55 protein-coding genes (2 of these 55 cut by a window edge) are annotated in these 54636 nt (G+C 61.5%); 36 read left to right on the forward strand and 19 right to left on the reverse strand.

Annotated features, from left to right (window positions below; all coding sequences use genetic code 11):
* The 4 genes in view from AC19YR_RS02460 to AC19YR_RS02475 are tightly spaced (at most 51 nt apart) and all read right to left on the reverse strand, a layout consistent with a single transcriptional unit that may run on beyond the window.
* Positions 1 to 354: the beginning of a YciK family oxidoreductase gene (locus AC19YR_RS02460; protein ID WP_095107454.1), read on the reverse strand. The gene continues 387 nt to the left of window position 1, outside the view; only the first 354 of its 741 coding nucleotides appear in the window; the start codon lies at positions 352 to 354; its stop codon lies beyond the left edge, outside the window.
* 46 nt (positions 355 to 400) lie between these two features.
* Positions 401 to 1072 (reverse strand): N-acetylmuramic acid 6-phosphate phosphatase MupP, encoded by a 672-nt coding sequence (gene mupP, locus AC19YR_RS02465; RefSeq protein WP_500597004.1) that lies wholly within the window; start codon positions 1070 to 1072, stop codon positions 401 to 403.
* 4 nt (positions 1073 to 1076) lie between these two features.
* Complete coding sequence (ubiG, locus tag AC19YR_RS02470) at positions 1077 to 1775, reverse strand: bifunctional 2-polyprenyl-6-hydroxyphenol methylase/3-demethylubiquinol 3-O-methyltransferase UbiG (protein WP_095107456.1); 699 nt, start codon at positions 1773 to 1775, stop codon at positions 1077 to 1079.
* A 51-nt stretch (positions 1776 to 1826) separates the two neighbouring features.
* Positions 1827 to 3173, reverse strand: a complete 1347-nt coding sequence (locus AC19YR_RS02475; protein ID WP_500597006.1) for a TRZ/ATZ family hydrolase — start codon at positions 3171 to 3173, stop codon at positions 1827 to 1829.
* Positions 3174 to 3281: 108 nt separating this feature from the next.
* Here AC19YR_RS02475 and mtnA point away from each other — a divergent pair, with 108 nt between their 5' ends.
* From mtnA to AC19YR_RS02560, 17 genes are all read left to right on the forward strand, one after another.
* Positions 3282 to 4358, forward strand: coding sequence for an S-methyl-5-thioribose-1-phosphate isomerase (gene mtnA / locus AC19YR_RS02480; RefSeq protein ID WP_500597008.1), 1077 nt, complete (start codon positions 3282 to 3284; stop codon positions 4356 to 4358).
* Between the two features lie 414 nt (positions 4359 to 4772).
* Positions 4773 to 7424 (forward strand): DNA gyrase subunit A, encoded by a 2652-nt coding sequence (gene gyrA, locus AC19YR_RS02485; protein WP_095107459.1) that lies wholly within the window; start codon positions 4773 to 4775, stop codon positions 7422 to 7424.
* Positions 7425 to 7628: 204 nt separating this feature from the next.
* Entirely contained in the window at positions 7629 to 8714 is a 1086-nt protein-coding gene (serC, locus tag AC19YR_RS02490) for a 3-phosphoserine/phosphohydroxythreonine transaminase (RefSeq protein WP_500597009.1), read from the forward strand.
* A complete protein-coding gene (pheA, locus tag AC19YR_RS02495; RefSeq protein ID WP_095107461.1) occupies positions 8714 to 9808 on the forward strand; it encodes a prephenate dehydratase in 1095 nt (364 codons plus the stop codon). The genes serC and pheA overlap by 1 nt, the downstream gene beginning before the upstream one ends.
* 11 nt (positions 9809 to 9819) lie before the next feature.
* Positions 9820 to 10932, forward strand: a complete 1113-nt coding sequence (gene hisC / locus AC19YR_RS02500; RefSeq protein WP_095107462.1) for a histidinol-phosphate transaminase — start codon at positions 9820 to 9822, stop codon at positions 10930 to 10932.
* Positions 10933 to 10960: 28 nt separating this feature from the next.
* Positions 10961 to 13168 (forward strand): bifunctional prephenate dehydrogenase/3-phosphoshikimate 1-carboxyvinyltransferase, encoded by a 2208-nt coding sequence (locus AC19YR_RS02505; protein ID WP_500597041.1) that lies wholly within the window; start codon positions 10961 to 10963, stop codon positions 13166 to 13168.
* Entirely contained in the window at positions 13123 to 13854 is a 732-nt protein-coding gene (gene cmk / locus AC19YR_RS02510) for a (d)CMP kinase (protein ID WP_095107464.1), read from the forward strand. Before AC19YR_RS02505 ends, cmk begins: the two co-directional genes overlap by 46 nt.
* Positions 13855 to 13977: 123 nt before the next feature.
* On the forward strand, positions 13978 to 15672 hold the full coding sequence (rpsA, locus tag AC19YR_RS02515) for a 30S ribosomal protein S1 (RefSeq protein ID WP_095107465.1): 1695 nt from the start codon (positions 13978 to 13980) through the stop codon (positions 15670 to 15672).
* A gap of 223 nt (positions 15673 to 15895) precedes the next feature.
* Positions 15896 to 16177 carry a hypothetical protein gene (locus AC19YR_RS02520; RefSeq protein ID WP_095107724.1) on the forward strand — a complete coding sequence of 94 codons (282 nt, stop codon included), beginning with the start codon at positions 15896 to 15898 and terminating at the stop codon, positions 16175 to 16177.
* Positions 16178 to 16339: 162 nt separating this feature from the next.
* Entirely contained in the window at positions 16340 to 16636 is a 297-nt protein-coding gene (gene ihfB / locus AC19YR_RS02525) for an integration host factor subunit beta (protein ID WP_007899751.1), read from the forward strand.
* Between the two features lie 21 nt (positions 16637 to 16657).
* Complete coding sequence (locus tag AC19YR_RS02530) at positions 16658 to 16894, forward strand: lipopolysaccharide assembly protein LapA domain-containing protein (protein WP_095107466.1); 237 nt, start codon at positions 16658 to 16660, stop codon at positions 16892 to 16894.
* A gap of 174 nt (positions 16895 to 17068) precedes the next feature.
* Positions 17069 to 17959: a glucose-1-phosphate thymidylyltransferase RfbA gene (gene rfbA / locus AC19YR_RS02535; protein ID WP_095107725.1), complete on the forward strand. Its 891-nt coding sequence runs from the start codon at positions 17069 to 17071 to the stop codon at positions 17957 to 17959.
* 54 nt (positions 17960 to 18013) lie between these two features.
* Complete coding sequence (locus AC19YR_RS02540; RefSeq protein ID WP_500597010.1) at positions 18014 to 18940, forward strand: glycosyltransferase; 927 nt, start codon at positions 18014 to 18016, stop codon at positions 18938 to 18940.
* The gene (locus AC19YR_RS02545; RefSeq protein ID WP_500597011.1) at positions 18937 to 19899 is read left to right on the forward strand and encodes a UDP-glucose 4-epimerase family protein; all 963 of its coding nucleotides are present in this window, start codon (positions 18937 to 18939) and stop codon (positions 19897 to 19899) included. The genes AC19YR_RS02540 and AC19YR_RS02545 overlap by 4 nt, the downstream gene beginning before the upstream one ends.
* Positions 19896 to 20906, forward strand: coding sequence for an MraY family glycosyltransferase (locus AC19YR_RS02550; protein ID WP_095107469.1), 1011 nt, complete (start codon positions 19896 to 19898; stop codon positions 20904 to 20906). Before AC19YR_RS02545 ends, AC19YR_RS02550 begins: the two co-directional genes overlap by 4 nt.
* 215 nt (positions 20907 to 21121) lie before the next feature.
* Positions 21122 to 23116, forward strand: a complete 1995-nt coding sequence (locus AC19YR_RS02555; RefSeq protein ID WP_095107470.1) for a polysaccharide biosynthesis protein — start codon at positions 21122 to 21124, stop codon at positions 23114 to 23116.
* Positions 23117 to 23228: 112 nt separating this feature from the next.
* Positions 23229 to 23558, forward strand: coding sequence for a ComEA family DNA-binding protein (locus tag AC19YR_RS02560; protein ID WP_095107471.1), 330 nt, complete (start codon positions 23229 to 23231; stop codon positions 23556 to 23558).
* Here the strand turns inward: AC19YR_RS02560 and AC19YR_RS02565 are convergent.
* Both AC19YR_RS02565 and AC19YR_RS02570 read right to left on the reverse strand, forming a co-directional pair.
* A complete protein-coding gene (locus AC19YR_RS02565; protein WP_500597012.1) occupies positions 23555 to 24178 on the reverse strand; it encodes a TetR/AcrR family transcriptional regulator in 624 nt (207 codons plus the stop codon). The two genes, AC19YR_RS02560 and AC19YR_RS02565, sit on opposite strands and share 4 nt — an antisense overlap.
* 227 nt (positions 24179 to 24405) lie before the next feature.
* The gene (locus AC19YR_RS02570; RefSeq protein WP_095107473.1) at positions 24406 to 24573 is read right to left on the reverse strand and encodes a DUF2897 family protein; all 168 of its coding nucleotides are present in this window, start codon (positions 24571 to 24573) and stop codon (positions 24406 to 24408) included.
* A 353-nt stretch (positions 24574 to 24926) separates the two neighbouring features.
* On the opposite strand from AC19YR_RS02570, the gene kdpF reads away from it, so the two are divergent.
* The 6 genes from kdpF to AC19YR_RS02600 all read left to right on the forward strand — a co-directional run bounded on the left by kdpF (position 24927) and on the right by AC19YR_RS02600 (position 32902).
* On the forward strand, positions 24927 to 25016 hold the full coding sequence (kdpF, locus tag AC19YR_RS02575; protein ID WP_095107474.1) for a K(+)-transporting ATPase subunit F: 90 nt from the start codon (positions 24927 to 24929) through the stop codon (positions 25014 to 25016).
* A gap of 8 nt (positions 25017 to 25024) precedes the next feature.
* The gene (gene kdpA, locus AC19YR_RS02580; RefSeq protein WP_500597013.1) at positions 25025 to 26728 is read left to right on the forward strand and encodes a potassium-transporting ATPase subunit KdpA; all 1704 of its coding nucleotides are present in this window, start codon (positions 25025 to 25027) and stop codon (positions 26726 to 26728) included.
* Between the two features lie 17 nt (positions 26729 to 26745).
* Positions 26746 to 28800 carry a potassium-transporting ATPase subunit KdpB gene (gene kdpB / locus AC19YR_RS02585; RefSeq protein WP_095107476.1) on the forward strand — a complete coding sequence of 685 codons (2055 nt, stop codon included), beginning with the start codon at positions 26746 to 26748 and terminating at the stop codon, positions 28798 to 28800.
* Positions 28801 to 28848: 48 nt separating this feature from the next.
* A complete protein-coding gene (kdpC, locus tag AC19YR_RS02590; protein ID WP_095107477.1) occupies positions 28849 to 29394 on the forward strand; it encodes a potassium-transporting ATPase subunit KdpC in 546 nt (181 codons plus the stop codon).
* A 113-nt stretch (positions 29395 to 29507) separates the two neighbouring features.
* Positions 29508 to 32165: a DUF4118 domain-containing protein gene (locus AC19YR_RS02595; RefSeq protein ID WP_500597014.1), complete on the forward strand. Its 2658-nt coding sequence runs from the start codon at positions 29508 to 29510 to the stop codon at positions 32163 to 32165.
* 47 nt (positions 32166 to 32212) lie between these two features.
* Positions 32213 to 32902, forward strand: coding sequence for a response regulator (locus AC19YR_RS02600; protein WP_095107479.1), 690 nt, complete (start codon positions 32213 to 32215; stop codon positions 32900 to 32902).
* Between the two features lie 27 nt (positions 32903 to 32929).
* Here AC19YR_RS02600 and AC19YR_RS02605 read toward each other — a convergent pair whose 3' ends face one another.
* Positions 32930 to 33970, reverse strand: a complete 1041-nt coding sequence (locus AC19YR_RS02605; RefSeq protein ID WP_095107480.1) for a patatin-like phospholipase family protein — start codon at positions 33968 to 33970, stop codon at positions 32930 to 32932.
* Between the two features lie 222 nt (positions 33971 to 34192).
* Here AC19YR_RS02605 and AC19YR_RS02610 point away from each other — a divergent pair, with 222 nt between their 5' ends.
* The 3 genes from AC19YR_RS02610 (at position 34193) to AC19YR_RS02620 (ending at position 36202) form a co-directional block, all read left to right on the forward strand.
* Entirely contained in the window at positions 34193 to 34471 is a 279-nt protein-coding gene (locus AC19YR_RS02610; RefSeq protein ID WP_095107481.1) for a hypothetical protein, read from the forward strand.
* Between the two features lie 71 nt (positions 34472 to 34542).
* Positions 34543 to 35310 carry a CHAD domain-containing protein gene (locus AC19YR_RS02615; protein WP_500597015.1) on the forward strand — a complete coding sequence of 256 codons (768 nt, stop codon included), beginning with the start codon at positions 34543 to 34545 and terminating at the stop codon, positions 35308 to 35310.
* Between the two features lie 97 nt (positions 35311 to 35407).
* Positions 35408 to 36202, forward strand: coding sequence for an acyl-CoA thioesterase (locus tag AC19YR_RS02620; protein ID WP_095107483.1), 795 nt, complete (start codon positions 35408 to 35410; stop codon positions 36200 to 36202).
* 7 nt (positions 36203 to 36209) lie between these two features.
* Here AC19YR_RS02620 and AC19YR_RS02625 read toward each other — a convergent pair whose 3' ends face one another.
* The 3 genes from AC19YR_RS02625 to AC19YR_RS02635 form a co-directional block, all read right to left on the reverse strand.
* Positions 36210 to 36572, reverse strand: a complete 363-nt coding sequence (locus AC19YR_RS02625) for an Mpo1-like protein (RefSeq protein ID WP_095107484.1) — start codon at positions 36570 to 36572, stop codon at positions 36210 to 36212.
* A gap of 165 nt (positions 36573 to 36737) precedes the next feature.
* Complete coding sequence (locus tag AC19YR_RS02630; protein WP_095107485.1) at positions 36738 to 38219, reverse strand: methyl-accepting chemotaxis protein; 1482 nt, start codon at positions 38217 to 38219, stop codon at positions 36738 to 36740.
* A 112-nt stretch (positions 38220 to 38331) separates the two neighbouring features.
* A complete protein-coding gene (locus tag AC19YR_RS02635; RefSeq protein ID WP_095107486.1) occupies positions 38332 to 39138 on the reverse strand; it encodes a TatD family hydrolase in 807 nt (268 codons plus the stop codon).
* Between the two features lie 218 nt (positions 39139 to 39356).
* Here AC19YR_RS02635 and AC19YR_RS02640 point away from each other — a divergent pair, with 218 nt between their 5' ends.
* Positions 39357 to 40778, forward strand: a complete 1422-nt coding sequence (locus AC19YR_RS02640) for an MltF family protein (RefSeq protein WP_500597018.1) — start codon at positions 39357 to 39359, stop codon at positions 40776 to 40778.
* A 102-nt stretch (positions 40779 to 40880) separates the two neighbouring features.
* Positions 40881 to 41315, forward strand: a complete 435-nt coding sequence (locus AC19YR_RS02645) for a DoxX family protein (RefSeq protein WP_095107488.1) — start codon at positions 40881 to 40883, stop codon at positions 41313 to 41315.
* A 146-nt stretch (positions 41316 to 41461) separates the two neighbouring features.
* Here AC19YR_RS02645 and AC19YR_RS02650 read toward each other — a convergent pair whose 3' ends face one another.
* Positions 41462 to 41926 (reverse strand): VOC family protein, encoded by a 465-nt coding sequence (locus AC19YR_RS02650; RefSeq protein WP_500597020.1) that lies wholly within the window; start codon positions 41924 to 41926, stop codon positions 41462 to 41464.
* Positions 41927 to 42037: 111 nt separating this feature from the next.
* Entirely contained in the window at positions 42038 to 42511 is a 474-nt protein-coding gene (gene soxR / locus AC19YR_RS02655) for a redox-sensitive transcriptional activator SoxR (protein WP_095107490.1), read from the reverse strand.
* Between the two features lie 95 nt (positions 42512 to 42606).
* Here soxR and AC19YR_RS02660 point away from each other — a divergent pair, with 95 nt between their 5' ends.
* From AC19YR_RS02660 to AC19YR_RS02670, 3 genes are all read left to right on the forward strand, one after another.
* Positions 42607 to 43041 carry an antibiotic biosynthesis monooxygenase gene (locus AC19YR_RS02660; RefSeq protein WP_095107491.1) on the forward strand — a complete coding sequence of 145 codons (435 nt, stop codon included), beginning with the start codon at positions 42607 to 42609 and terminating at the stop codon, positions 43039 to 43041.
* A 67-nt stretch (positions 43042 to 43108) separates the two neighbouring features.
* On the forward strand, positions 43109 to 43378 hold the full coding sequence (locus AC19YR_RS02665) for a hypothetical protein (protein WP_500597022.1): 270 nt from the start codon (positions 43109 to 43111) through the stop codon (positions 43376 to 43378).
* 98 nt (positions 43379 to 43476) lie between these two features.
* On the forward strand, positions 43477 to 44103 hold the full coding sequence (locus tag AC19YR_RS02670) for a LysE family translocator (protein WP_500597024.1): 627 nt from the start codon (positions 43477 to 43479) through the stop codon (positions 44101 to 44103).
* A 63-nt stretch (positions 44104 to 44166) separates the two neighbouring features.
* On the opposite strand, the gene AC19YR_RS02675 is transcribed toward AC19YR_RS02670, so the two are convergent.
* The gene (locus AC19YR_RS02675) at positions 44167 to 45138 is read right to left on the reverse strand and encodes a LysR family transcriptional regulator (RefSeq protein ID WP_095107494.1); all 972 of its coding nucleotides are present in this window, start codon (positions 45136 to 45138) and stop codon (positions 44167 to 44169) included.
* Between the two features lie 105 nt (positions 45139 to 45243).
* On the opposite strand from AC19YR_RS02675, the gene AC19YR_RS02680 reads away from it, so the two are divergent.
* Positions 45244 to 45993 (forward strand): sulfite exporter TauE/SafE family protein, encoded by a 750-nt coding sequence (locus AC19YR_RS02680; protein WP_095107495.1) that lies wholly within the window; start codon positions 45244 to 45246, stop codon positions 45991 to 45993.
* Here AC19YR_RS02680 and AC19YR_RS02685 read toward each other — a convergent pair.
* Positions 45983 to 46837: a LysR substrate-binding domain-containing protein gene (locus AC19YR_RS02685; protein ID WP_500597027.1), complete on the reverse strand. Its 855-nt coding sequence runs from the start codon at positions 46835 to 46837 to the stop codon at positions 45983 to 45985. The genes AC19YR_RS02680 and AC19YR_RS02685 overlap by 11 nt on opposite strands.
* Before the next feature lie 93 nt (positions 46838 to 46930).
* On the opposite strand from AC19YR_RS02685, the gene AC19YR_RS02690 reads away from it, so the two are divergent.
* A complete protein-coding gene (locus tag AC19YR_RS02690; protein ID WP_256576509.1) occupies positions 46931 to 47140 on the forward strand; it encodes a YjiS-like domain-containing protein in 210 nt (69 codons plus the stop codon).
* A 17-nt stretch (positions 47141 to 47157) separates the two neighbouring features.
* Here the strand turns inward: AC19YR_RS02690 and AC19YR_RS02695 are convergent, their stop codons facing one another.
* Positions 47158 to 48504 carry a class II 3-deoxy-7-phosphoheptulonate synthase gene (locus tag AC19YR_RS02695; RefSeq protein WP_095107497.1) on the reverse strand — a complete coding sequence of 449 codons (1347 nt, stop codon included), beginning with the start codon at positions 48502 to 48504 and terminating at the stop codon, positions 47158 to 47160.
* 149 nt (positions 48505 to 48653) lie between these two features.
* Here AC19YR_RS02695 and AC19YR_RS02700 point away from each other — a divergent pair, with 149 nt between their 5' ends.
* On the forward strand, positions 48654 to 49409 hold the full coding sequence (locus tag AC19YR_RS02700; RefSeq protein ID WP_095107498.1) for a spermidine synthase: 756 nt from the start codon (positions 48654 to 48656) through the stop codon (positions 49407 to 49409).
* 109 nt (positions 49410 to 49518) lie between these two features.
* On the opposite strand, the gene AC19YR_RS02705 is transcribed toward AC19YR_RS02700, so the two are convergent.
* Complete coding sequence (locus tag AC19YR_RS02705; RefSeq protein ID WP_176465052.1) at positions 49519 to 49710, reverse strand: hypothetical protein; 192 nt, start codon at positions 49708 to 49710, stop codon at positions 49519 to 49521.
* Between the two features lie 142 nt (positions 49711 to 49852).
* Here AC19YR_RS02705 and AC19YR_RS02710 point away from each other — a divergent pair, with 142 nt between their 5' ends.
* Positions 49853 to 51526 (forward strand): DEAD/DEAH box helicase, encoded by a 1674-nt coding sequence (locus AC19YR_RS02710; protein WP_095107499.1) that lies wholly within the window; start codon positions 49853 to 49855, stop codon positions 51524 to 51526.
* A 90-nt stretch (positions 51527 to 51616) separates the two neighbouring features.
* On the opposite strand, the gene AC19YR_RS02715 is transcribed toward AC19YR_RS02710, so the two are convergent.
* A complete protein-coding gene (locus tag AC19YR_RS02715) occupies positions 51617 to 52384 on the reverse strand; it encodes a DODA-type extradiol aromatic ring-opening family dioxygenase (RefSeq protein WP_500597028.1) in 768 nt (255 codons plus the stop codon).
* A 102-nt stretch (positions 52385 to 52486) separates the two neighbouring features.
* Here AC19YR_RS02715 and AC19YR_RS02720 point away from each other — a divergent pair, with 102 nt between their 5' ends.
* Positions 52487 to 53143, forward strand: a complete 657-nt coding sequence (locus tag AC19YR_RS02720; RefSeq protein WP_500597029.1) for a thiopurine S-methyltransferase — start codon at positions 52487 to 52489, stop codon at positions 53141 to 53143.
* Positions 53144 to 53194: 51 nt separating this feature from the next.
* Here AC19YR_RS02720 and htpX read toward each other — a convergent pair whose 3' ends face one another.
* Together htpX and AC19YR_RS02730 are read right to left on the reverse strand one after the other, a co-directional pair.
* Positions 53195 to 54082 (reverse strand): protease HtpX, encoded by an 888-nt coding sequence (htpX, locus tag AC19YR_RS02725; protein WP_095107502.1) that lies wholly within the window; start codon positions 54080 to 54082, stop codon positions 53195 to 53197.
* Positions 54083 to 54397: 315 nt separating this feature from the next.
* A protein-coding gene (locus tag AC19YR_RS02730; protein ID WP_095107503.1) for a pyridoxal phosphate-dependent aminotransferase crosses the window boundary here: on the reverse strand, positions 54398 to 54636 show its 3' portion. Its footprint extends 973 nt past the window's final position; the window shows 239 of its 1212 coding nt (coding positions 974–1212); its start codon lies beyond the right edge, outside the window — the gene reads right to left on this strand; it ends in the stop codon at positions 54398 to 54400.

Here is a 54636-nt window from a genome sequence, read left to right on the forward strand (position 1 = left end):
GAAGTTCTCGCCTGACAGCTGCTCCAGCGGAGTGCGCGGGCCAATGATCGAGGCGTTGTGAAGCAGGCCGTCGAGGTGGCCGAACTCGCTTTCGACCATGGCTGCCAGCTCATCGTATTGATGGGGCAGGGCGGTCTCCAGGTTGAACGGGATCACCACCGGTTGCGGGTGGCCGGCGGCTTCGATCTCGTCGTAGACCTGGGTCAGGTTGGCTTCGGTCTTGCCCAGCAGCAATACGGTGGCACCGTGGGCGGCGTAGGTTTTCGCCGCAGCGGCGCCGATGCCACGACCGGCGCCGGTGACCAGGATGACCCGGCCTTTGAGCAGTTCGGGGCGAGCGGAGTAATCAAACATAGTTAAGCCTCAACAAAACAATAAGCAGGTGGCCGCAAGCGGCGCTCTAGCAGCGGCACAGCGCGTTATCCAGCACCTTGCGCAGTTCCAGCGGGTGGTCCACCACCGCACCGGCGCCCCAGTTGTGGGGGTTGTCGTCGGGGTGGATATAGCCGTAGGTGACGGCGGCGGTCAGGGTGCCGGCGTCGCGGCCCGATTCGATGTCGCGCAGGTCATCGCCCACGAACAGGACGCTGGCCGGGTCGAGGTCGAGCATCTTGCAGGCCAGTGTCAGGGGTTCAGGGTCGGGTTTACTGTTCGTGACGTGGTCCGGGCAGATCAGCAGGGCCGAGCGTTCGGCCAGGCCCAGGCGTTGCATGATCGGTGCGGCGAAGCGCAGTGGCTTGTTGGTGACCACGCCCCAGATCAGGTTGGCCTTTTCCAGGTCGGCCAGCAGTTCGGCCATGCCGTCGAAAAGCTTGGTATGGACGGCGCAGTCCTTGAGGTACAGCTCTAGAAATTCCTGGCGCAGCGCTTCGAAACCGGGCGATTCGGGGTCCATGGCGAAGGTCACTGCAACCATCGCCTTGGCGCCACCGGAGATTTCGTCGCGGATGTGCTGGTCGGCAATCGGTGCCAGGCCACGGTCGGCGCGCATCCGCTGGCACACCGCGATGAAGTCCGGCGCGGTGTCGAGCAGGGTGCCGTCCATGTCGAAAAGAACCGCTTTGATGGCCATCGGCTTATTCCTCGCGCAGGGTCTGGATCATGTAGTTGACGTCCACGTCGGCGGCCAGTTTGTAGTGCTTGGTCAGCGGGTTGTAGGTCAGGCCGATGATGTCCTTGACGGTGAGGCCGGCGGCGCGGCTCCAGGCGCCCAGTTCGGACGGGCGGATGAACTTCTTGAAGTCGTGGGTGCCACGCGGCAGCAACTTCATGATGTATTCGGCGCCGATGATGGCGAACAGGTAAGCCTTGGGGTTGCGGTTGATGGTGGACAGGAACACCTGGCCACCGGGTTTGACCATGCGCAAACAGGCGCGGATCACCGAAGACGGGTCGGGCACGTGCTCGAGCATCTCCAGGCAAGTGACCACGTCGAACTGCTCGGGCATTTCTTCGGCCAGGGCTTCGGCGGTGATCTGCCGGTACTCCACGCTCACCCCGGATTCGAGCTGGTGCAGGCGGGCCACCGCCAGGGGCGCTTCGCCCATGTCGATGCCCATCACGGTGGCGCCGCGTTGGGCCATGGCTTCGCTGAGGATGCCGCCGCCGCAACCGATGTCCAGGACCTTCTTGCCGGCCAGTTTGACCCGCTCATCAATCCAGTTGACCCGCAGCGGGTTGATGTCGTGCAGCGGTTTGAACTCGCTTTCGCGGTCCCACCAGCGGTGGGCCAGGGCTTCGAATTTGGCGATTTCTGCGTGGTCAACGTTGCTCATGGGGTCATCCTCTAAATCCAGTGAAAGCGTTGGCGGAGCTTGAGTCGTGGCTCAAGCCCCTTGATTCGGTTGGTGGTGGCCGCCGATGCGTTCGCCCCAGGCGACGGCGGTGGCACACAGTTGCTGCTCGTCCAGGCGCGTCAGGCGGCGGTCTTCAAGCAAGGCTTTACCGGCGACCCAGACATGCGTCACACAGTCGCGGCCCGTGGCGTAGATCAACTGGGAAACCGGGTCGTAGACGGGTTGCTGGGCCAGGCCGGAGAGGTCGAAGGCCACCAGGTCGGCGGCCTTGCCCACTTCCAGCGAGCCGATGTGCGTATCCAGGCCCAGGGCTCGCGCGCCGTTCAAGGTGGCCATGCGCAGTGCGCGGTGGGCGTCCAGGGCGGTGGCCGAGCCCGCGACAGCCTTGGCCAGCAAGGCTGCGGTGCGGGTTTCACCGAGCAGGTCGAGGTCGTTGTTGCTGGCTGCGCCATCGGTGCCGACGGCCACGTTGACGCCCGCCAGCCACAAGCGCTCCACCGGGCAGAAGCCGCTGGCCAGTTTCAGGTTCGATTCCGGGCAGTGGATCACGCTGCTGTTACTTTCTACCAGCAAAGCCAGGTCGTCATCGCTGACCTGGGTCATGTGCACGGCCTGAAAGCGTGGCCCCAGCAGGCCCAGGCGTGCGAGGCGGGCCAGGGGCCGCTCCTGGTTCTGCTCCAGGGCCTGGTGCACTTCGAAGGCGGTTTCGTGGACGTGCATCTGGATCGCAGCGTCCAGTTCTTCGGCGATGACCCGCACTTTTTCCAGGCTTTCATCACCCACGGTGTACGGCGCGTGGGGGCCGAGGGCGATGGTGATGCGCGGGTGGTGCTTGAGCTCGCCGAACAGCGCGATGGCTTGGCGCAGGGCTTCGTCGGCGTCGCTGGCGCCGGGGATCGGGAAGTCGAGGATAGGCATGGCGATTTGCGCGCGGATGCCGCTGTTGTGCACGCGTTCGCACGCGACTTTGGGGAAGAAGTACATATCCGAGAAGCAGGTGATGCCGCCCTTGAGCTGTTCGGCGATGGCCAGGTCGGTGCCATCACGGACGAAAGCTTCATCGACCCACTTGCCCTCGGCGGGCCAGATGTGGTTTTCCAGCCAGGTCATCAGCGGCAGGTCGTCGGCCAGGCCACGGAACAGGGTCATTGCCGCGTGCCCGTGGGCATTGACCAGGCCGGGGCTCATGAGCATGCCGGGCAATTCGCGCACTTCTTGCGCCTTGAGCTTCAGGGCCTGGGCCCTGGGGCCGATAAACACAATACGGCCCGCGCGGATGCCCAGGCCGTGGTCCTTGAGCACAACGCCGGCCGGCTCCACAGGTACCAGCCAGGTCGGCAGCAGCAAGAGGTCGAGCGCAGGGGCAGAGATTGGCATCGTGGCAGGGTTCCGCGGCTTTTATAGAGGACGGCGAAGTATACCCGAGCGTCTTCGCGGGGGGATCGCTATAATCGGCCGCTTTTGTTCTTGAGTGGGGAGTCAGGCATGCGCGATCGACTGTTGGCGGCGGAGAAGGTGAAGGCCATCGATTGGCGCGATGGCGCCCTGTACCTGCTCGACCAGCGCATCCTGCCGTTCGAGGAGCGCTGGATCGCCTACACCAGCGCCGCCGGTGTGGCCGAGGCCATCCGCACCATGGTGGTGCGCGGCGCGCCAGCCATCGGCATCAGCGCCGCCTATGGCGTGGTGCTGGCCGCCCGCGAGCGCTTTGCCGCCGGCGGTGATTGGCAGGTGGAGCTGGAAGAGGACTTCGCCTTGCTCGCCGATTCTCGGCCCACGGCAGTCAACCTGTTCTGGGCCCTGAACCGCATGAGCGATCGCCTGTACCGCCTCAAGGGCAACGCCGACCCCTTGGCGGCGCTGGAGGCTGAGGCTCTGGCCATTCACGAGAGCGACCGCGAAGCCAACCTGACCATGTCGCAACTGGGGGTGGACCTGATCCGCCGGCACCAGGGCAACGCCCAGGCGATCCTCACCCACTGCAACACCGGGGCCCTGGCCACCGGCGGCTTCGGCACAGCGCTTGGGGTGATTCGCGGGGCCTGGATCGAAGGCATGGTGGAACGGGTCTATGCCGACGAAACCCGGCCCTGGCTGCAAGGCTCGCGCCTGACGGCGTGGGAGCTGGCCAACGAAGGCATCCCGGTGACCCTCAATGCCGACTCCGCGGCGGCCCACATCATGAAAACCAAAGGCATCACCTGGGTCATCGTCGGCGCCGACCGCATCACCGCCAATGGCGACGTGGCGAACAAGATCGGCACCTACCAACTGGCGGTGAACGCCATGCACCACGGCGTGCGCTTCATGGTGGTGGCGCCCAGCTCGACCATCGACATGAGCCTGGCCAGCGGCGACGAAATTCCCATCGAAGAGCGCGACGGCAGCGAGCTGCTGGAGGTCGGTGGCAAGCGCGTGGGGGCGGACGTGGAAGCGTACAACCCGGTATTCGACGTGACGCCGGCGGACCTGATTGACGCGATCGTCACCGAAAAGGGCATTGTCGAGCGGCCCGATATGGCGAAAATGGCCCAGTTGATGTGCCGCAAACGCCTGCATTGATGGGCGATTCTGGTTGATGAATGGCTCTCGCGAGCAAGCTTGCTCGCGCGGGTAAGGGTTTTGGTGGGAGCGAGCCTGCTCGCGATAGGGGCCGCACAGCCAGCCAAACCGCCCCAATCGGCCGCCAATTCTGCATTCGCCCCCGCTCTGAGCTTCTCTCGTCGCCCTCAAGCCCGTCATCGCTCATCTAACTACGCTCCATGCGCATCAGAGGGATAGGTGCGTGGCGGCGATTGTGATACCATCCGGCGTTTTCCGAGATAGCCCCAAGGGGTTGTCTTTACTGCGCAAATCCGTGGTGCAACTCGTTGATTTGTCGTAAGTCGATGCATGGCATAAAGCCTGCACCGGCGAGCTTCGTTCGTCCCATATGGATGTGACGAGGTTTCACCAGAAAAAGGAATCAGGCTTCTCATGGGCGAACTGGCCAAAGAAATCATCCCGGTCAATATCGAAGACGAGATGAAGCAGTCCTACCTCGACTACGCAATGAGCGTAATTGTCGGGCGGGCACTGCCTGATGCGCGTGATGGCTTGAAGCCCGTGCATCGTCGCGTGCTCTTCGCGATGAGCGAACTGGGTAACGACTGGAACAAGCCATACAAGAAATCGGCCCGTGTCGTCGGCGACGTGATCGGTAAGTACCACCCCCACGGTGATACCGCGGTCTACGACACCATCGTGCGTATGGCCCAGCCTTTCTCCCTGCGCTACCTGCTGGTGGACGGCCAGGGCAACTTCGGTTCGGTGGACGGCGACAACGCCGCGGCCATGCGATACACCGAAGTTCGCATGACCAAGCTGGCCCACGAGTTGCTGGCCGACCTGCACAAGGAAACCGTGGACTGGGTGCCGAACTACGACGGCACCGAAATGATCCCCGCGGTCATGCCCACCAAGATCCCCAACCTGCTCGTCAACGGCTCCAGCGGTATTGCCGTGGGCATGGCGACCAACATCCCGCCGCACAACCTCGGTGAAGTCATCGACGGTTGCCTGGCCCTCATCGACAACCCCGAGCTGACCGTCGATGAGCTGATGCAATTCATTCCCGGCCCGGATTTCCCCACCGCCGCGATCATCAACGGTCGCGCTGGCATCATCGAGGCCTATCGCACCGGTCGCGGGCGCATCTACATGCGTGCCCGCTCGATCATCGAAGACATCGACAAGGTCGGTGGCCGCCAGCAGATCGTCATCACCGAGCTGCCGTACCAGTTGAACAAGGCTCGCCTGATCGAGAAGATCGCCGAGCTGGTCAAGGAAAAGAAACTCGAAGGCATCACCGAGCTGCGTGACGAGTCCGACAAGGACGGCATGCGCGTCGTGATCGAGCTGCGCCGTGGCGAAGTGCCTGAGGTGATCCTCAACAACCTCTACGCCCAGACCCAGTTGCAAGCGGTGTTCGGTATCAACATCGTCGCGCTGATCGACGGCCGCCCGCGCATCCTGAACCTCAAGGACCTGCTGGAAGCCTTCGTGCGTCACCGCCGCGAAGTCGTCACCCGGCGTACCGTGTTCGAGCTGCGCAAGGCCCGCGAGCGTGGCCACATCCTGGAAGGCCAGGCCGTTGCCCTGTCGAACATCGACCCGGTCATCGCCCTCATCAAGGCCTCGCCGACTCCGTCGGAAGCCAAGGAAGCCCTCATCAAGATGCCGTGGGAATCCAGCGCCGTCGTGGCGATGGTGGAGCGCGCCGGCGCCGATTCCTGCCGTCCCGAGACCCTGGACCCGCAATACGGCCTGCGCGACGGCAAGTATTTCCTGTCGCCGGAACAGGCCCAGGCCATCCTGGAACTGCGCCTGCATCGCCTGACCGGCCTGGAACACGAAAAGCTGCTGGCCGAGTACCAGGAAATCCTCAACCAGATCGGCGAGCTGATCCGCATCCTCAACAGTGCCGTGCGCCTGATGGAAGTGATTCGCGAAGAACTGGAAGTGATTCGCGCCGAATACGGTGACGTGCGCCGCACCGAGATCCTCGATGCGCGCCTGGACCTGACCCTGGGTGACATGATCCCGGAAGAAGAGCGCGTGGTGACCATTTCCCACGGCGGTTATGCCAAGACCCAGCCGCTCGCTGCCTACCAGGCCCAGCGCCGTGGCGGTAAAGGCAAGTCGGCGACCGGCGTCAAGGATGAGGACTACATTGCTCACCTGCTGGTCGCCAACAGCCACACCACGCTCCTGCTGTTCTCCAGCAAGGGCAAGGTGTACTGGCTCAAGACCTATGAAATCCCGGAGGCCTCCCGCGCCGCCCGTGGCCGCCCATTGGTCAACCTGCTGCCGCTGGGTGAGGGTGAGTACATCACCACCATGCTGCCGGTCGAGGAATACACCGAAGGTCACTTCATCTTCATGGCAACGGCCGACGGCACCGTGAAGAAGACCCCGCTGGAGCAGTTCAGCCGCCAACGCAGCGTGGGCCTGATCGCCCTGGAACTGGACGAAGGCGACGTGCTGATTAGCGCCGCGATCACCGATGGCCAGCGCGAAGTCATGCTGTTCTCCGACGGTGGCAAGGTGACACGCTTCAAGGAATCCGATGTACGTGCCATGGGCCGTACCGCCCGTGGTGTGCGCGGCATGCGTCTGCCAGAAGGGCAGAAGCTGATTTCCATGCTGATCCCCGAAGAAGGCAGCCAGATCCTCACTGCTTCGGCCCGCGGCTACGGCAAGCGCACCGCCATCAGCGAGTTCCCCGAGTACAAACGTGGCGGGCAGGGCGTGATCGCCATGGTCAGCAACGAGCGTAACGGTCGCCTGGTGGGCGCGGTGCAGGTGCTCGACGGCGAGGAGATCATGTTGATTTCCGACCAGGGCACGCTGGTGCGTACGCGGGTCGACGAAGTCTCCAGCCTGGGCCGCAACACCCAGGGCGTGACCCTGATTAAGTTGGCCAGCGACGAAACGCTGGTGGGCCTTGAGCGGGTGCAGGAGCCTTCGGAAGTGGAAGGTGAAGAGTTCGATGGCGATGAGGCCGAGTTCGAGGCCGGCGCCGTGAGCGACGAGGCGGGTGAGAGCCAACCGCTTGGTGCTGCCGCTGACGAAGAACCGCAGGAGTAAGCGGACACCCAGGGGGCGGATGAGAATTCGCCCCCTTGTTGTTTGTGTATGTGGGGGCGGGCTTGTCCGCGATGGCGTTATTGCTGCCGACAGCTATGTAGCGGTTGTATCGACTTCATCGCGGGCAAGCCCGCTCCCACGTCCGAGCAAGCATGAACTGAAGATTTATTGCACCACCCCCACCAGATCAGAGTGAGATTGGATGTGAGCAAGAGAGCTTATAACTTCTGTGCCGGTCCCGCGGCGCTTCCTGAAGCAGTCCTGCAGCGCGCGCAGGGTGAACTCCTCGATTGGCACGGCAAGGGCCTGTCGGTCATGGAAATGAGCCATCGCAGCGACGAATTCGTGTCCATCGCCACCAAGGCCGAGCAGGATCTGCGCGACCTGCTGGACATCCCGTCTAACTACAAAGTGCTGTTCCTGCAAGGGGGCGCCAGCCAGCAGTTTGCCCAGATCCCCCTCAACCTGCTGCCGGAAAACGGCTCGGCCGACTATATCGACACCGGTATCTGGTCGCAGAAAGCCATTGAAGAGGCCTCGCGCTACGGTCACGTCAACGTCGCCGCCACCGCCAAGCCCTACGACTATTTCGCCATTCCCGGCCAGAACGAGTGGCAACTGAACCGTGACGCGGCCTACGTGCACTACGCGCCGAACGAAACCATCGGTGGCCTGGAGTTCAACTGGGTGCCCGAGACCGGCGACGTACCGTTGGTGGCCGACATGTCCTCGGACATCCTCTCGCGCCCTGTGGATATCTCCCGTTTCGGCATGATCTACGCCGGTGCGCAGAAAAACATCGGCCCCAGCGGTATCGTCGTCAACATCATCCGCGAAGACCTGCTGGGCCGCGCCCGCTCCCTGTGCCCGACCATGCTCGACTACAAGGTCGCGGCCGACAACGGCTCGATGTACAACACCCCGCCGACCTTGGCCTGGTACTTGTCCGGCCTGGTGTTCGAGTGGCTCAAGGAGCAGGGCGGCGTGGCGGCCATCGGCAAGCTCAATGAGGTCAAGCAGCGCACCTTGTATGACTTCATCGACGCCAGCGGCCTGTACAGCAACCCAATCAATAAAACCGATCGCTCCTGGATGAACGTGCCGTTCCGCCTGGCCGACGACCGTCTCGACAAGTCGTTCTTGGTCGGCGCCGAGGCCCGTGGGCTGCTGAACCTCAAGGGCCACCGTTCGGTGGGCGGCATGCGCGCTTCTATCTATAACGCCGTGGACATCCACGCGGTCAACGCGCTGGTGGCGTACATGGCAGAGTTCGAGAAGGAACACGGCTGATGTCCGAGCAAGAACTCAAGGCTCTGCGCCTGCGCATCGATAGCTTGGATGAGAAAGTCCTAGAGCTGATTAGCGAGCGCGCGCGCTGTGCCCAGGAAGTGGCACGGGTGAAAATGGCCTCCCTGGCCGAAGGCGAAGTGCCGGTGTTCTATCGCCCCGAGCGCGAAGCCCAGGTGCTCAAGCGCGTGATGGAGCGCAACCAGGGGCCGCTGGGTAACGAAGAGATGGCGCGGTTGTTCCGCGAGATCATGTCGTCGTGCCTGGCCCTTGAGCAGCCGCTCAAAGTCGCGTATCTGGGGCCGGAAGGCACCTTCACCCAGGCTGCGGCCATGAAGCATTTCGGCCACGCGGTCATCAGCAAGCCCATGGCGGCCATCGATGAAGTGTTCCGTGAAGTAGCGGCCGGGGCGGTGAACTTTGGCGTAGTCCCGGTGGAAAACTCCACCGAGGGTGCGGTCAACCACACCCTCGACAGTTTCCTCGAGCACGACATGGTGATCTGTGGCGAAGTCGAGTTGCGTATCCACCACCACTTGCTGGTGGGCGAGAACACCAAGACCGACAGCATCAGTCGCATCTACTCCCACGCCCAGTCCCTGGCCCAGTGCCGTAAGTGGCTGGACGCCCATTACCCGAATGTCGAGCGCGTGGCGGTGTCCAGCAACGCCGAAGCGGCCAAGCGGGTCAAGGGTGAGTGGAACTCGGCGGCCATCGCTGGCGACATGGCGGCGGGCCTCTATGGCCTGACGCGCTTGGCGGAAAAAATCGAGGATCGCCCGGATAACTCCACGCGCTTCCTGATGATCGGCAGCCAGGAAGTGCCGCCGACGGGCGACGACAAGACCTCCATCATCGTCTCGATGAGCAACAAACCGGGGGCCTTGCACGAATTGCTGGTGCCGTTCCACGACAACGGCATCGACCTGACGCGGATCGAGACCCGTCCTTCGCGCAGCGGTAAATGGACCTACGTGTTCTTCATCGATTTTATCGGCCATCACCGCGACCCACTGGTCAAGGGCGTGCTGGAAAAAATCAGTCAGGAGGCCGTGGCACTCAAGGTGCTGGGTTCCTACCCCAAAGCAGTTCTTTAAGGGCGTTGATAATGAGTGGCGACTTCCTCGCACTGGCGCAGCCGGGCGTGCAACAACTTTCGCCTTACGTTCCGGGCAAGCCTGTGGACGAACTGGCACGTGAGCTGGATATCGATCCGGCCCGCATCGTCAAACTGGCCAGCAACGAAAACCCGCTAGGCGCCAGCCCCAAGGCACTTGCAGCGATCAGCGCCGAACTGGCGCAATTGACCCGCTATCCCGATGGCAACGGCTTTGCCCTCAAGTCCCTGTTAGCCGAGCAGTGCCGCGTGGAACCGGACCAGGTGACCCTGGGCAATGGCTCCAACGACATCCTCGAGTTGGTGGCGCGGGCCTACCTGGCGCCGGGCCTCAATGCGGTGTTCAGCGAGCACGCGTTCGCGGTGTACCCCATCGTCACCCAGGCTGTGGGCGCAGAGGCCCGAGTGATCCCGGCCATCGACTGGGGTCATGACCTGTCGGCGATGCTTGAAGCCATCGACAGCAATACCCGCGTGGTTTTCATCGCCAACCCGAATAATCCGACGGGCACCTGGTTCAGCGCCGAGGCCCTGGACGAGTTTCTGCAGGACGTGCCCGAGCGGGTGCTGGTGGTGCTCGACGAGGCTTACATCGAATACGCCGAGGGCAGCGACCTGCCCGACGGCCTGGATTTTCTCGCGGCCTATCCGAACCTTTTGGTTTCGCGCACGTTCTCCAAGGCCTATGGCCTGGCGGCATTGCGGGTCGGCTACGGTTTGTCCTCGGCCGTGGTCGCCGATGTGCTGAACCGCGTGCGCCAGCCTTTCAACGTCAATAGCCTGGCCCTGGCCGCAGCCTGCGCCGCGTTGCAGGACAGCGAGTATCTGGAGCAAAGCCGCCGGTTGAACGAGGCGGGCATGGCCCAGCTTGAAGCCGGTTTGCGCGAGCTGGGCCTGGGCTGGATTCCTTCCCGTGGCAACTTCCTTTGTGTGGACCTGAACCGGGTGGCGGCGCCCGTGTTCCAGGGCCTGCTGCATGAAGGCGTGATCGTGCGTCCGGTGGCCAATTACGGCATGCCGAACCACCTGCGCGTGACCGTTGGCCTGGCCGCGGAAAACGCCCGCTTCCTCGAGGCGCTGGCCAAGGTCCTGGCCCGTGGTTGATGTCACCGCGCTGCAATCTGCTGCACCTATGATCGGGCGCTTGGTGGTGGTGGGCCTGGGGCTGATCGGCGGGTCCTTCGCCAAAGGCCTGCGTGAAAGCGGGCTGTGTGGCGAAGTGGTTGGCGTCGACCTCGATCCGCAGTCGCGCAAGCTGGCAGTGGAGCTGGGTGTCGTCGACCGCTGTGAAGAAGACCTGGTTGCAGCCTGCGAAGGTGCGGATGTGATCCAGTTGGCGGTGCCGATCCTGGCCATGGAAAAACTGCTGGTGCGCTTGGCTGGCATGCAGCTGGGGCAGGCGATCCTGACGGACGTCGGCAGCGCCAAGGGCAATGTCGTGCGTGCGGCCAGCGTGGCTTTTGGCCAGATGCCGGCACGGTTCGTGCCGGGCCATCCGATTGCCGGCTCCGAGCAGAGCGGGGTGGAGGCGTCCAATGCGCAACTGTTCCGCCGCCACAAAGTGATCCTGACGCCGCTGGCGCAAACCGATCCGGGTGCGTTGGCGGTGGTCGACCGTTTGTGGCGCGAATTGGGCGCCGATGTCGAGCACATGCAGGTCGAGCGCCACGACGAAGTGCTGGCGGCGACCAGCCATTTGCCGCATTTGCTGGCGTTCGGCCTGGTCGATTCGCTGGCCAAGCGCAATGAAAACCTGGAGATCTTCCGTTACGCTGCTGGTGGTTTCCGCGATTTCACAAGAATCGCCGGCAGCGACCCGGTTATGTGGCACGACATCTTTCTCGCCAATCGCGATGCTGTCCTGCGCACACTCGATACATTTCGCAGCGATCTCGACGCCTTGCGCGACGCGGTCGATGCAGGGGATGGGCACCAACTGTTGGGCGTCTTTACGCGCGCCCGGGTTGCCCGCGAGCATTTCAGTAAAATCCTGGCCCGCCGGGCCTATGTGGACGCTATGAACTCCAACGATCTGATTTTCCTGGCAAATCCTGGTGGCCGCCTGACTGGGCGGATCCGTGTACCGGGCGATAAATCCATTTCCCACCGCTCGATCATGCTGGGCTCCCTCGCCGAGGGCACCACCGAAGTCGAAGGGTTTCTTGAAGGCGAAGACGCCTTGGCAACCATCCAGGCGTTCCGCGACATGGGCGTGGTGATCGAAGGCCCGCACCATGGCCGTGTCACCGTTCACGGCGTAGGCTTGCACGGCTTGAAACCCGCGCCGGGCCCGATCTACTTGGGCAACTCCGGTACATCGATGCGCCTGCTCTCGGGGCTGTTGGCCGCCCAGAGTTTTGACAGCACCCTCACGGGCGATGCTTCGCTGTCCAAGCGGCCGATGAACCGGGTAGCCAATCCCCTGCGGGAAATGGGCGCCGTGATCGAAACCGCCGCCGAAGGCCGACCGCCCATGGTGATCCGTGGTGGTCACCCGCTTAAAGGCCTGACCTACAGCATGCCGATGGCCAGCGCCCAGGTTAAATCCTGCCTGCTGCTGGCGGGGCTCTATGCCGAAGGCAAGACCACTGTTACCGAGCCAGCACCGACCCGCGACCACACCGAACGCATGCTGCGTGGTTTTGGCTACCCGGTGGCGGTGGATGGCGCCACCGCTTCGGTCGAGTCCGGGCATAAGCTGACCGCAACCCATATCGAAGTACCGGGGGATATTTCCTCTTCCGCGTTCTTCCTGGTGGCAGCGTCCATTGCCGAAGGTTCCGAGCTGGTGCTTGAGCACGTCGGCATAAACCCGACTCGCACTGGCGTCATCGACATCCTGCGTTTGATGGGGGCTGATATCACCCTGGAAAACCAGCGAGAGGTCGGTGGCGAGCCGGTGGCGGATCTGCGCGTGCGCGCGGCGCAGCTCAAGGGTATTGAGATTCCTGAAGAGCTGGTTCCGCTGGCGATCGACGAGTTCCCGGTGCTGTTCATCGCTGCGGCGTGTGCGCAAGGACGTACTGTGCTGCGTGGCGCTGAGGAGCTGCGGGTGAAAGAGTCCGATCGCATTCAGGTCATGGCGGATGGCCTACTGACATTGGGCGTCAAGTGCGAGCCGACGCCGGACGGCATCATCATCGATGGTGGCCTGATCGGCGGCGGAGAAGTACACGGTCACGGCGATCACCGCATCGCCATGGCCTTCAGCGTCGCCTCCTTGCGCGCCACTGCACCGATCCGCATCCATGACTGCGCCAACGTCGCGACCTCCTTCCCCAACTTTCTCGCGCTATGCGCGCAGGTCGGCATCCGCGTCGCGCAAGAGGCTCAGTCGTGAATATCAAAGCGCCGGTTATTGCCATTGATGGGCCAAGCGGCTCGGGTAAAGGCACTATTGCCGGAATCCTGGCTAAGCGTTTGGGCTGGAACTTGCTGGACTCCGGTGCCCTTTACCGTTTGCTGGCCTTTGCTGCGAGCAATCATGGCGTCGACCTGACTAATGAAGAGTTGCTCAAACAACTCGCCGCTCATCTGGACGTGCAGTTCATTGCCGCCACTGATGGCCAGTTGCAGCGCACGATCCTGGAAGGCGACGAAGTCAGCAACGCCATCCGCACCGAAACCGTTGGTGCCGGTGCCTCCCAGGTGGCGGCGTTGCCAGCGGTGCGCGAAGCCCTGCTGCAACGCCAGCGCGCGTTTCAGGAGGCCCCAGGCCTGGTGGCCGATGGCCGCGATATGGGTACGGTGGTGTTCCCCGATGCCCCGTTGAAGATTTTCCTGACCGCCAGCGCCGAGGAGCGGGCGCGTCGCCGTTACTTGCAGTTGAAGGCCAAGGGCGATGATGTTAGTCTGTCGAGTCTGCTAGATGAGATCCGTGCGCGCGATGAGCGCGATACCCAGCGAGCAGTAGCCCCGCTCAAACCGGCGGCTGACGCTATACAGCTGGATTCCACGGAGTTGTCCATCGAGCAGGTGCTGGAACGCATCATGAGCGAGATCGCCATTCGCGATATCGCCGGGTGACCAAGAAATACCGCAGGGGACTCCAGGCATAGTCCTGCGGCTTTTCTTTTATATGAACGTAACCCACATCGTCTGGGATGTGGCAGATGGGCGTATTCTTCGCCCTTATCAACAGGAATTAAAATGAGCGAAAGCTTTGCGGAACTCTTTGAAGAAAGCCTAAAAACCCTGAACCTTCAGGCAGGCTCCATCATCACCGGTGTTATCGTTGATATCGATTACCAAGCTCGCTGGGTAACCGTTCACGCTGGTCTGAAGTCTGAAGCACTCATCCCGCTTGAGCAGTTTTACAATGACGCTGGCGACCTGACTATCAATGTCGGTGACGAAGTTCACGTTGCTCTGGACTCGGTTGAAGACGGCTTCGGTGAAACCAAGCTCTCCCGTGAAAAAGCCAAGCGCGCTGAATGCTGGATTGTTCTGGAAGCAGCCTTCGCAGCCGAAGAAGTGGTCAAGGGCGTTATCAACGGTAAGGTTAAAGGCGGCTTCACTGTCGACGTTAACGGCATCCGTGCGTTCCTGCCAGGTTCTTTGGTCGACGTTCGTCCAGTGCGCGACACCACGCACCTGGAAGGCAAAGAGCTGGAATTCAAGGTCATCAAGCTGGATCAGAAGCGCAACAACGTTGTCGTTTCCCGTCGTAGCGTCCTGGAAGCAGAGAACTCCGCCGAGCGTGAAGCTCTGCTGGAATCCCTGCAAGAAGGCCAGCAAGTCAAAGGTATCGTCAAAAACCTCACCGATTACGGCGCATTCGTCGATCTGGGTGGCGTCGATGGCCTGCTGCACATTACCGACATGGCTTGGAAGCGTATCAAGCATCCTTCCGAAATCGTCAACGTTGGCGACGAGATCGATGTCAAGGTTCTGAAATACGATCGCGAACGCAACCGTGTTTCTCTGGGCCTCAAGCAACTGGGCGAAGATCCATGGGTTGCTATCAAAGCCCGTTACCCAGAAAGCACTCGCGTTACCGCACGTGTAACCAACCTGACCGACTACGGCTGCTTCGCTGAGCTGGAAGAAGGCGTTGAAGGCCTGGTTCACGTTTCGGAAATGGACTGGACCAACAAGAACATCCACCCTTCGAAAGTCGTACAAGTTGGCGACGAAGTGGAAGTTATGGTTCTGGACATCGACGAAGAGCGTCGTCGTATCTCTCTGGGCATCAAGCAGTGCAAATCTAACCCATGGGAAGATTTCTCTGGCCAGTTCAACAAGGGCGATAAAATCTCCGGCACCATCAAGTCGATCACCGATTTCGGTATCTTCATTGGTCTGGACGGCGGCATCGACGGCCTGGTTCATCTGTCCGACATTTCCTGGAACGAAGTGGGCGAAGAAGCCGTGCGTCGTTTCAAGAAGGGCGACGAACTGGACACCGTTATCCTGTCGGTTGACCCGGAGCGTGAGCGCATCTCGCTGGGTATCAAGCAACTGGAAAGCGATCCGTTCTCCGAGTACGTTCAAGAGAACGACAAAGGCGCAATCGTTAAAGGCATTGTGAAAGAAGTTGACGCTAAAGGCGCCATCATCACTTTGGCCGACGATATCGAAGCGACTCTGAAAGCTTCCGAAATCAGCCGTGACCGTGTTGAAGACGCGCGTAACGTGCTGAAAGAAGGCGAAGAAGTAGAAGCCAAGATCATCAGCGTTGACCGTAAGAGCCGCGTAATCCAGCTCTCCATCAAGTCGAAAGACGATGCTGAAGAGAAAGAAGCAATCCAGAGCCTGCGCGACAAGCCAGCTACCTCTGACATTGCTGCTGGTCCTACCACTCTGGGTGACCTGTTGCGTGCACAGATGGAAAAACAGAACTAAGTTCTGTCGGACCATAGAAAAAGGGCGGCTTCGGTCGCCCTTTTTTGTGCCTGCGATTTGATGGTTCTTTTCCCTCGGATGCTCACGACTTCATGTGGCTGATCGCAAGAAACCAACTGCTGCTCCCAGTATCTATTTCCTTGTGTGCGCCTATATTTCAATCGGGTCTAAGCTTTGAGCGAAGCGCATGCTGTTTTGTTGGGTTTCTGGCCGAGGGCGCGAAATGAAGGGCTTTTGTATCGTTATTACGAGTTTGATTCTGCTGGGCTGTACAACTGGGGCTAAAACCCATGTGGTGCGCGGAGTCAGTGGTGTGGAAATTAACTGCTCCGGGCTAGGATCGAGCTGGGAGAGGTGCTACAAGCGCGCCGCAAGAGAGTGTGGTACCGCTGGCTACAAAGTGATTACTAAATCGAGCGACGTGAATGAGGAGCCTGGTGATTACCTCTTTGGCTGGAACCCGGCTGGGTATTTATCGCGCAGCATGCTGGTTATCTGTCGGTGAGGTTTTTCACGCTTATGAAGGGTGAAAGATGGCGCGAAGCTGTTTGTCAGCCTTGTCTGCTAGGGCGTAAAGATAAGTCAATATGTAGGCTGTTCAAAATCTCTCCCGCATGCTAAAACCTTTGGAGCGCTGATCTAGCTGCTTGAAAAAGAAGGGAAAAATATGACGAAGTCGGAGTTGATCGAACGAATTGTCACCCATCAAGGGCTGCTCTCATCTAAGGATGTAGAGTTGGCCATCAAGACCATGCTTGAGCAAATGTCCCAGTGCCTGGCCACCGGTGATCGAATCGAGATCCGGGGTTTTGGTAGCTTCTCCCTGCATTACCGCGCGCCACGGGTTGGCCGTAACCCAAAAACTGGTCAATCGGTCAGTCTCGACGGAAAGTTCGTGCCCCATTTCAAACCGGGTAAAGAGTTGCGCGATCGAGTGAATGAAGAAGAGGAAGAAGGGCTTTGATTAGAAGCCAAGGAGCAACTCATGCGTAATCTGAGCCGTAGTATGCTGGCTGTCACAGGGCTATTGTTGGTTCTGGTAATTCTCACCTTTATGCTTGAAAATCAACAGCCTGTTTCCCTGCTGTTTCTGGGGTGGGCAGCCCCGCAACTACCTGTATCGGTGGTGGTGGTGATTGCGTTGCTTATTGGTATGTTGGCTGGCCCTCTCTTAAGGCTATTCCTTGGGCGCCAGTCCAGGCTTCATAAACGTATGGTTTGATTTTTTTTCATCCTGAGTTTTGGCCGGCTAATCGTGAAAGCGCCACCTGCAGGGCTGTTAGGTAGAATTGTAGGTGCGTATTTATTGTCTGTACCAGCAGTCTTCGGTATGACTAATTTTTATATTTTCTGGTTGTAGGAAAGTTGTACCGGAATGCTGACGGAAGCTTCGCTCATGATTACTTCAGGTCGCAAAGGCATTATTCTCGCGGGCGGCTCAGGCACGCGTTTACACCCATTGACCTTGGGCGTCTCCAAGCAGATGTTGCCTATCTATGACAAACCGATGATTTTTTATCCACTATCGGTATTGATGCTTGCAGGCATGAGAGAAATTCTCATTATCTCCACGCCTGAGGATTTGCCTAGCTTTCGCAAGCTCCTCGGTGATGGCAGTTTGTACGGTATCCACCTTACTTATGCCGAGCAGGCGCGCCCGGAGGGGTTGGCCCAAGCATTTATTATTGGCGAAGAGTTTATTGGCAAAGATCCATGTTGCTTGATTCTTGGAGACAATATTTTCTACGGACAGCACTTTTCTGATAATTTGCGCGTCGCTAATGCTCGAACCCACGGTGCAACGGTCTTTGGGTATCACGTGTCAGATCCGGAGCGGTTCGGCGTCGTAGAGTTCGATGGCGATGGACAGGCGCTGAGTATTGAGGAAAAGCCGCTCAAGCCAAAGTCAAACTATGCCGTTACAGGCTTGTATTTTTACGATAACCAGGTTGTTGATATCGCCAAAAGCATTAAACCTTCTGCCCGCGGCGAGCTTGAAATCACGGATGTCAGCCTGGCTTATCTCCAGCAGGGTTCTTTGAATGTTGAAATGCTGGGTCGAGGTTTTGCCTGGCTTGATAGCGGTACCCATGAGTCCCTTCTTGAAGCCAGCCATTTTGTTCACACCATAGAGCATCGACAAGGACTCAAGGTCGCGTGCCTTGAGGAAATTGCCTACGCCAACGGATGGATTACTACCGAGCAGTTGGCTATCCAGGCGCAGCGATTGAAGAAAACCGGTTACGGTCGGTATCTGCAAAGAATCGTGGATTTATCCTGTCATTGATATGATCTAGAACTCAGCGTGTGACAACGTTCAATGAACGTAGGCGAATGTTTAATGCCCTTGGACCAACCCTATAAAGTAGCCGTGCTACTAGCCGCTTATAACGGGATGCAGTGGATTGATGAACAGGTGAAATCAATCCTTGAACAGTCGGCAGTTGATGTGACTCTCTATATAAGCGTCGACCCTTCCACCGATGGAACTGAAATATGGTGTTCAACGCTCAGCGATACGCACCCCAATGTGGTGGTATTGGCAGAGGCGGGTCGCTTTGGTGGAGCCGCTCCAAATTTTTTTCGTCTTATTCGTGATGTGGAGTTTGCTGATTACGATTTTGTGGCGCTCGCCGATCAGGATGATATCTGGCACCCGGATAAACTTTGGCGGGCTGTCCAGACCCTGAGCAGCACTGACTATGATGCGTACTCAAGCAATGTGACTGCGTTTTGGCAGGATGGTAGGACCCACTTGCTCGACAAGGCCCAGCCGCAAGTTGCGTGGGACTTCTTGTTTGAAGCCGCCGGCCCTGGCTGCACCTATGTGCTGAGCCGGCGCTTAGCTGACCCCTTGAAGGACTCGATAGTCTCCCGCTGGAAGGCGTTTCAGGGTGTTAGCCTGCATGACTGGTACTTTTACGCATTCGCTCGCAGTCAGAACTTTAAATGGTTTATTGACCCTGTGCCCTCTATGCAATATAGGCAGCATGAAAACAATCAGGTGGGCGCCAATACCAGCCTTTTTTCACTCATGGTCCGCTACAAGACTATTCATGAAGGATGGTGGTTTAAACAGGTGCGGATGATTACTTGCTTGGTTGGTAGAGGGGACGATCATTTTGTCAGCACTTGGTTGCCACTAGAACGAATTCACTTGCTTCGGTTGTCCCTTCATTCCTGGCAGTGCAGACGACGTTTTCGAGATAAGCTGTTTTTCTTTTTTATCTGCCTCACCAGTGCCTTGATTGGAAGTAAGACTAAATGAATGGAGCGCAGGTTTTAATTACTGGAGCATCGGGCTGGGTTGGCGAAGCGCTGGTTTTTCGTTTGTTGAGGGATCGCCTGTTCGTTCCTGTGGCCGCAGTACGGCGTAGTTCCAGGTTAAGTGGTCTTTGTCCCAGCATTCGCTTTGACCTTGATAGTGAAAGTGAACTCCCTTCTCTCGAAAACATTAAAGTCGTCGTCCACGCTGCAGCTCGTGTGCACGTTATGCATGACACCTGCGCTGATCCTCTTTCAGCGTTCCGTAAAACCAATGTCGAAGGCACTGTCCGGCTCGCGAAAAAGGCCGCCGAGGCTGGGGTGACGCGGTTTGTTTTTATCAGTTCTATCAAGGTCAATGGTGAAGAGACCGTGCAAGGGAGCCCTTTTTGTGCTGAGGACAGTCCTCAGCCTACTGATCCCTACGGCGTGTCGAAGTGGGAAGCTGAAAGTGCCTTGACGGCGCTTGGGCGTGAAACCGGTATGGAGATAGTCATCATCCGGCCGCCGCTGGTCTTCGGGCCTGGGGTCAAGGCCAATTTCCTGAGCATGATGAACTGGTTGCATAAAGGTATTCCCTTGCCTCTGGGGGCTATTCACAACCGGCGTAGTTTTGTTGCGCTCGAGAACCTCGTGGATCTCATCGTGACGTGTATTGAGCATCCCGCGGCTCGTGGTAATACCTTTCTGGTCAGTGATGGTGAAGACCTCTCCACGACTCAATTGCTTCAGCGCATGGCCGAGGCGCTCGGCAAGCGTGCGTACCTCATCCCCATCCCCTGCGTACTGTTGAATTCGGCCGCCGCAATGCTGGGAAAAAGGGCCATGGTTCAACGTCTGTGCGGATCATTGCAGGTTGATATGGCCAAAACCTGTGCGATCTTGGGATGGCTGCCGCCGGTCAGTGTGGGGCGCGCCTTGGAAAAAACTGCCCGTCATTATTTGGATAACAAGGCTCAATGATTTTCTGGTGGTTACTACCCGTGGTGTTTGCCGTTTCCTGGTTACTGACGCTGGCTCTACGTCATTACGCGCTCACCCAAAGCTTGTTGGATGTGCCTAATGAGCGCAGTTCCCACACGATTCCCACGCCTCGTGGTGGTGGAATGGCGATTGTTGTGGCCTTTTCAACTGCGATGCTTGTGCTGGCCAGCCTTGATGGGCTTGGGGGTGCTGAACTCAAGGGTTTTTTGGGGGCGGGGCTGTTGGTGGCCGGCATCGGGTTTGCCGATGACCATGGGCACATTGCCGCAAAGTGGCGGCTCTTGGGGCATTTTGTCGCGGCGGCCTGGGTGCTTTTCTGGATCGGCGGACTCGCTCCTCTGTCTGTTTTTGGCTTGCTGGTCGATCTGGGTTGGCTGGGCAACGGGCTGGCGCTGGTTTATTTGGTGTGGATGCTCAACCTATACAACTTCATGGATGGCATCGATGGTTTGGCCAGTGTCGAGGCCCTTTGCGTGTGCCTGGGCGCTTGTCTGCTTTACTGGGTGGGTGGCCAGGTTTCACTGATCTGGCTTGCGTTGATGCTGGCGTGTGCGGTGCTTGGATTTCTGTGCTGGAACTTCCCCCCAGCCCGTATCTTCATGGGAGATGCGGGCAGTGGATTTCTGGGGTTGATTCTTGGGGCTCTGGCGCTTCAAGCCGCATGGGTCGGGCCCGAGTTGTTCTGGGGTTGGGTGATCTTGTTAGGCGTATTTGTTGTCGATGCCACCTGGACATTGCTGCGGCGTTTGCTGCGCGGTGACAAGGTTTTCCAGGCACATCGCAGCCATGCCTACCAATTTGCCGCTCGCAGGTTTCAGAGTCACAGGGCGGTAACGTTAGCTGTAGTTGCAATTAATGTGTTGTGGCTACTGCCCATTGCGCTGTTTGTGGTGATGGGAATGCTGGAGCCCGTTGCAGGGTTGTCGCTCGCATACGCGCCTCTGGTGTTTTCGGCTTGGTTTTTTAAAGCCGGGACTTTGGAGTAAAAGTTTTGGGTCCAGGTCAAAGAATCTATTCACAAAGCCTGTTCTAGTTGCGATGTAAGATCCAAGTTATTGGATATTCACGGCTAGGGTTTTGTGAGAGTGTCGTTGCCGGCGCTTGGCGTCTGCAACCAAGTTTGGGATGAAGCGGTCTGATGCAGGCGAACAGCGACGATTCAGATTGATTGATGGGGGCGAGACCGTCAGGTCGAGTATTTATGGACAAATTGAAAGCATCTTTACTGGGCCTGCCGCGCCGGCAAAAAAGGCTGCTGCAGCTGGCCACCGATGTTGTGCTGGTCTGGGTCGCGCTCTGGCTGGCGTTCATCGTGCGCCTGGGTGTCGATGACATGTACAACCCCGTCCGGGCTCATTTCTGGCTTTTCGCCTCTGCGCCGGTGGTGGCTATTCCCCTATTTATCCGTTTTGGCATGTACCGCGCGGTCATGCGTTATTTCGGCAATGATGCGCTGATTGCCATCGTCAAGGCTGTCAGCCTGTCGTCGTTGATCCTCGCGGTGGTGGTCTATTGGTACAGCAACCATCAGGCCGTCGTGCCGCGCTCGATCATTTTCAACTACTGGTGGTTGAGCCTGGTCATCATCGGCGGGCTGCGGCTGTGCATGCGCCAATACTTTATGGGTGACTGGTTCACGGCCGCTCAGCACGTGCCTTTTACCAACCGTGATGATGGCTTGACCAAGGTAGCGATCTACGGAGCCGGGGTGGCTGGCAATCAGTTGGTCGCGGCGCTGCGGATGGGGCGGGTGATGCGCCCCGTAGCGTTCATCGACGATGACGCGGGTATAGCCGATCGCTCCATTTCCGGTTTGCAAGTGTATAAGCCCAAGCACATCCAGCAGATGATCGACGTAACCGGGGCGCAGGAAATCCTCCTGGCCCTGCCGTCCTCCACTCGCGCGCGGCGTAGGGAGATTCTGAACCTCCTGGAAGGCTTTCCGCTGCATGTGCGAAGCGTGCCCAATTTCACGGACCTGGCCAGTGGCCTGGTCAAGGTTGACGACATCCAGGAAGTCGATATCGCCGACCTGTTGGGACGTGATGCGGTCCCGGCCCAGTGCGAGTTACTGGCCCGCTGCATCAAGGGCAAGACCGTGATGGTCACCGGGGCGGGCGGTTCGATTGGCTCAGAGTTGTGCCGGCAGATCTTTTCCATCGGCCCAACCACCCTGATTCTGTTCGATCACAGCGAGTTCAACCTCTACAGCATTCTGTCTGAACTCGAACAGCGTATCGCCCGCGAGTCCGTGCCGGTGCGCTTGCTGCCGATCCTCGGTTCCATCCGCCATCCCGATAAATTGCTGGATGTGATGAAGACCTGGAATGTAGAGACCGTCTATCACGCGGCAGCCTACAAGCATGTGCCGATGGTCGAGCACAACATCGCCGAAGGCGTGTTGAACAATGTAATAGGCACCCTCAACACCGCGCAGGCGGCGTTGCAGGCCGGGGTTGCCAACTTTGTGCTGATTTCCACGGATAAAGCGGTACGCCCGACCAATGTGATGGGCAGCACCAAACGCCTGGCGGAGCTCACCTTGCAGGCGCTGAGCCGAGAGCTGGCACCGGTATTGTTCGGTGACCGGGCCAATGTCTCGCGGGTCAACAAAACCCGCTTCACCATGGTCCGCTTTGGCAATGTACTGGGCTCTTCCGGTTCGGTGATCCCGCTCTTCCACAAGCAGATCAAGTCGGGTGGGCCGTTGACGGTCACCCATCCGAAGATTACCCGCTACTTCATGACGATCCCTGAGGCGGCGCAACTGGTGATTCAGGCCGGTTCCATGGGGCAGGGCGGCGATGTCTTCGTGCTCGACATGGGCGAGCCGGTGAAGATCGTCGAGTTGGCCGAGAAGATGATTCACCTTTCTGGCCTGAGTGTGCGGTCAGAAAAAAATCTCCATGGCGAGATTTCCATCGAATTTACCGGCCTGCGTCCCGGGGAGAAGCTTTACGAGGAGTTACTGATTGGCGATAACGTCGCGGCGACCCAGCACCCGATGATTATGAGCGCCAATGAAGAACACCTGCCCTGGGACACGCTCAAGGGCAAGCTCAACGAACTGTTGGCGGCAGTGGAAAAGGACGATTATTCGCGTGTTCGCCAATTGCTGCGCGATACCGTCAGTGGCTATACGCCCGATGGTGAGATCGTTGATTGGGTGTACCAGCAACGCCGCCTCGACCCGTGACTTCACATACGCTGTAACGCTGCCATTTTTGACATGCTCCGGGCCTCGTCTAGGTTTGGAAAGCAGCTTGGGAAAAGCTGCTTTCCCCTATCAAAGTCATGGAGTTTTACTTATGCGTATAGCTCATCTCTCTTCCCTGGCCTTTGCCTTGCTGGCCAGCGCATCCCTCGCCGTGAATGCTGCACCTGTCAAAACAGAGACATCCGCACCCGTTGCCGTACAAGTCGCTCCCAGCGAACAGTCCTCTAGAATCGACCTTAACGCCGCCGATGTGCCGACTCTGCAACGCGAGCTTGCCGGGGTCGGGGAGGCTAAGGCCCGGGCCATCGTGGCTTACCGTGAAAGCAATGGCGCCTTTGCTTCGGTAGATGAGCTACTGGAAGTCAAGGGAATTGGCAAAGCTATCCTGGAAAAGAACCGGGACAAGTTAGTCGTCAACTAAGTGAGTGGGTTGTATGGGCGAGGCCGATCATTGATCGGCCTTTTTTGTGGGCCGCGGTTAGGTCGCGAAGTGTTCTGTTTCAGGTGTTCACGCACGGTGTCGAGAATTTGTTGACCCAGTTGCGGGTTCTGGACGCTGCGTGACAACAGTAGCGCCCCCACCAGGGCCGACATGATGATGATGCTTTGTTCGCGGGCGTCAGGGCTGCCCAGGCTGTGTTCGACCTGCCGCAACCTGGCGTTGAGCACTGCGTCTGTGGTAGCGCTGGGCTGGCCGCGTTGGCCGAGTTCGGAGCACATCGTTGGCAGTGGGCAGCCTTGATGGGGGGAGGTGGCATGCCATTGGGAGAGGTAACTGTCGACAAAGGCCTCCAGCGGCTCGTCCTGGGCAAACAAGGTGGCGCAGTGGGCGTCCAGTTGGTCGCTGGCGACTTGCAGGGCTTTTTCCACCAGTTCGTCTTTGGATTTGAAATGGGAATAAAAGCCGCCATGGGTCAGCCCCAGTGCTTTCATTAAAGGTTGCAGGCCTGTTGCGCCGATACCGTCGCGACGAAAGCGTGCCGAAGCTTCTTCAATAATGCGTTGATGGGTTTGGGCTTTATGGTCTTGCGAATAACGCATTTAAGAAGTCTCCACAGCGGTGGGCCATCTTAACCAAGGTTAATTGGATGGTGACTGTACTTCTACTCCAATAAAGCACGCAGATCTACAACACGGATTGAGGTTTAACTGTCAGGCTTTTCCGTACTATTAGTTGTACAGGTTTTGTATAAGAACTAATGGGTGGCGGCGCAAAGTTAAAAACCCTTCACTTTGCAATGAAGGGTTTTATTGATTAGGGCGTTGAATTAGCGGTCTTGAGCGTCTTTGGCGTCCATCTCGGCATTGCGCTCAGCCACGCGTTTGCGTTGCTCGTCGGTCAGTTCGACCTTGTTCGCGGTGTCGCGCAACATCATCAGGCCACCCACGATCGAGCCGATGGCAACGATCAGAATCATCCAGGCATACCAGGGCATAGGGTTCTCCTTGAGGGCAGCCTGTGGGGCGAGGGTCGCCGCGCAGCCTGCCTAACACTTTGAGCGATGGAAATTGGCAGTGGTTCCATTCTATGCCCGATACCGGCCCTTGGCCGCGACTGTTTCTCTGGCGCCCGACCAGGATGCTGAACCACACGGCGGTGAGTATCGCCAAGTGCGACAACTTAGCCATGTGCGCGTCGCATTAAAGATGAGCCCCCTCGCTGACACGCCTTAAGCGGCTTCTTTACGCGTTCTTTATGTGCAGCCACAGCCCTCGATCTCGTTCCTTTACAGGCGCGGCGCGGACAATTGCGCAACAGGCGACCACCGCCATACCCCGGAGAAACTCCATGAATGTTCTGGACGCAGGGTCACTGCTGCTGGCAGTGGGGCTGTTCATTTATCTACTGGTTGCGCTGTTGCGCGCAGACCGGCACTAGGAGCGGCTATGCACAGTTATGACTATTGGCTGATCCTGGCCTTCTTTGCCCTGGTGCTGGTGCCGGCCCCCTTTCTGGGGCGCTTCTACTACAAGGTGATGGAAGGGCAACGCACCTGGCTGTCGCCGGTGCTCGGGCCGCTGGAGCGCGGCTGCTATCGCGTGGCCGGGGTCGACCCCCAGGCCGAACAGAGTTGGCAGAAGTACACCCTGGCCTTGCTCGCCTTCAACCTGGCCGGGTTCCTTTTGCTGTTCGCAATTCTGTTGTGGCAGAACTATTTGCCGCTCAACCCGCAGCAGTTGCCGGGGCAGGAGTGGACACAGGCGTTCAACACTGCCGTCAGCTTCATGACCAACACCAACTGGCAGTCTTATAGCGGCGAGGCAACCCTGAGTTACTTCAGCCAGATGGCGGGCCTGACAGTGCAGAACTTCGTCAGCGCCGCCACCGGCCTGGCTGTGCTGGTGGCGCTATGCCGTGGGATTGGCCGCAAGTCGGCGCAAACCCTGGGCAACTTCTGGGTTGATATGACCCGCGCCACCCTCTATGGCCTGTTGCCGCTGTGCCTGCTGCTGGCGCTGTTTCTGGTGTGGCAGGGTGTGCCGCAGACCTTTGCCCAGTACGTCCACGCGCTGACGGTGCAAGGGGCGGACCAAGTGATCCCCCTCGGCCCGGCCGCTAGCCAAATTGCCATCAAACAGTTGGGCACCAACGGCGGTGGTTTCTTCGGTGTCAATTCGGCTCACCCGTTCGAGAACCCGACCGCGTGGAGCAACCTGTTCGAGGTGGCGTCGATCATCTTGATCCCCGTGGCGTTGGTGTTCACCTTCGGCCACTACGTCAAGGACCTGCGCCAGAGCCGCGCGATCATCGCCTGCATGCTGGCCCTGTTCCTGATTGGCGGCGCGACGTCGCTGTGGGCCGAGTACCAGCCCAACCCGACCCTGGCCAGCGCGGCGGTGGAGCAGACCGCGCCGCTCGAAGGCAAGGAAAGCCGCTTCGGCACCACCGCCACCGTGCTCTGGTCGGTGACCACCACCGCCGCGTCCAACGGTTCGGTCAACGCCATGCACGACAGCCTCAACCCGCTCAGTGGCATGGTCGCGCTGGTGAACATGATGGTCGGCGAAGTGATCTTCGGCGGCGTCGGTGCGGGGCTCTACGGCATGTTGCTCAACGTGCTGATCGCGGTGTTCCTCGCCGGCCTGATGATTGGCCGCACCCCGGAATACCTGGGCAAAAAGCTGCAAGCGCGGGAAGTGAAGTTGCTGGTGGCGACCCTGCTGGTGATGCCCGTCGGCGTGCTGGTGCTCGGCGCCCTCGCCACCAGCCTGCCGGGGCCGGCCGCGGCGGTGAGCAACCCTGGGCCCCACGGCTTCAGCCAGTTGCTCTACGCCTACACCTCGGCCAGCGCCAACAACGGCTCGGCGTTCGCAGGGCTTGGGGTCAACACCCCGTTCCACAACCTGATGCTGGGCCTGGGCATGTTGATCGGCCGCTTCGGCTACATCCTGCCGGTGCTGGCCCTGGCGGGCAGCCTGGCGATGAAGAAGCCGGCGCCCATCGGCCAAGACAGCTTCCCCACCCACGGCCCGCTCTTTGTCGCCCTGTTGACCGTGACCATTTTGCTGGTCGGCGGCCTGACCTTCCTGCCGAGCCTGGCACTGGGGCCGGTGGCTGAACAGCTGGGCCTGGCCGCGTTTGCCCATTGAGAGCGAGGGAATTGAACATGAACATGCCTGCACCCAAAGCCGTCGCCCACGTGGCGCCGCAAGCAAAAACCGCCTTCGCCGCCCTGTGGCGCCCGGCGTTGCGCCAAGCCTTTGTCAAGCTCGACCCGCGTCAGCTCAAACGCTCGCCGGTGATGCTGGTGGTGGAACTGACAGCCGTCTTCACCACCGTGCTGTGCTTTATCCCCGACCCGGCGGTGCCCACTGGCGTCGCCGCGCAAATCGCCCTGTGGCTGTGGTTCACCGTGCTCTTTGCCAATTTTGCCGAGGCCCTGGCCGAGGGGCGCGGCAAGGCCCGCGCCGATAGCCTCAAGGCCGGCAGCGAAGGCATGAGCGCACGGCGCAAGAAGGCCGACGGCAGTTTTGAAGTGCTGCCTGCCACCCGTTTGCGCAAGGGCGATGTGGTGCGCGTCGAGGCCGGGGAGATGATCCCCGGTGATGGCGAAGTGATCGAAGGCATCGCCGCCGTCAACGAAGCGGCCATTACCGGCGAGTCGGCACCGGTGATCCGTGAATCCGGCGGCGACCGCTCGGCCGTCACCGGCAACACGCGATTGGTGTCCGATTGGCTGCTGGTGCGCATCACCGCCAACCCCGGCGAGTCCACCCTGGACCGCATGATCGCCCTGGTCGAAGGCGCCAAGCGGCAGAAAACCCCCAACGAAGTGGCGCTGGACATCCTGCTGATCGGCCTGACCCTGATCTTCCTGGTGGTCGTGGTCACGCTGCAACCGTTCGCCCGCTTCGCCGAGGGCAATGTGCCCCTGGTGTTTTTGGTGGCGCTGCTGGTGACCCTGATCCCCACCACCATCGGCGGCCTGCTCTCGGCCATCGGCATCGCCGGCATGGATCGCCTGGTGCGCCTGAACGTGATCGCCAAGTCCGGCCGGGCGGTGGAAGCGGCGGGCGACGTGCACGTGCTGATGCTCGACAAGACCGGCACCATCACCTTCGGCAACCGCCGCTGCACCGCGATCTACGCCGCCCCGGGTGTCAGCGCCAAGGCCTTGGCCGAAGGCGCGTTGATGGCCTCCCTGGCCGACGAGACGGCCGAGGGCAAGTCCGTGGTTGATTTTCTGCGCGGCTTGCACCCGCAAGTGGAGCCGCCGTTGCACACCTTGACCGCCGTGCCGTTCAGCGCCGAAACGCGCCTGTCGGGCGTGGACTACCAGGGCCACGTGTACCGCAAGGGCGCGGTGGATTCGGTGTTGGCCTTCATCGGCCAACAGCGCAGCGACGTGCTGCCGGCGCTGTCGCGGGAAATCGACAAGATCGCCCAAAGCGGCGGCACGCCGTTGCTGGTGTGCCTCGACGGCCAGTTGTTGGGCGCCATTCACCTCAAGGACGTGGTCAAACCCGGCATCCGCGAGCGTTTTGCGCAGTTGCGCAAGTTGGGTATTCGCACCGTGATGGTCACCGGCGACAACCCGCTGACCGCCGCCGCCATCGCCGCCGAGGCGGGCGTGGACGACGTGCTGGCCGAGGCCACGCCGGAGAAAAAACTGGCGCGCATTCGCCATGAGCAAAACGATGGCCGTTTGGTCGCCATGTGCGGCGACGGCGCCAACGATGCCCCGGCCCTGGCCCAGGCTGACGTGGGCATGGCCATGAACGACGGCACCCAGGCAGCCCGCGAGGCGGCCAACATGGTCGACCTGGACAGCGACCCAACCAAGCTGCTGGACGTGGTGCAAATCGGCAAGGAGCTGCTGGTGACCCGTGGCGCCCTGACCACGTTCTCCATCGCCAACGACGTGGCCAAGTACTTCGCCATCCTGCCGGCGCTGTTCGCGGCGATTTATCCACAGCTGGGCGTGCTCAATGTGATGCAACTGAGCAGCCCGCAGAGCGCGATCCTCTCGGCGATTGTGTTCAACGCCCTGATTATCGTGGTGCTGATCCCCCTGGCGCTGCGCGGGGTGCGGGTACAAGCGGCCAGTGCGGTGCACCTGTTGCGGCGCAACCTGCTGATTTATGGCGTGGGTGGTTTGGTGGCGCCGTTCGTGGGGATCAAGTTGATCGACCTGCTGCTGACGGCACTGCACCTGGTGTGAGTGCTGGTCACAGTGCTGAATCTGTTCTCTGGAAACGAGGAAATTGACATGTCGACTGTAGTGCGTCCGGCCCTGAGCCTGATTATTTTGATGACCCTGATTACCGGCGTGGCCTATCCCTTGGTGGTCACAGGCGTGGCCCAAGTGGCGTTCCCCGAACAGGCCAATGGCAGCCTGGTGCGTGATGAGGCGGGCAAGGTGCGCGGATCTGCGCTGATCGCCCAGGATTTCACCGGCAATGCGTGGTTCCACCCGCGGCCCTCGGCGGGGGCCTTCGCCACGGTGGCGAGCGGGGCCAGCAACCTGGCACCGAGCAACCCGGCCCTGGCCACCCGCGTCATCGACGACGCCAACAAACAGCAAGTGCCCGGCCAAGGCCCGGTGCCGCTGGCGCTGTTGACCACCTCCGGCAGCGGCCTTGATCCACACTTGCCACCCGAGGCAATTGGCTATCAACTGGCGCGAGTCGCCGCCGCCCGCAACCTGCCCGTGGCGACCCTGGCGCAGTTGCTGGACGAGCACATCGAACAACCCCTGGTGGGGCCGCCGGTGGTCAACGTGCTGGCGCTGAACCGGGCTCTGGAAAAGTTGTAGAGCCGTAGGGCAGCATCGCGGGCCGGCCGCTCCCTCTTTAGGATGAGAGCGCCGGCCCGCGACGACGGTTGCGAAAACCCCATATAACCACCCGCAAACAAGGGACCCTTTTGATGAGCAACGCCACCCGCGCCGACGCCCTGTTAGCCGACCTGCCACGGGACGGTCGCGGCCGCCTCAAGGTCTTTCTGGGCGCTGCTCCCGGCGTGGGCAAAACCTACGCCATGCTTCAGGCCGCCCACACCCAGTTGCGTCAAGGGGTGAAGGTGCTGGCGGGCGTGGTGGAAACCCATGGCCGCGCCGAAACCGAAGCCCTGCTCGCCGGCCTGCCCCAGCAACCCTTGGTGCGCTCGGAATACCGCGGCGTGGTGCTGGAGGAAATGGACCTCGACGGCTTGCTCCAGGCCAAGCCGCAACTGGTGTTGGTGGACGAACTGGCCCACAGCAACGCCCCCGGCAGCCGCCATGCCAAGCGCTGGCAGGATATCCAGGAGCTGCTGGCCGCCGGCATCGACGTGTACACCACGGTCAACGTCCAGCACCTGGAAAGCCTCAACGACCAGGTGCGCGGCATCACCGGCGTGCAGGTGCGCGAGACGCTCCCCGATTGGGTGCTGCAAGAAGCCTTCGAGCTGCTGCTGATCGACTTGCCACCCCGCGAACTGCTGGAGCGCCTGCGCGACGGTAAGGTCTACGTGCCGGAGCAGGCGCGGGCCGCCATCGACGCGTTTTTTACCCAGACCAACCTCACCGCCCTGCGGGAGCTGGCGATGCAGACCGCTGCCGCCCAGGTGGACGACGACCTGGCCCTGGGCTATCGCCAATTGGGCCAAGCCGCACCCGCGGTGCGCGGGCGCTTGCTGGTGGGCGTGGACGGCGACAGCCAGGCCGAACGCCTGGTGCGCCATGCTAGCCGCGTGGCGCGGCGCCGGCATTTGCCCTGGAGCCTGGTGCATGTGGACAACGGTCGGGTGGCCGATGAGCAATCACGCCTGCGCCTGCAAAGCGCCCAGCAACTGGCCGAACGCCTGGGCGGCGAAGTGGTGCTGCTGCGCGCCGGCGAAGTGGCCAAGACCCTGATCCAGCACGCCGGCGAGCGCCGTGCCAGTTTGTTGCTGGTGGGCCAGTCGCGGCCCCGTTTGCGGCGCCGATTGCTCGGTGGAGGCTTGGCCTCGCGCTTGCTGCGCGATGCCCGGGGCCTGGAAATCAACGTGCTGGACAGCGACACCGACCAGCCACCGCCGCGCTCGCGGGCGGCCCACACCTTGGTGTGGTTCGACTATGCCCTGGCGGTACTGGCCACGCTGCTGGCCAGTGCCTTGGCCTGGGGCGTGGCCAGTGTGCTGCCGTTGCCCAACATCTCCCTGGTGTTCCTCGCGGCGGTGCTGCTGGTGGCGGTGCGCAGCAGCCTCGGCCCGGCGCTGGTGTGCGCGGCGCTGTCGTTCCTGACCTATGACTTTCTGTTCATCCCGCCGAATTTCTCCCTGAGCATCCAGCGCGAAGAAGACGTGCTGACCCTGTTGTTCTTCCTGCTGATGGCGGCGCTCACCGGTAACCTCGCAGCCCGCCAGCGCCAGCAGTTGCGGGCGTTGCGCGACACCCAGGAGGAAACCAGCGAACTGCTCGACCTGTCGCGCAAACTCACCGCCGCCACCGACCGGCGGGCGGTCATCAGCGCAGCGGCGCAGCACTTGGAAGGCTGGCGCGATGTGCAACTGTGCCTGGTCAACCGCCAGGGCCAGGCTGCCGACGGCTGGCAAGTGGAAAGCGGTGGCCCGTTGCAACTGAACGAGACCGAACGCGCCGCCGCCGATTGGGCCTGGCAACACGACCAAGCGGCGGGCCTGGGCACCGGCACGTTGCCGTTCGGGCGTTGGTGGTGGTGGCCGCTGTCGGTGGACGATGGTCCGCTGGGCCTGCTGGGCGTCTCGACCCACGATGGCTTGCCCCTGAGCGGCCAGCGTCGGCGTTTGTTGACCGCGTTGAGCCAGCCGCTGGCCCAGGCCCTGGCCCGCGCCCAATTGGCGCAAGATCTGGAAGCAGCGCGCCTGCACGGCGAAACCGAACAACTGCGCAGCGCGCTGCTGGCGTCGGTGTCCCATGACCTGCGCACACCGCTGACGTCCATGCGCGGCAGCATCGATAGCCTCTTGGCGCTGGGTGAGGCGATCCCGCTGGAAGATCGCCGTGAACTGCTCGAAGGCACCCGCGACGAAGCCGAGCGCCTGGACCGCTACATTCAGAACCTGCTGGACATGACGCGCCTGGGCCACGGCGCCCTGAAACTGGCCCGCGACTGGGTGTCGCCGGCCGACATCGCCGGCAGTGCCTTGAACCGTTTGCGCACGGTGCTGGCGCCGTTGCAGGTCAGCGTCGACGTGCCGGGCACCTTGCCGCTGCTGTATGTGCACGCGGCGCTGATCGAACAGGCGCTGGTCAATGTATTGGAGAACGCGGCGCGGTTTTCGCCGCCCCACGGGCGTTTGCAATTGAGCGCAGGGGCGGGCGACGAGGAGTTGTTTTTCACCGTTTGTGATGAAGGCCCGGGTATCCCTGAAGAGGACCGGGCGAAGATTTTCGACATGTTCTACACCGCCGCCCGGGGTGACCGGGGCGGGCAGGGCACAGGCCTGGGGCTGGCGATCTGCCAAGGGATGGTCGGCGCCCACGGCGGGCGCATCAGCGTCGGCGATGGCATCGACGGCCGAGGAACCTGCATCACGCTGCACCTGCCGCTGGCCACCCAACCGCCATTGGACGGTGAAGCCTGAAGCCGCCTGCGCTACTCTTTTGCCACTTTTTGCTTTGAATGGATGCCATGAGCCAGACCGCGACCATTTTGGTCATCGACGACGAACCGCAGATCCGCAAGTTTCTACGTATCAGCCTCGCCTCCCAGGGCTACAAAGTGTTGGAGGCGGGCACCGGCACTGAAGGCCTGGCCCAGGCGGCGCTAAACCAGCCGGATTTACTGGTGCTCGACCTGGGCCTGCCGGACATGGACGGCCAGCAGGTGCTGCGTGAGTTGCGCCAATGGTCCAGCATGCCGGTGCTGGTGCTGTCGGTGCGCGCCAGCGAGGGGCAGAAGGTCGATGCCCTGGACGGCGGCGCCAACGACTACGTGACCAAGCCGTTCGGCATTCAGGAATTCCTCGCTCGGGTGCGCGCCCTGCTGCGCCAGGCCCCCACCGGCGAAGCGCCGCAAGCGGCGCTGACCTTCGGCCCGCTGACCATCGACCTGGCGTACCGCCGCGTGGTCCTGGACGGCGCCCAAGTGGCCCTGACCCGCAAGGAATACGCGGTGCTGGCGCAACTGGCGCGCCACCCCGGGCGCGTGATTACCCAACAGCAATTGCTCAAGGACATTTGGGGCCCGACCCACACCGAAGACAGCCATTACCTGCGCATCGTGGTGGGGCACTTACGGCAGAAACTCGCCGACGACCCCACCAACCCGCGGTTCATCCTGACCGAGGCGGGGGTGGGGTATCGGTTGTTGGCGCCGTAACCACCGTTGTTACCACGACGGCGGCGGTCAGCTTTGTTCATTCTCATAACGGTCCAGGGTATCGCGGGCGATTTCCCGGCCCAGGGCGATCAGTTCCGGGGCTTTGTAGAACTCGAAGAAGCGGCACACGCGTTTGGGCACGTTGATGAGGATATCGGGTGGATAACCGGCGATCTTGTACTGCGCCAGTGAGGTCTGCATCACCTCGAAGCTTTGGTTAATCAGGTCCAGCAAAGACGCCGGGCCGACGTTGTCGATGATGAACGAGCCCGTCGCGGATTTTGGCGCGCCGGGGCCTTCGGGGGCGGCGGCCGGTTGCTGGGCCTCGGGCTCGGCGCCTTCGAGCCAGGGGTTGCGTTCCTTTTCGGCGTCCGGGCGCAGGGTCTCTTGTTCCAGCAACAGCAACTGCTCGGCCTGTTTGCGGCGAAAGGGCATATGGGAGCCCAGGGAACTCATCAGCCCGTCGAAGCGGCTCTTGAAGGCTGGCGGGCGCTGGATCACCGGCAGTTGATAGTGCTTCTGGTTGGTGGAGTTGAGGTTGACCGCGATTATCAGGTCGCAGTGGCTCGACACCACGGGCACGATGGGCAGCGGGTTAAGCAGGCCGCCGTCCACCAGCATGCGGTTGCCCTGCATCACCGGGGTGAACAGGCTGGGGATCGCCGCCGAGGCGCGCATGGCCTGGTGCAGGCAGCCTTCCTGGAACCAGATTTCCTGCTGGTTGGTCAGGTCGGTGGCCACCGCCGTGTAGGGGATGCGCAGCTCTTCGATATTGATGTCGCCGACGATCTTGCGGATCTGCCCGAACACCTTCTCGCCGCGAATCGCCCCCAGGCGAAAACTCACGTCCACCAGGCGCAGCACATCGAGGTAATCCAGGCTTTCGATCCAGTTGCGGTAGTCGTCGAGTTTGCCGGCAGCGTAGATGCCGCCGACCACCGCGCCCATGGAGCAACCGGCCACGCAGGCGATGTCATAGCCGCGGCGTTCGATCTCTTCAATTACCCCGATATGGGCATAGCCCCGGGCGCCGCCGGAGCCGAGTACCAATGCAACACGCTTTTTCATCGTTCATCCTTTGGTCAAACAGGCCTCAACAATGCACCTATCGGGGGGCGGGCTTCAATCGCCGTAGCGGGTCGCAACGGCAAAGCGGTAGTTTTTTCGACAACGGGTGCCGGAGCACGCATGGCCTGGCGCCAGCTATATTGATCTGCGCGGCAAGGCACTTTTTGCGCCGCCGGTCGTCTTACCGAGCACGTCTGTTCTTCCCTTATTGAGGTGTCTTTGATGAAAGCCTGGATCTGTCTGCCTTTGATGGTGCTGGCGCTGGCCGGTTGCGCCGGCAAAACCGCGTACCGCGACAGCTGCGCGACGCAACTCGATTCCGCCTGGCGTGAACTGGACCTGGCCAAGGCCGAGGGTTTTGCCGGTACGGTGAGTTACTCCAAGGCCCTGTCATTGCTGACCGGCGCCAAGACCCAACAACAGTTCGAGGCCTTTGAAGGTTGCAGCAGCAAGGCCGAGAAGGCACGCTTCTACATTCGTGAATCCCGCGCTGGCCGTTAATTGCGCCGATCCTGTCAAAACTTGCAGCTAACAGCGTATCGCTCGCAGCTGCACCCCCCGTGGAGCCGTACATGTCTGTGTTGGTTGATCGTCTGGTGGCCCGGGTCATGGACCTGGAAGTTCGTCTGTGGGCGTGTCAGGCGCGGCTGAGCGCCAGCACCGATGCCGAGGCCCTGCACAGCTTGCGCACCACGGTGCGGCGCCTGCGCAGCCTGTTGCGCCCGCTGCGCGGCTTGCCGGGGGTGGATCAACTGGAAACGGCGGCGGCCGAGGTGGGCAACCTGACCACGCCCCTGCGCGACCGCGAGGTGCTGGCGGCCTACCTGTTGCGCCACGGCCATGTGGAAGCGGCCCGCCAGCGTAGCTTGCAAATGGCCGATACCTATCCGGCCGTGGCCGACGGTGCCGAACTGGCTCAGTTGCTGCTGATGCTCGACGCCTTCCCGCGGTTTTTGCGCGCCTCCCAGCGCCAGGGCTTGCTCGGCGGTTTGCGCCTGCGCATCGAAAAGCGCCTGGCCAAACAATGGAAAGAGTTGGCGCAGGCCCTGCGCGACCCCAACCACGATCGCCATCGCTTGCGCCTGCTGATTAAGCGCGTGCGCTATGGCATCGAGGCCTACCCCGAATTGAACCGCTTGCCGGCCCAGGCCATGCCCCGGCTCAAGGCTGCGCAAGGCGCCCTGGGCGACTGGCACGATTGCTGGCAATGGCTGCTGCGCGCCGAGCAGGAATCGGACCTGCTGCCGTGCGTGGCGGTGTGGCGCAAGACCATGGCCACCGCCCAAGGCCGTGCAGACCGCGTGCTTGAGCGTTTGCAACAGGACTGCTTCGGCGCCTGACGGCTTATCTGTCGGTGTTTTTGGCGGGAATAAGCACTGTGCCAGCACTGGGCGGCTGGTTAACATCCCGAAGTCTTTTCTTTGCCTTGAGGTGCACATGGGCTTTAGCGATTTACTCGAAGCGGTACGCAAGCAGCCGCTGGACGTCTCGATCCCGGCGCAATGGGCCCAGGGCCGCGCCAGTTTTGGCGGGCTGATGGCCGCGCTGCAATACGAAGCCATGCGCGCCAAGGTGCCGGCGGATCGCCCGGTGCGTTCGTTGGCGATCACCTTTGTCGGCCCGGCCGAGCCGGATGTGCCGATCCGTTTTGAAGTGGAGGTGCTGCGCGAGGGCAAGGCCGTCAGTCAAGTGCTGGGCCGTGCAGTGCAGAACGGCCAGGTCGTCACGTTGGTGCAGGGCAGCTTCGGCGCGTCGCGGCCGTCGGAAATCGAGGTGGCCGCCGAAGCGGCGCCGGACCTCAAACATTGGGAAGCCTGCCAGGAACTGCCCTACATCAAGGGCGTGACCCCGGAATTCATGCGCCACCTGGGCTTGCGTTGGGCGGTGGGTGGCTATCCGTTCAGCGGCGTGAAATCGCGGCACATGGGCGGCTGGGTGCGTTTGCGTGACGAGGCCGAAGCGGCGCTGACCGAGGCCCATATCCTGGCCCTGGTGGACGCCTGGCCGCCGGCGCTATTGCCGTACCTGAAAAAACCGGCGGCGGGCAGCACCCTGACCTGGACCATCGAGTTCGTGCAGCCGTTGCTGGCGCTGACGACGCTGGACTGGTGCAAGTACCAAGTGGAAATCGAACACGCCCGCGATGGCTATGGCCACACCGCCGCGGCGTTGTGGAGCGAGGACGGGCGTTTGATCGCCCTGAGCCGCCAAACGGTCACGGTATTCGCCTAAGCACGGTTCAACGGCGGTGGCGCTGGCGCCAGGCGCGCCACCAGGCACCGCTGAGGACAAAACGTGGAAACGTCAGGAACTGTTCGGTCAAAAGGCGCTGCACGGCGTCGGCACGGTCGCTGAACGGTTCGCTGGCCTGCTGCTCCAGGCTATGGCCATGGCGTTGCAGGCCCAGGGCCGCGAGCAGGCCGATCACGCCAATGGCCACACTGGCCGCACTCAGGGCGAACACGCCCGATACGATCAACAAAAACGCCACGATAAACAGCGGCACGGCAATCAGGTGCAACACCAGGTTGGTCGGGTTGCTGTGGTTGTTTGGGTACTGGCGCCATTGCCAGGCGGGGAGATTGGGGTGACGTTTGCCCATGGTGATAATCCTCTGTCCGTATGAAACATATGGACAAAGAATAGGGGCGCCCTGGCTGATCCGCGAATCGTGATTGCCTATGGCTATCATCGGCAATTTCCATCGGGCCTGCTGCGGCTGTTGTTGTAGCAAGCGGGCTCGCCTGCTTGCTACAACGGCCGTTCTTCAGAGTTTGAGTTGGCCGATGGCTTTGTTCAGTTCGCCGGCCAGGGTGGCCAGTTCGTTGCTGGTGGTGGCCGAGTCGACGGTTTGCTGCACGGTGTTTTCGGTCACGTCGCGGATGCTCACCACAGCGCGGTTCATTTCTTCGGCCACTTGGCTTTGCTGTTCGGCGGCGACGGCGATCTGGGTGTTGCTTTCGCGCATCTGGGCCACGGCGCTGGTGATCTCCATCAGCGAGGCGCCGGCCTCTTGGGCCTGCTGTACGCAGTCATCGGCCTTGAACGAGCTCTCTTGCATGAAGTCTACGGCGTCGCGGGTGCCGGCCTGCAGGGCCGAAACCATGAGGGTGATTTCATCGGTGGAGGCCTGCACCCGCTTGGCCAGGTTGCGCACTTCATCGGCCACCACGGCAAAGCCGCGGCCCATTTCCCCGGCGCGGGCCGCTTCGATGGCCGCGTTGAGGGCCAGCAGGTTGGTTTGCTCGGCGATGCTGTGGATCACGCTGACCACACCGTTGATTTTCTGGCTGTCTTCGGCCAGGCGCTGGATCATCTCGGCGGTTTGCTGCACGCCGCTGGAGAGGCCGGCGATGGATTTCTGCACGCGGCTGACCACTTCCTGGCCACTGCCAGCGAGGGTATCGGCGCTTTTCGAGAGGTCACGAGTGGCGCCGGCGTGCTGGGCGATGTGGTAGACCGTGGCGGTCATTTCGTTGATGGCGGTGGCCGCTTGGTCGGTTTCGCTTTGCTGGCCGAGCATGCCGTGGCGCACTTCGTCCATGCTCGCGGCCAGGCGCGCGGCGCCCACGTCCAGTTGCCGGGCGGTGTTGGCCACGGTGCTGACCACGCGCTGATAACCGGCCTGCATGGCGTTGAACGCACTGGCCATCTGCCCGACTTCATCGGTGCAGGCCAGGGGCACGCGGGCGGACAGGTCGCCGGTTTTCTCGACGTGCAGCATCACGTCCTTGAGGGTGTTGAGCTGGCTGAGCAGGAAGCGGATCAGCAGTTGCGAGGCGCAGAGCATGGCGAACATCAGGATGAACACGGCCACCGCGTAGTTGGAAAAACGCTCGCTGAACACCTGCATCAGGCTCGGGGCGAAGGCCAGCACGGCGACTTTCTGGCCGTCGGCGCGGGTTATCACGTTGGCGCCCATCAACGGGTTCTCACCAAAGAACGGCATCGCGTCGATCAGCACCCACTCGTTGGCATCGGCCAGTTCTGGAAGAGCCTGCTCATTGAGGCTGGGGATTTGCCCGGCGCGAAACGCCAGTAAATGCTCGGCCTGGGGCAGCGGTTGGCCGGCGGGCCAGGCCTTGAGCAGGGTGGCTTGGGCCTGGGCCGACTCTTGGGAGGCGTGGGTACGCGACTGTTGTTCCAGTTGCACGGCGTACAGCACCAGCAGCAGGGTGGTGACGAAAGCGACCGCGTTGACGGCCCAGAACTTGTACTTCAACGAGATGTTGCTAAGCCAGGCACCCATAGGAAGGTCTTCTCTGATAGCGGAAACATTTTTGGCAAGGTGCCATTATTGTGCCGCTATCCAGGAAAAGGAACCTTGATATGGGTCAAATGAGGTCGCGGCGCAGGCTGATTCAATCGAGGAAGGGTAGCCCAAAAAAGTCGCGGGCGCAGGCGGTGGTGTGGGCGGCCAGGTCGGCTTCGGCTTCGTCGCGGTGGCGCGCCACTTCGCGCAGCACTTCGCCCAGGTAGGCCGGCTCGTTGCGCCCGTTCTTGGGTTTGGGTCGCAGGGTACGCGGCAGCAGGTAGGGCGCGTCGCTTTCGAGCATCAGGCGCCCACGGGGGATTTCACGCACCAAGGGATGCAGGTGGGTGCCGCGGCGTTCATCGCAGATCCAACCGGTGATGCCGATGTGCAGGTCCAGGTCCAGGTAGCTGAACAGTGCCCGTTGTTCGCCGGTGAAGCAGTGCACCACGGCGGCGGGCAACTGGTCGCGAAAGTCCCGCAGGATCTCCAGCAAGCGTTGGTTGGCGTCCCGTTCATGAAGGAACACGGGCAATTGCAGCTCCACGGCCAGGGCCAGGTGTTGTTCCAGGACTTTTTCCTGTTGCGGGCGCGGCGAGAAGTCGCGGTTGAAGTCCAACCCGCATTCGCCCACCGCGCGCACCGTGGGCGCCTTGCACAAGTCGCTTAGGCGCCGGGCGCTATCGGCGTTCCAGTCGCTGGCGCTGTGGGGGTGGATGCCGGCGGTGGAGAACAACCGTTGGCCGCTGCTGTCCAGTTGCTGGCACAGCTCCAGGGCCTGTTCGCTGCCCTCCACGCTGGTGCCGGTGAGCACCATTTGGCAGACCCCGGCCGCTTGCGCGCGCTCCAGTACGGCCTGGTGCTTGTCGGCGAAACTGGGGTTGGTCAGGTTGACGCCGATATCGATGAGTTGCATGGTGCTACCTCTGCCTCGCGGCCGCAAAGCATATCAGAGCCCCGGTTTTATAAGAAAAGCCAAGAACTACAACGGCTTATCGCGGTCATTTGAGGCCCTTGGGAATGCCTGGGCTGACAGCAGTGCTGTCCATGTGCCAGTCTCGCGTCCTTTTCTGGCTTGGCTGGCCTTGTGTTTATCGCCCGGGATCTCCCGGCCTTACTGATCCCGGAGAGCGGATGACGCGACCCACCCTATGGCTTTTGCTGTGCCTGGCGGCCCTGTTGCCGCTGCCGGCGGCGGCGCGCCTGCCCGGGCCGGTGCAGGCCGTGGCCACGGATAAGGTCCGCGACCTGGCGCAAATCCGCAGCAGCCGGGTGTTGCGGGTGCTGGTCAACCAGAGCCGCAACAGCTCAGGCGAGGTCCAGGGCCAGTCCATTGGCGTGGAGTACCATCGCTTGCGGGCCTTCGAGCAGTACCTCAATGGCCATGCCCGTGATGGCCAGGAAATCAGCCTCAAGATCATTCCCAAAGCCAAGGAGCAGTTGCTCGGTGCGTTGCAGCGCGGTGAAGGCGACTTGGTGGCGCCGGGTGAGTTGCTCGACCCCCATTCCGGCCATGGCGTGAGCACCAGCGAGCCGATTGCCAGCGATGTGCCGCTGTTGCTGGTGGGCATCAAGGGCGAGCGGCGCTACACGCGCCTGGAGCAGTTATCCGGCAAGACCCTGACCCTGGCCACTGGCAGCGCGGCGGCCGGGGCAATCGACCAGATCAACCAGAAACTAGCGCTGCGCAAGTTGCCGCCGGTGCTGATCGAGTGGGTGGACCCCAGCCTGGCGGTGGAGGATGTGTTGGAGATGGTCCAGGCCGGGATCTTTCACCTGACCATCGTCGAGCAACCGATTGCCGAGCGCTGGGGCAAGATCCTGCCTAAATTGCGCTTCGATCGCCAGGTGCTGGTGAGCGAGCCGGGGGAGCAGTACTGGTTTGTGCGCCGCGACGCATCGATGTTGCGCGCCAGCATCGACCGGTTCCTGAAAACCTATCGAGCCCCGTCCGACCAGGACGCCGCATTCCTACGCATCTACCGGCGCTTGTACAAGGTGCACAACCCTTTGGCGCGGGTCACCCGCCAGCGTTTGGAAAAACTGCGCCCGGTCCTGCAAAAACACGCTCGCGAGCAGGGTATGGACTGGCTCAACCTGGCGGCGCTGGCCTTCAAAGAGTCCGCCCTGCAGCCCAGTGCCCGCAGTGGCGGTGGGCCCACGGGGTTGATGCAGATCACGCCGTCGGCGGCCCAGCGGGTGGGGGTCAACAATATCCAGAGCCTGGACAGCAATGTGCAGGCCGGCGCCAAGTACCTGACGTTGATCCGCCGCAAGTTCTTCGCCAGCCCCAAGCTCAACGAGCGTGAGCGCATGGCGTTCGTGCTGGCGGCTTACAACATGGGCCCGGAGCGGGTCCAGGGCATGCGCGCCGAGGCCCGGCGTCGGGGCCTGAACCCCGATCAGTGGTTCTTCCAGGTCGAACGCATCGCCATGGAGCAGGTGGGAATGGGGGCGGTCAGCTATGTTAATAGCGTCAATAAGTATTACTTGGCATTCGACCGGGAACGGGAGTCCTTGGAGCCCGGGACGCAGAAGGTCGTCTCACGCAAGTGATCGAATAATCTGATTGTTATCTCGCGTTTTTAGCGCTTTTAACATTTCGGTTACTGATTAATATGGCGGCCATGCCCCCAACAACACAATGGATGACCCAGCATGAGCACACTGATTAACCGCGTACTGTTCACTCGCGCAGGTTATGGCCTGACGGTCCTGCGCATCTTTGTCGGCATCATCTTCGCTGCCCACGGCTCGCAGAAACTTTTTGGCTGGTTTGGCGGCGGCGGCTTGGCCGGCACGGCGCAGTGGATGGAAAGTATCGGCCTGGCGCCGGGCTACCTGATGGCATCGCTGGCCGGCGGTACCGAGTTCTTCGCCGGCTTGGCCCTGATTATTGGCCTGTTGGCGCGTCCTGCGGCGTTGGGCCTGTCGTTCACCCTGTTGGTGGCGATTTTCTCGGTGCACATCAGCCACGGCCTGTTCATGGCCAACAACGGTTATGAATTCGCCCTGGCGCTGTTGGGCGGCACGATCGCAGTGTTGTTTGAAGGCGCGGGCAAGTTGTCGGCCGACGCGGCGATTGCCCGGTAATTGAGGGGATAAAAGAAGCACCCCTGTGGGAGCGGATTTGCTCGCGATAGCAATGGCAAATTCAGCCTGAATGTCGGCTGAAATCGCCATCGTCGGATCGCCGCGCGAACCAGGCCCGCTCCCACACAAACCTGCACACAGGTTGTTTAGCCCTGTTTGAACAGCTCCTGCGCCCGCCGTCCGATTTCTTCGGGGCTCAGGTCTTCCTTGTGGGTGGAGATGAACCACACATGGCCGAAAGGGTCTCTGAGCGCGCCGCTGCGGTCGCCGTAGAACTGATCCTTGACCTCGGCAATCGCCGTGGCCCCGGCCTTGAGCGCGCGGGCGAACTGGCTGTCAACGTCATTGACGTACAAATGCAGGCCCACCGACGTACCCTGCAAGGCGTCGGGGCCGCCCAGGCCTGATTCGGAGCACGGGGTGGCAAGCATGATGGCGCTGTCGCCGATGCGCAGTTCGGCGTGGCCGACGTCACCGTTGGGCATGTCCAGGCGCATGATTTCGTTGGCGCCGAAGGCTTCTTTATAAAACTCTATGGCTTTGGCGGCAGCCTTGATGCCCAAGTAAGGCGTGATGCTGTGATAGCCCTCGGGGATGGGTTTGACATTCATGGCCGTTCTCCTTTTGGTGGGGGATGGGGGTGAACCTTCATGGTTGTGCAACGTTTTCACTATAGGCGCGGGCATCCGTCACCAGGTTTCAGCCGACGGGGAGCACGTCGGTTAGCGGGATTTCCCACGCTCGCTCGGTTCCAGCAAATGCGCCCCGGGGCCTTGCTCGCCCAGCACATCGCCGAAATTGCGCAGTGGGCAGGCCTCCATGGACAAGCAGCCGCAGCCCATGCAGCCGTTGAGCTGGTCGCGCAGCCACACCAGTTTGTTGATGCGCTCGTCCAGGTCGTTGCGCCACTGGGCAGACAGGTTCTTCCAGTCCGCCGCTGTCGGGGCGCGGCCATCAGGCAGTGCGTGCAAGGCATCGTGAATGGTCGCCAGGGGAATGCCCAGGCGTTGGGCGATCTTGATGAGTGCCACCCGCCGCAGCACTTCGCGCGGGTAGCGGCGCTGGTTGCCTTGGTTGCGGTTGCTCTTGATAAGGCCCTTGGCCTCGTAGAAGTGCAGGGCGGTCACCGCCACGCCACTGCGGGCAGAGAGTTGGCCGACGCTCAATTCCTTGTGCAGCATTTCTTTGGTAATCATGTGGTTTTGCCGCTTGACCTTGACTTAGGTAGAGGTTTTACCCTGCAGGCCTTCAGATCGCAAGGTCTGGCTTCCATGTCGCGAGGGAACGGTTCATGCACGTATCAGAGAACAACCGCAGCTTCACCCAACTGATCGAATTCGAGATCGAACCCCATCAACTGCAAGGGCTGGTCAGCGCCCTGGCCGAGCAATCCGAACATCTGGCCCAGGGGTACGGTGGTTTTCTCAACGCCAGCGTGCAGGCCAGTGAGGATGGGCGCCGGGTGCTCAATTACCTGCAATGGGAATCCCGCGAGGCGGGAGAGGCAGCGTTCGTGCGGTTTGAGCGCGGGGAGGAGGATTTTTGGCAACTGATCCGCGCCTATCACGCCAAGGCTGTCACTTTCGGCTCCTTCCAGGTGCTGCGCAGTATCGAACGCAGCCACGATGACGCCCTGCACTGCAACCTAGTGCACGCGACGGTTTATCCACAGGTGATGTGTGGCGACCCTGCTGCACATGCCAATAGCCACTATCGAGAAGGTTGATTTTTGTCGGTTGCCCCACAGGCGTAGCCTATGGCCATTGCTTCACTGCGATTGCCAGGAGTCTGTGATGAACCGTTTTGCGCTTGCCCTTTCGCTGCTTGGCACCGTGTCATTGGCCGGTTGCGCGACGCCGCCAGGCCCGCAGGCGCGGCCGTTCACTGTGCAGGAAAGCCAGGAGCTGGCGCTCGAGGCCCTGAACCGCCGTGGTTTGTCTTTTGACGAGTACCAGCGCAAACGGGCCGAGTTGCTCAAACCGGCGGCGCCGCACTTGGGTTTCGATCGCCAGGGCGAGATGAATGCCGATCGTAGTGCAGTTTTACGCAGTCGCCCCAGCTGAGCTAACTGTACTGCCGCAAGTTTTGTGCAACTGTGCGTGGGTTTCACCGCGGTGCTCCGATAGGGTCGAGGCCTGAACGACCTTGATGGAATTGCACCATGACGCTCTCGCTGGACTTGCTGTTGGGCTTCGCCCTGTTTGCCTTGGTGACATCGATCACCCCCGGGCCGAACAACACCATGCTGCTGGCGTCAGGGGTGAATTTCGGCTTCCACCGCACAATCCCCCATATGCTCGGTATCACCTGCGGTTTTTTCATCCTGGTGCTGGCGGTTGGCTTTGGCTTGGGTGCTGTGTTCGAGACTTATCCCCTGGTCTACAACGTACTGCGCTATGTCGGCGCGGCGTATCTGTTGTACCTGGCGTGGAAAATCGCCCACAGCGGCCCGGTGTCAGAGGGCGAGCGGAGCGAGGGTAAACCCATCAGTTACCTGGGGGCGGCGGCGTTCCAGTGGGTCAACCCCAAGGCGTGGATCATGGCCATTGGCGCTATCAGCACCTACACCCCGTTGCAGGGTTACTTCACTAATGTGGTGGTGATTGCTGCCGTGTTTGCCCTGATAAACCTGCCCAGCGTGGGCATGTGGGTGGTGTGCGGTACGCTGTTGCGCAATGTGCTGCGCGAGCCTCGTTGGTTGCGGCTATTCAACTGGGGCATGGCGCTGCTGCTGGTGATGTCCTTGTACCCGCTGCTGGCCGATAGCCTGCGGCATCTGCTGGGCTGAAGCCACGACAGCCGCGAAGTCCGTTCTAGAGGGCTTTGCGGCTTTTTTGTGGCGGTTTTTTCGTCATTGCCCCGAGTTTTGGCGCCAGCGCAGGTCGCTTTGCAGGGCCAGGTCCCAGGGCGGCATCGGGCTGAAGCGGCTCTTGAGGTATTCCAGCAGCAAGCGGCTGCGGGAGTTGGCCTGCTGCTCCAGGCGCAGGGCGTAGATGCCGCTGGCTTCGGGCCGGGGCAAGCCGTCGTCGCAGAACAGCGGCAGCAGTTCGCCGCGCAGCAGGTATTGGCTTATCAGCCAGGTGGGCAGGTGCGCGATGCCCAGCCCGGCGAGAGCACCGTCCACCAAGGCTTCGGCGTTGTTGCTGCTCATGCGCACCCGCTGTGGGCGATGAGCCTGCTGCTGACCGTCCACCGTAAAACGCCAGGCGAAGGGCGGCGCCAAACCATCCCAATCGAGGCCATCGTGGTCGCCCAGTTCGCCGGGGTGGGTGGGCGTGCCGCGCCGCTTGAGGTAGGCCGGGCTGGCGCAGGCGATGCGCACCATGCTCGCCAGCGGGGTAGCCACCAGCCGCGTGTCGGCCATAAGCCCGGCGCGCAGCACCAGGTCGACCTTGCCCAAGTGCGCACCCTGCATGTCGACAAAGCTGTCGATCAGGTGCAACTGCACATCCAGCCCCGGGTAGGCCAGCAAAAAATCCGCGATTACCGGTGCCAAATGGCGGCGGCCGAACGCGGCAGGGGCGTCGATGCGGATCAGGCCTTGCGGGGCAGTGCTCAGGGATACCGCTTCGGCGCGGGCCAGGCGCAATTCGCTGACGATACGCCGTGCCCGCTCGGCAAAGGCCAAGCCGGCGGGCGTGGCGCGCACGGCGTGGGTGCTGCGGATGAACAACTGGCTGCCCAGGGCGCTTTCCAGGCTGTCGATACGCCGGGCCACGGCCGATGGGGTCAAGGGGTGGCGGCGCGAGGCGGCGGAAAAACTGCCGGTTTCCAGTACGTCGAGAAACAGGCCGAGTTGGTCGGTGAGTAGGTTTGGATTCACGGAGGGGCTCGCTTGTGCGGATAGCGCATAGCCATTGTGCGTTGCTGTGCGTTTCCAGGCTAGGCCAGGTTGCGTAGCATGCGGGCACCTTGTGAGGAGTGGCCTGTGATTGAGTTAGCGATGTATCTGGCCCTGGGTGCGGCGTTGGGCACCGTGGGCGGGTTGTTCGGCATTGGCGGCGGTTTGATCGCGATCCCGGTGCTGGGCGTGTTGTTCGGCCTGGACCAGCAGATCGCCCAGGGCACGGCGCTGGTGATGGTGGTGCCCAACGTGATGCTGGCCTTGTGGCGTTACCACCAGCGCAACCGCATCGAGCTGCGCCATGTCTTGCCGTTGGCGAGCATGGGTTTTTGTTTTGCCTGGCTGGGTTCGATCTGGGCGGTGGGCCTGGACGCGCGGTTGATGCGCCTGGGCTTTGTGGCGTTCCTGATAGCCCTATCGGTGTACAACCTGGCGCGCATGTTCACCCGCACGGCCGCGCCCTCGGCGCAGATGCGCTATGGCTGGCCTTGGCTCGGTGTGCTGGGGGCCGCTTCGGGGTCGATGGGCGGCTTGTTCGGCGTGGGCGGCGCGGTGGTGGCAACGCCCGTGCTGACCAGCCTGTTCGGCACCACCCAGGTGGTGGCGCAGGGCTTGTCACTGGCCCTGGCGCTGCCGAGCACCGGCGTGACCCTGGTGACCTACGCCCTGCACCAGCAGGTCAACTGGGGAGTTGGCGTGCCGTTGGCCATCGGTGGCCTGCTGAGCATCAGTTGGGGGGTGAAGATCGCCCACGCCTTGCCGGAGCGCCTGCTGCGTGGGTTGTTCTGCGGTTTTCTGGTGGTCTGCGCGGTGATGCTGGCTTTTAAAGTCTGAAGCCTTCGACGATGTGCTCGGCCAGGCATTCGGTGATGGGCGAGTTTTTTTGCGGATGGCGCAACAACATGATGCTGGCGGCGGGCAGTTCCGGCATGCCATCGGCGGCGCCCAGCACCCGCAGGTCATCGGTGACCAGGCTGCCCATATGGGCGGTGACCGCCAGGCTGGCGCTGACCACCGCCATAATCGCCGCCACGCTGGAGCTGTGGTAAGCCAGGCGAAAATCCCGGCCGCAACCCTCCAGCGCTTTGCACGCCCATTGGGTGCAAAAGAACTCCGGGCCGGGCATGGCCAGGGGCAGCACGGTGTGTTCCTCCAGGCAGAACCCCGGCGCGGCGGCCCACACCAGGCGTTCGTGGCGCAGTAATTGGCCGATTTCCTCGCCGGGTTTGCGGGTGATGACGGTCAGGTCCAGGTCCTGGCGTTGCATCAGGATGCTGGAGGCCTCGCAGTGCATTTCGATCTGGATCAGCGGATAGGCCTGGGCGAAGCGCGACAGGATGCCCGGCAGAAACCGCATCACGTAGTCGTCCGGTGTACCGATGCGCACGGTGCCGACCATGTGCGGCTCGCGCAGGGTGTTGAACACTTCGCTGTGCAGCTTGAGGATGCGCCGCGCATAGCCCAGCAGAATCTGGCCTTCGGGAGTGAGCCGCACCTGGCGCCCGTCGCGCTGGAAGAGCTGGCGTTGCAGCACGTCCTCTTCCAGGCGCTTCATCTGCATGCTGACCGCCGATTGGGTGCGGTTGACTACCTCCCCGGCGCGGGTGAACCCGCCCTGGTCGGCGATGGCGACAAAGGTGCGCAGGACTTCGGTGTCGATACTGGGGTAGTGGCTCATTAATCAATCTCTGAGATGTATTGCATCAGAAACATTCGTTTGATTGATCTTAGCCCTGATAACAGACTGCCGTCATCCCCATTGGAGAACAGGATGATGAAAGCTCAACGCGGCTTTTTGGTAGTGACCCAGGCGCCGTGGCGCCCGCTGCTGCAACGGCTCGGCCGCTGGCGCGAGGTGCGCCGAGAGCGGCGGCTGTTGGCGGGGCTCAGCGATGACGCGCTCCGGGATATCGGCCTGAACCCGGCGGATGTGCGCGCCAGCACGGCAGACCCGTGCTGGCGCGACCCTTTGGGCCGCTGACCCTGTCTAGGCGGGGCTCAGCGTTTGACTTGCTTGAGGGTTTCGGCGATCAGGAAGGCCAGTTCTAGGGATTGGTCGGCGTTCATCCGTGGGTCGCAGTGGGTGTGGTAGCGATCCGACAAGCCATCCTCGGTGATTGGCCGGGCGCCGCCGATGCACTCGGTGACGTTCTGCCCGGTCATCTCGATATGAATGCCGCCGGCATAGCTGCCCTCGGCTTGGTGAACCTGGAAGAACTGCTTCACTTCGCCGAGGATCTGCGCAAAATCGCGGGTCTTGTAGCCGCTGCTGGCCTTGATGGTATTGCCGTGCATCGGGTCGCAGCTCCACAGCACCTGCTTGCCTTCGCGTTCCACGGCGCGAATCAGCTGTGGCAAGTGGTCGCCCACCTTGCTGGCGCCCATGCGCGCGATCAGGTTCAGGCGCCCGGGGTCGTTGTCCGGGTTGAGGGTGTCGATCAGGCGGATCAGGTCGTCGGTGTTCATGCTCGGGCCGACCTTGACCCCGATGGGGTTGTTCACCCCGCGCAGGAACTCGACATGGGCACCGTCCAGTTGGCGGGTGCGGTCGCCGATCCACAGCATGTGGGCCGAGCAGTCGTAGTAGTCGTTGGTCAGGCTGTCGCGGCGCACGAAGGCTTCTTCGTAATTGAGCAGCAGGGCCTCATGGGCGGTGAAGAAACTGGTTTCGCGCAGTTGCGGCGAGCTGTCCATGCCGCAGGCGCGCATAAAGGCCAGCGTCTCGTCGATGCGGTTGGCCAAATGGCTGTACTTTTCGGCCAGGGCCGAGTTGGCGATGAAATCCAGGTTCCACTTGTGCACTTGGTGCAGGTCGGCAAACCCGCCCTGGGCGAACGCGCGCAGCAGGTTCAGGGTGGCGGTGGATTGGTGATAGGCCTGGAGCAGGCGTTCCGGGTCCGGCACGCGGCTTTTTTCGTCGAAACCGATGCCGTTGACGATATCGCCACGGTAGGCCGGCAGGGTCACGCCGGCGAGGGTTTCGTCATTGGCTGAACGCGGCTTGGCAAATTGCCCGGCCATGCGCCCGACCTTGACCACCGGGCAACCGGCGGCAAAGGTCATGACAATCGCCATTTGCAGCAGCACCTTGAAGGTGTCGCGGATTTTTGCCGCCGAGAACTCGGCAAAGCTTTCGGCGCAATCACCGCCCTGCAGCAGGAACGCGCGGCCCTGGGTCACTTCGGCAAACTGGCGGCGCAACTCCCGGGCCTCACCGGCAAACACCAGCGGCGGGTAACTGGCCAGGCTTTGCTCGACCCGCAGCAAATGCGCCGCGTCGGGGTAGTGGGGTTGTTGCTGGATCGGCAGGGCACGCCAGCTATCGGGACTCCAGGGTTGGCTCATCGCAGGCTCTAGTGTTTTACGGTGGGAGCGGCATGTTATCAGCAATTAGTACGTGACCTGTGCGCGCCGCTTCGCCCACAATCGCGCCTTTGCCGCGTTCAACCGGCAGTTTATTGCGTCGCCGGGCCCGGCGGCGATCAGGAGACGAAATGACTGAGGAGCGCGTCGAGCATTTGCTCGCCGAGGTGCAGGACGAGTACGGCGTGATTCGCGTGCTGGAAGTGGCGGACTACCGCTTTCTCGAGTTTGGCGATGCCATCGAGCAGAGTTGCGTGTTCACCGCCGACCCGAGCTGGCTGGAGTACGACTACACCCGCGCCATGCTGATTGGCGCGCTGTGCCACGAGGCGCCGGAAAGCGCGCTGTTCCTGGGGTTGGGCGCCGGCACGCTGACCCAGGCCTGCCTCAAGTTCCTGCCCCTGGAAGATGTCGAAGCCATCGAGCTGCGCCCCGACGTGCCACGCCTGGCCATCGAGTACCTGGGGCTGGACGACGACCCGCGCCTGTATATCCGCGTGGGCGATGCCCTGGAGCTGCTGGCCAGCGCCGAATCCGCCGACCTGATTTTCGTCGACCTCTATACCGATGTCGGCCCCGGTGTAGGGCATCTGGCCTGGGGTTTTCTGACCGACTGCCAGAAACGCCTGAACCCGGGCGGTTGGCTGGTCATCAACCAATGGGCCACGGATGACGGCAAACCCCTGGGCGCGGCGTTGCTGCGCGGCCTTTACCACCGACATTACTGGGAACTGCCGGTGAAGGAGGGCAACGTGATCCTGATCGTGCCCGCCGACCTGGAGCAGGAGCTGGACCTGCCTGCCCTGACTGCCCGGGCCGAGGCGCTGGCACCCCGCCTGGGCTATTCGCTGCAGGCGCTTATCAAGGCGATCCGCCCCGCGACCTGATCGTGGGCCAGCGCCCCTTGAACAGCCCCGGACGCCGGCTTGAGTGATGACGGTTGTCCGCGGCACAGGGGCGCAGCGATGAAACGTTTAAGCCTCTCACCTGGCAGGCTCAGGCTTTTAGAGCGTCGACCTTGGCACGGGAATGGGCAAAGCCCGCGACATCAAGGCCTGCGCTCGGCTTGGGCATTAAAAAAAACTCCCTTTTTTGGTGAATTCCGGTATAGTGCGCGCCGGCCTTTAGCCAGGCCGCGTTCAGGTAGCGCAATTCCCCGAAGTCAGCTTCGGCTGCACGTCCGTACAAACGGACTCTTCCTTGACGATCCTTTCATTCATTCGTTTTCGCAAATCCCCGCCGACAAAGCAGCCAGGGCGACTCTTGAGTCTTACACGGCATGCGCAGCTTTGGAGCATGGGTCTTTGCGGATGCACTTAGAGGCAGACCCATGACCCAGGAAACCGGCGGCTTCGCCGCTTTTAATCTTAATCCGAACATTCTCGCCGCCGTCATCGCAACCGGCTACGAAGAACCTTCGGCTATTCAGCAGCAATCGATCCCGATCATCATGGCCGGTCACGACATGATTGGTCAGGCGCAAACCGGTACGGGTAAAACTGCCGCGTTCGCCCTGCCGATCCTGCACCGCATCGATCCTGCTAAGCGCGAACCGCAAGCCCTGATCCTGGCGCCAACCCGTGAGTTGGCGCTGCAAGTAGCAACCGCTTTTGAAACCTACGCCAAGCAAATGCCGGGCGTTACCGTCGTGGCTGTCTACGGTGGCGCGCCCATGGGCCCGCAACTCAAAGCCATCCGCAACGGCGCACAAATCGTCGTCGCCACCCCGGGCCGCCTGTGCGACCACCTGCGTCGCGACGAAAAAGTGCTGGCGACCGTGAACCACCTGGTTCTGGACGAAGCTGACGAAATGCTCAAGCTGGGCTTCATGGATGACCTGGAAGTCATCTTCAAAGCCCTGCCCGCCAGCCGCCAAACCGTACTGTTCTCGGCGACCCTGCCACAGTCGATCCGTGCCATCGCCGAGCGCCACCTGCGCGATCCGCAGCACGTGAAGATCCAGACCAAGACCCAGACCGTTACCGCGATCGAGCAGGCACACCTGCTGGTTCACGCTGACCAGAAGACCTCGGCTGTATTGAGCCTGCTGGAAGTCGAAGACTTCGACGCCCTCATCATGTTCGTGCGCACCAAACAAGCAACCCTGGACCTGGCCAGCGCCCTGGAAGCCAAAGGCTACAAAGCCGCTGCGCTGAACGGTGACATTGCCCAGAACCAGCGTGAGCGCGTGATCGAATCCCTCAAGGATGGCCGTTTGGACATCGTTGTGGCGACCGACGTTGCCGCCCGTGGCCTGGACGTTCCGCGTATCACTCACGTGTTCAACGTGGACATGCCTTACGACCCTGAGTCCTACGTGCACCGTATTGGCCGTACCGGCCGTGCCGGTCGCGAAGGTCGTGCGCTGCTGCTGGTGACGCCACGCGAGCGCCGCATGCTGCAAGTGATCGAGCGCGTGACCGGGCAGAAAGTTGCCGAAGTTCGCCTGCCAGACGCCCAGGCTGTGCTCGATGCGCGCATCAAGAAGCTGACCAACAGCCTGTCGCCGCTGGTGGCTGACGCCGAATCGACCCACGGCGATCTGCTCGATCGCCTGACCGCCGACATCGGTTGCACCCCGCGCGCACTTGCCGCAGCTTTGCTGCGCAAGGCCACCAACGGTCAAGCCCTGACCCTGGCGGCCATCGAGAAAGAACGCCCACTGGTGCCGAACAACGCACCCCGTGGCGATCGTCCTGAGCGTACCGGCGACCGTCCGGACCGTGGTGATCGCGAGCGCCGCGCTCCGGTTCCACTGGCCGAAGGTCGTGCCCGTTGCCGCACCGCGTTGGGCGCGCGTGATGGCATCGCCGCCAAGAACCTGCTGGGCGCTATCCTCAACGAGGGTGGCCTGGCGCGCGAAGCGATCGGTCGTATCCAAGTGCGTGATAGCTTCAGCCTGGTCGAGTTGCCGGAAGATGGTCTGGAGAAGTTGCTGACCAAACTGAAAGACACTCGCGTTGCCGGTAAGCAGCTCAAACTGCGTCGCTATCGCGAAGATTGATCCGCTTGCGGGTTGATTGATCGCACATGAAAAATCCCCGACTGGTTCGGGGATTTTTTATGCCTGGCGTTTCGTCTGGGCGGCTGCGGCTCAGTCGAACCGGTAGATGTCCATGCCCAGCGCACCAAGGGTGAAGCCCTGGTGGACGATGCCGAAGGTCCCGCCGGCACCTCGGGCGAAGTACAGCGGCAGCAGGTGCTCGTCGCTGGGGTGGTTGCGCGCGGCGTTGGGGGCCTGGCGACGATAGTCGTCGAGGGCGGCGTCATTGCCGGCCTGGAGTTTGTCCACAATCCAGTCGCGAAACTCCCGGGCCCAGGGTGTGATGGTCTCGGGGCCGGCGCGCCAGTCCAGCTCGCCCAGGTTGTGGGTGATGCTGCCAGAACCGATCAACAACACGCCTTGCGCCCTCAGGTCCGCCAGGGCGCGGCCAACGCGGGTTTGCAGAGCCGGGCCCAGATGGCTGGGCAACGACACCTGCACCACCGGTATGTCGGCGCGCGGGTACATCAGCGAAAGCGGCACCCAAGCGCCGTGGTCGAACGGCCGTTGGGCGTCCAATTCCGCCGGCAGGCCGGCGGCGTGCAATAACCCGGCGACTTCGCCAGCCAATTCGGGTTGGCCGGGGGCGGGGTATTGCACGGCGTACAGGCCGGCGGGGAAGCCGCCAAAGTCGTGCCAGGTTTTGGGGTGCGGATGGCTGCTGACCCGCAGGCCCTGGCTTTCCCAGTGGGCGGACACCACCACTATGGCCTTGGGCCGCTCCAGCTCGGCGGCCAATCGGGCCAGGGCCGGGCCGCTGGCGCCGGGTTCAAGTGCCAGCATGGGCGAGCCGTGTGAGATAAACAGGCTGGGAAGCATAAGACGGTCCTGAGCGTTAAGATGACGCCATCTTCAGCCAGATCATTGATCTAAATCTAATATAAGTTTTAGCGCTTTTTGATCGATTTATCAGAGGTGTTTATGCAGCCAGAGTTTTGGCACAAGCGCTGGGAGCGCGACCAGATTGGTTTCCACTTACCCGAAGTGAACCCTTACTTGCCGCAATTCTGGCCTGGTTTGGGGTTGGCTCCGGGCAGCCAGGTGCTGGTGCCGTTGTGCGGAAAAAGCCTGGATATGGGCTGGCTTGCGGGGCAGGGGTATCGGGTGCTGGGGGTGGAGCTGTCGGCCAAGGCAGTGGAGGACTTTTTCGCGGAACAACAGGTGGAACCACAGCTCTCCCAGCGTGGTGCTTTCCGTGTCTATCAGGCCGGAACGTTGGAGGTGTGGTGTGGGGATTTTTTCGCCTTGAGTGCCGAGGATGTTGCTGAGTGTGCGGCTTTTTATGATCGGGCTGCGCTGATCGCGTTGCCTGAGCCGATGCGCGAGCAGTATGCCCAGCACCTGGAACGCATCCTCAAGGACGGCTGTAAAGGGTTACTAATTACCCTCGATTACGATCAGTCGCAGATGAACGGGCCGCCGTTTGCGGTCACTGACCCAGAGGTCCAGCAGCTGTTCGGGGCAGATTGGCAACTGCGGATCGGGTACGAGAAAGACATCCTGGGTGAGAGTTGGAAGTTCCTCAAGGGTGGCGTCACGCGCTTGGATGAGCGGGTTTATCAGTTGAGCAAACGCTGAGCCACGGGCAAACAAAAAGGGGTGACACAGTCACCCCTTTTTGTTTGGTTGTTAGCCGCGGCGACGCAGAGCGTCGATACGCTCTTCCAGCGGTGGGTGGCTCATGAACATGCGAGCCAGGCCTTGCTTGACACCACCATTGATGCCGAAGGCATTCAGGGTGTCGGGCATGTGCACGGGCAAACCCTGTTCCGAGCGCAGGCGTTGCAGCGCACCGATCATCGCGTTGGTGCCGGCCAGCCGGGCGCCGGCTTCGTCGGCGCGGAACTCGCGTTTGCGCGAGAACCACATGACGATGGAGCTGGCCAGAAAGCCCAGTACCAGTTCGGCGAAGATGGTCGCTACGTAGTAGGCGATGCCCTGGCCTTCTTCGTTCTTGAAGATCACCTTGTCGACGAAGTTGCCGATGATCCGCGCAAAGAACATCACGAAGGTGTTCACCACGCCTTGCACCAGTGCCAGGGTGACCATGTCACCGTTGGCGACGTGGCCGATTTCATGGGCCAGCACGGCTTTGACTTCATCCGGGGAAAAGCGCTCCAGCAGGCCCTGGCTTACGGCGACCAGTGCGTCGTTCTTGTTCCAGCCTGTAGCGAAGGCGTTGGCCTCGTAGGCCGGAAAGATCCCGACTTCGGGCATCTTGATGCCGGCTTCGCGGGACAGTTGCTCGACAGTCTGCAACAACCATTGTTCATGGCGAGTGCGCGGCTGGCTGATGATCTGGGTGCTGGTACTCATCTTCGCCATCCACTTGGAGATGAACAGCGAAAACAGGGAGCCGGCAAAACCGAAGACCGCACAGAAGATCAGCAGCTGATTGAGGTTCAGGTCAACCCCGTTGGCCGCCATGAACCCGTTGAAGCCGAAAAGGCTCAGGGTGATGCTGGCAATCAGCACGACCGCCAGGTTAGTGGCCAAAAACAGCAGAATGCGCATCATGGTTGTAGAACTCTCCTCATGCTAAAGACGTAGCGTACTGCGGGGTATATAAGGTGCTGCACCGGGCTATTCAACCGGGTGACTATTTCAAACTGTGTCTTACAGTGGATTTTTAGCCGCCTGTAGGGTATTTCCCGCGAGATGCACCGGTTAGTCTGATCTTTTTTTCTCCGCGAAGGTCCTGCTGCCGTTGGGTATGCGGGTTCTCAGGTCTCTAAAATGGAAGCCTGGGATGGCATGAGGCGAGCAATGGCAAAGATGTGTTGCTGAATGGCTCGCTGTACGACTTTGCTTAAGCCGTACAGCGCAACGGACTTACTGGCGGTAGGACTTGAGGAAGTTTCCGATCCGACCAATCGCCTGCTCCAGGTCGTCGACCCGTGGCAGGGTCACGACACGGAAGTGATCGGGCCATGGCCAGTTGAAGGCCGTGCCCTGAACTACCAGGAGTTTTTCCGAGAGCAGCAGGTCGAGGACGAACTTCTCATCGTTAAGGATCGGACAGACTTTCGGGTCGATCCGTGGGAAGGCGTAGAGCGCGCCCATCGGTTTGA

This window comes from Pseudomonas sp. MF08817, from assembly GCF_059862705.1.

Excerpts from the sequence above, each read along its gene's own strand:
- kdpA (WP_500597013.1), top strand. The coding sequence starts at position 25,025 with ATGCACAGTTATGACTATTGGCTGATCCTGGCCTTCTTTGCCCTGGTG.
- AC19YR_RS02710 (WP_095107499.1), top strand. The coding sequence starts at position 49,853 with ATGACCCAGGAAACCGGCGGCTTCGCCGCTTTTAATCTTAATCCGAAC.
- AC19YR_RS02665 (WP_500597022.1), top strand. The coding sequence starts at position 43,109 with ATGAACCGTTTTGCGCTTGCCCTTTCGCTGCTTGGCACCGTGTCATTG.
- AC19YR_RS02610 (WP_095107481.1), top strand. The coding sequence starts at position 34,193 with ATGAAAGCCTGGATCTGTCTGCCTTTGATGGTGCTGGCGCTGGCCGGT.
- AC19YR_RS02685 (WP_500597027.1), bottom strand. The coding sequence starts at position 46,837 with ATGAGCCACTACCCCAGTATCGACACCGAAGTCCTGCGCACCTTTGTC.
- AC19YR_RS02640 (WP_500597018.1), top strand. The coding sequence starts at position 39,357 with ATGACGCGACCCACCCTATGGCTTTTGCTGTGCCTGGCGGCCCTGTTG.
- AC19YR_RS02635 (WP_095107486.1), bottom strand. The coding sequence starts at position 39,138 with ATGCAACTCATCGATATCGGCGTCAACCTGACCAACCCCAGTTTCGCC.
- AC19YR_RS02715 (WP_500597028.1), bottom strand. The coding sequence starts at position 52,384 with ATGCTTCCCAGCCTGTTTATCTCACACGGCTCGCCCATGCTGGCACTT.
- AC19YR_RS02520 (WP_095107724.1), top strand. The coding sequence starts at position 15,896 with ATGAAGGGCTTTTGTATCGTTATTACGAGTTTGATTCTGCTGGGCTGT.
- cmk (WP_095107464.1), top strand. The coding sequence starts at position 13,123 with ATGCGCGCAGGTCGGCATCCGCGTCGCGCAAGAGGCTCAGTCGTGAAT.
- AC19YR_RS02545 (WP_500597011.1), top strand. The coding sequence starts at position 18,937 with ATGAATGGAGCGCAGGTTTTAATTACTGGAGCATCGGGCTGGGTTGGC.
- AC19YR_RS02475 (WP_500597006.1), bottom strand. The coding sequence starts at position 3,173 with ATGCCAATCTCTGCCCCTGCGCTCGACCTCTTGCTGCTGCCGACCTGG.
- AC19YR_RS02660 (WP_095107491.1), top strand. The coding sequence starts at position 42,607 with ATGCACGTATCAGAGAACAACCGCAGCTTCACCCAACTGATCGAATTC.
- AC19YR_RS02600 (WP_095107479.1), top strand. The coding sequence starts at position 32,213 with ATGAGCCAGACCGCGACCATTTTGGTCATCGACGACGAACCGCAGATC.
- kdpB (WP_095107476.1), top strand. The coding sequence starts at position 26,746 with ATGAACATGCCTGCACCCAAAGCCGTCGCCCACGTGGCGCCGCAAGCA.
- soxR (WP_095107490.1), bottom strand. The coding sequence starts at position 42,511 with ATGATTACCAAAGAAATGCTGCACAAGGAATTGAGCGTCGGCCAACTC.
- AC19YR_RS02550 (WP_095107469.1), top strand. The coding sequence starts at position 19,896 with ATGATTTTCTGGTGGTTACTACCCGTGGTGTTTGCCGTTTCCTGGTTA.
- kdpF (WP_095107474.1), top strand. The coding sequence starts at position 24,927 with ATGAATGTTCTGGACGCAGGGTCACTGCTGCTGGCAGTGGGGCTGTTC.
- rfbA (WP_095107725.1), top strand. The coding sequence starts at position 17,069 with ATGATTACTTCAGGTCGCAAAGGCATTATTCTCGCGGGCGGCTCAGGC.
- AC19YR_RS02530 (WP_095107466.1), top strand. The coding sequence starts at position 16,658 with ATGCGTAATCTGAGCCGTAGTATGCTGGCTGTCACAGGGCTATTGTTG.
- htpX (WP_095107502.1), bottom strand. The coding sequence starts at position 54,082 with ATGATGCGCATTCTGCTGTTTTTGGCCACTAACCTGGCGGTCGTGCTG.
- rpsA (WP_095107465.1), top strand. The coding sequence starts at position 13,978 with ATGAGCGAAAGCTTTGCGGAACTCTTTGAAGAAAGCCTAAAAACCCTG.
- AC19YR_RS02620 (WP_095107483.1), top strand. The coding sequence starts at position 35,408 with ATGGGCTTTAGCGATTTACTCGAAGCGGTACGCAAGCAGCCGCTGGAC.
- AC19YR_RS02570 (WP_095107473.1), bottom strand. The coding sequence starts at position 24,573 with ATGCCCTGGTATGCCTGGATGATTCTGATCGTTGCCATCGGCTCGATC.
- AC19YR_RS02700 (WP_095107498.1), top strand. The coding sequence starts at position 48,654 with ATGACTGAGGAGCGCGTCGAGCATTTGCTCGCCGAGGTGCAGGACGAG.
- AC19YR_RS02625 (WP_095107484.1), bottom strand. The coding sequence starts at position 36,572 with ATGGGCAAACGTCACCCCAATCTCCCCGCCTGGCAATGGCGCCAGTAC.
- AC19YR_RS02695 (WP_095107497.1), bottom strand. The coding sequence starts at position 48,504 with ATGAGCCAACCCTGGAGTCCCGATAGCTGGCGTGCCCTGCCGATCCAG.
- AC19YR_RS02565 (WP_500597012.1), bottom strand. The coding sequence starts at position 24,178 with ATGCGTTATTCGCAAGACCATAAAGCCCAAACCCATCAACGCATTATT.
- AC19YR_RS02650 (WP_500597020.1), bottom strand. The coding sequence starts at position 41,926 with ATGAATGTCAAACCCATCCCCGAGGGCTATCACAGCATCACGCCTTAC.
- ubiG (WP_095107456.1), bottom strand. The coding sequence starts at position 1,775 with ATGAGCAACGTTGACCACGCAGAAATCGCCAAATTCGAAGCCCTGGCC.
- AC19YR_RS02555 (WP_095107470.1), top strand. The coding sequence starts at position 21,122 with ATGGACAAATTGAAAGCATCTTTACTGGGCCTGCCGCGCCGGCAAAAA.
- AC19YR_RS02540 (WP_500597010.1), top strand. The coding sequence starts at position 18,014 with ATGCCCTTGGACCAACCCTATAAAGTAGCCGTGCTACTAGCCGCTTAT.
- gyrA (WP_095107459.1), top strand. The coding sequence starts at position 4,773 with ATGGGCGAACTGGCCAAAGAAATCATCCCGGTCAATATCGAAGACGAG.
- AC19YR_RS02605 (WP_095107480.1), bottom strand. The coding sequence starts at position 33,970 with ATGAAAAAGCGTGTTGCATTGGTACTCGGCTCCGGCGGCGCCCGGGGC.
- AC19YR_RS02560 (WP_095107471.1), top strand. The coding sequence starts at position 23,229 with ATGCGTATAGCTCATCTCTCTTCCCTGGCCTTTGCCTTGCTGGCCAGC.
- AC19YR_RS02720 (WP_500597029.1), top strand. The coding sequence starts at position 52,487 with ATGCAGCCAGAGTTTTGGCACAAGCGCTGGGAGCGCGACCAGATTGGT.
- AC19YR_RS02595 (WP_500597014.1), top strand. The coding sequence starts at position 29,508 with ATGAGCAACGCCACCCGCGCCGACGCCCTGTTAGCCGACCTGCCACGG.
- AC19YR_RS02615 (WP_500597015.1), top strand. The coding sequence starts at position 34,543 with ATGTCTGTGTTGGTTGATCGTCTGGTGGCCCGGGTCATGGACCTGGAA.
- hisC (WP_095107462.1), top strand. The coding sequence starts at position 9,820 with ATGAGTGGCGACTTCCTCGCACTGGCGCAGCCGGGCGTGCAACAACTT.
- AC19YR_RS02645 (WP_095107488.1), top strand. The coding sequence starts at position 40,881 with ATGAGCACACTGATTAACCGCGTACTGTTCACTCGCGCAGGTTATGGC.
- AC19YR_RS02505 (WP_500597041.1), top strand. The coding sequence starts at position 10,961 with ATGATCGGGCGCTTGGTGGTGGTGGGCCTGGGGCTGATCGGCGGGTCC.
- AC19YR_RS02690 (WP_256576509.1), top strand. The coding sequence starts at position 46,931 with ATGATGAAAGCTCAACGCGGCTTTTTGGTAGTGACCCAGGCGCCGTGG.
- AC19YR_RS02630 (WP_095107485.1), bottom strand. The coding sequence starts at position 38,219 with ATGGGTGCCTGGCTTAGCAACATCTCGTTGAAGTACAAGTTCTGGGCC.
- AC19YR_RS02670 (WP_500597024.1), top strand. The coding sequence starts at position 43,477 with ATGACGCTCTCGCTGGACTTGCTGTTGGGCTTCGCCCTGTTTGCCTTG.
- pheA (WP_095107461.1), top strand. The coding sequence starts at position 8,714 with ATGTCCGAGCAAGAACTCAAGGCTCTGCGCCTGCGCATCGATAGCTTG.
- kdpC (WP_095107477.1), top strand. The coding sequence starts at position 28,849 with ATGTCGACTGTAGTGCGTCCGGCCCTGAGCCTGATTATTTTGATGACC.
- ihfB (WP_007899751.1), top strand. The coding sequence starts at position 16,340 with ATGACGAAGTCGGAGTTGATCGAACGAATTGTCACCCATCAAGGGCTG.
- mupP (WP_500597004.1), bottom strand. The coding sequence starts at position 1,072 with ATGGCCATCAAAGCGGTTCTTTTCGACATGGACGGCACCCTGCTCGAC.
- mtnA (WP_500597008.1), top strand. The coding sequence starts at position 3,282 with ATGCGCGATCGACTGTTGGCGGCGGAGAAGGTGAAGGCCATCGATTGG.